Annotated in this window: 43 protein-coding genes (1 of these 43 only partly in view); 14 read left to right on the top strand and 29 right to left on the bottom strand. The window is 73.0% G+C overall.

Going from position 1 to position 47,227, the window contains the following annotated elements; translation table 11 throughout:
• The 3 genes from BU204_RS09295 to BU204_RS09285 all read right to left on the bottom strand — a co-directional run.
• The coding region (locus BU204_RS09295; protein WP_143229399.1) for an AAA family ATPase at positions 1-1,087 on the bottom strand (1,087 nt) is incomplete at its 3' end.
• A 2-nt stretch (positions 1,088-1,089) separates the two neighbouring features.
• On the bottom strand, positions 1,090-2,250 hold the full coding sequence (locus BU204_RS09290) for an exonuclease SbcCD subunit D (protein WP_075125180.1): 1,161 nt from the start codon (positions 2,248-2,250) through the stop codon (positions 1,090-1,092).
• 13 nt (positions 2,251-2,263) lie between these two features.
• Positions 2,264-4,045, bottom strand: coding sequence for an ATP-binding protein (locus BU204_RS09285; RefSeq protein WP_233159842.1), 1,782 nt, complete (start codon positions 4,043-4,045; stop codon positions 2,264-2,266).
• Between the two features lie 715 nt (positions 4,046-4,760).
• Here BU204_RS09285 and BU204_RS09280 point away from each other — a divergent pair.
• Entirely contained in the window at positions 4,761-5,405 is a 645-nt protein-coding gene (locus BU204_RS09280; RefSeq protein ID WP_075125179.1) for a response regulator transcription factor, read from the top strand.
• 33 nt (positions 5,406-5,438) lie between these two features.
• On the opposite strand, the gene BU204_RS09275 is transcribed toward BU204_RS09280, so the two are convergent.
• From BU204_RS09275 to BU204_RS09255, 6 genes are all read right to left on the bottom strand, one after another.
• On the bottom strand, positions 5,439-7,145 hold the full coding sequence (locus BU204_RS09275) for an ABC transporter ATP-binding protein (protein WP_075125178.1): 1,707 nt from the start codon (positions 7,143-7,145) through the stop codon (positions 5,439-5,441).
• A gap of 278 nt (positions 7,146-7,423) precedes the next feature.
• Positions 7,424-9,070, bottom strand: coding sequence for an ABC transporter ATP-binding protein (locus BU204_RS09270; RefSeq protein ID WP_075125177.1), 1,647 nt, complete (start codon positions 9,068-9,070; stop codon positions 7,424-7,426).
• 190 nt (positions 9,071-9,260) lie between these two features.
• Positions 9,261-9,410 carry a SapB/AmfS family lanthipeptide gene (locus BU204_RS38980; protein WP_143229398.1) on the bottom strand — a complete coding sequence of 50 codons (150 nt, stop codon included), beginning with the start codon at positions 9,408-9,410 and terminating at the stop codon, positions 9,261-9,263.
• Positions 9,411-9,437: 27 nt separating this feature from the next.
• The gene (gene lanKC, locus BU204_RS09265) at positions 9,438-12,050 is read right to left on the bottom strand and encodes a class III lanthionine synthetase LanKC (RefSeq protein ID WP_075125176.1); all 2,613 of its coding nucleotides are present in this window, start codon (positions 12,048-12,050) and stop codon (positions 9,438-9,440) included.
• A 159-nt stretch (positions 12,051-12,209) separates the two neighbouring features.
• Positions 12,210-12,485 carry a DUF2277 domain-containing protein gene (locus BU204_RS09260; RefSeq protein ID WP_075125175.1) on the bottom strand — a complete coding sequence of 92 codons (276 nt, stop codon included), beginning with the start codon at positions 12,483-12,485 and terminating at the stop codon, positions 12,210-12,212.
• Between the two features lie 55 nt (positions 12,486-12,540).
• On the bottom strand, positions 12,541-13,599 hold the full coding sequence (locus BU204_RS09255; RefSeq protein ID WP_075125174.1) for a carboxylate-amine ligase: 1,059 nt from the start codon (positions 13,597-13,599) through the stop codon (positions 12,541-12,543).
• Between the two features lie 172 nt (positions 13,600-13,771).
• Here BU204_RS09255 and BU204_RS09250 point away from each other — a divergent pair, with 172 nt between their 5' ends.
• Positions 13,772-14,560 carry an SGNH/GDSL hydrolase family protein gene (locus BU204_RS09250; protein ID WP_083661139.1) on the top strand — a complete coding sequence of 263 codons (789 nt, stop codon included), beginning with the start codon at positions 13,772-13,774 and terminating at the stop codon, positions 14,558-14,560.
• 166 nt (positions 14,561-14,726) lie between these two features.
• The gene (locus tag BU204_RS09245) at positions 14,727-15,527 is read left to right on the top strand and encodes an SGNH/GDSL hydrolase family protein (RefSeq protein WP_075125173.1); all 801 of its coding nucleotides are present in this window, start codon (positions 14,727-14,729) and stop codon (positions 15,525-15,527) included.
• A gap of 21 nt (positions 15,528-15,548) precedes the next feature.
• On the opposite strand, the gene BU204_RS09240 is transcribed toward BU204_RS09245, so the two are convergent.
• A complete protein-coding gene (locus BU204_RS09240) occupies positions 15,549-17,030 on the bottom strand; it encodes a phospholipase D-like domain-containing protein (RefSeq protein WP_143229396.1) in 1,482 nt (493 codons plus the stop codon).
• Between the two features lie 228 nt (positions 17,031-17,258).
• Between BU204_RS09240 and BU204_RS09235 the strand changes: the two genes are divergently transcribed.
• The 6 genes from BU204_RS09235 (at position 17,259) to BU204_RS09210 (ending at position 26,036) form a co-directional block, all read left to right on the top strand.
• Entirely contained in the window at positions 17,259-17,558 is a 300-nt protein-coding gene (locus BU204_RS09235) for a hypothetical protein (protein ID WP_075125172.1), read from the top strand.
• A gap of 10 nt (positions 17,559-17,568) precedes the next feature.
• The gene (malQ, locus tag BU204_RS09230; protein WP_075125171.1) at positions 17,569-19,494 is read left to right on the top strand and encodes a 4-alpha-glucanotransferase; all 1,926 of its coding nucleotides are present in this window, start codon (positions 17,569-17,571) and stop codon (positions 19,492-19,494) included.
• Positions 19,495-19,585: 91 nt separating this feature from the next.
• Positions 19,586-21,760, top strand: coding sequence for a glycogen debranching protein GlgX (gene glgX, locus BU204_RS09225; protein ID WP_075125170.1), 2,175 nt, complete (start codon positions 19,586-19,588; stop codon positions 21,758-21,760).
• On the top strand, positions 21,757-24,000 hold the full coding sequence (gene treY / locus BU204_RS09220) for a malto-oligosyltrehalose synthase (protein WP_075125169.1): 2,244 nt from the start codon (positions 21,757-21,759) through the stop codon (positions 23,998-24,000). The genes glgX and treY overlap by 4 nt, the downstream gene beginning before the upstream one ends.
• On the top strand, positions 23,997-25,751 hold the full coding sequence (treZ, locus tag BU204_RS09215) for a malto-oligosyltrehalose trehalohydrolase (RefSeq protein WP_075125168.1): 1,755 nt from the start codon (positions 23,997-23,999) through the stop codon (positions 25,749-25,751). Before treY ends, treZ begins: the two co-directional genes overlap by 4 nt.
• A 60-nt stretch (positions 25,752-25,811) precedes the next feature.
• Positions 25,812-26,036 (top strand): DUF2630 family protein, encoded by a 225-nt coding sequence (locus tag BU204_RS09210; protein ID WP_075125167.1) that lies wholly within the window; start codon positions 25,812-25,814, stop codon positions 26,034-26,036.
• 1 nt (position 26,037) lies between these two features.
• On the opposite strand, the gene BU204_RS09205 is transcribed toward BU204_RS09210, so the two are convergent.
• The 3 genes from BU204_RS09205 to BU204_RS09195 form a co-directional block, all read right to left on the bottom strand.
• The gene (locus BU204_RS09205) at positions 26,038-27,114 is read right to left on the bottom strand and encodes an AI-2E family transporter (RefSeq protein WP_083661138.1); all 1,077 of its coding nucleotides are present in this window, start codon (positions 27,112-27,114) and stop codon (positions 26,038-26,040) included.
• On the bottom strand, positions 27,114-27,917 hold the full coding sequence (locus BU204_RS09200; protein ID WP_075125166.1) for an endonuclease/exonuclease/phosphatase family protein: 804 nt from the start codon (positions 27,915-27,917) through the stop codon (positions 27,114-27,116). Before BU204_RS09200 ends, BU204_RS09205 begins: the two co-directional genes overlap by 1 nt.
• A 99-nt stretch (positions 27,918-28,016) precedes the next feature.
• Positions 28,017-29,120 carry an FUSC family protein gene (locus BU204_RS09195; RefSeq protein ID WP_233159839.1) on the bottom strand — a complete coding sequence of 368 codons (1,104 nt, stop codon included), beginning with the start codon at positions 29,118-29,120 and terminating at the stop codon, positions 28,017-28,019.
• Between the two features lie 119 nt (positions 29,121-29,239).
• On the opposite strand from BU204_RS09195, the gene BU204_RS09190 reads away from it, so the two are divergent.
• The gene (locus tag BU204_RS09190) at positions 29,240-29,755 is read left to right on the top strand and encodes a hypothetical protein (protein ID WP_233159821.1); all 516 of its coding nucleotides are present in this window, start codon (positions 29,240-29,242) and stop codon (positions 29,753-29,755) included.
• Positions 29,756-29,834: 79 nt separating this feature from the next.
• Here the strand turns inward: BU204_RS09190 and BU204_RS09185 are convergent, their stop codons facing one another.
• The 5 genes from BU204_RS09185 to BU204_RS09165 all read right to left on the bottom strand — a co-directional run bounded on the left by BU204_RS09185 (position 29,835) and on the right by BU204_RS09165 (position 34,911).
• Complete coding sequence (locus BU204_RS09185; RefSeq protein ID WP_075125165.1) at positions 29,835-30,467, bottom strand: UdgX family uracil-DNA binding protein; 633 nt, start codon at positions 30,465-30,467, stop codon at positions 29,835-29,837.
• 273 nt (positions 30,468-30,740) lie between these two features.
• Positions 30,741-31,016: a hypothetical protein gene (locus tag BU204_RS09180; RefSeq protein WP_075125164.1), complete on the bottom strand. Its 276-nt coding sequence runs from the start codon at positions 31,014-31,016 to the stop codon at positions 30,741-30,743.
• Positions 31,017-31,024: 8 nt separating this feature from the next.
• On the bottom strand, positions 31,025-32,725 hold the full coding sequence (locus tag BU204_RS09175) for a sodium:solute symporter family protein (RefSeq protein WP_075125163.1): 1,701 nt from the start codon (positions 32,723-32,725) through the stop codon (positions 31,025-31,027).
• A 176-nt stretch (positions 32,726-32,901) separates the two neighbouring features.
• Complete coding sequence (gene dinB, locus BU204_RS09170; protein ID WP_075125162.1) at positions 32,902-34,095, bottom strand: DNA polymerase IV; 1,194 nt, start codon at positions 34,093-34,095, stop codon at positions 32,902-32,904.
• A 57-nt stretch (positions 34,096-34,152) separates the two neighbouring features.
• Positions 34,153-34,911: an endonuclease/exonuclease/phosphatase family protein gene (locus tag BU204_RS09165; protein WP_075125161.1), complete on the bottom strand. Its 759-nt coding sequence runs from the start codon at positions 34,909-34,911 to the stop codon at positions 34,153-34,155.
• Between the two features lie 230 nt (positions 34,912-35,141).
• On the opposite strand from BU204_RS09165, the gene BU204_RS09160 reads away from it, so the two are divergent.
• Entirely contained in the window at positions 35,142-35,600 is a 459-nt protein-coding gene (locus BU204_RS09160; protein ID WP_143229394.1) for a hypothetical protein, read from the top strand.
• A 47-nt stretch (positions 35,601-35,647) separates the two neighbouring features.
• Here the strand turns inward: BU204_RS09160 and BU204_RS09155 are convergent, their stop codons facing one another.
• Together BU204_RS09155 and BU204_RS09150 are read right to left on the bottom strand one after the other, a co-directional pair.
• Positions 35,648-36,199, bottom strand: a complete 552-nt coding sequence (locus tag BU204_RS09155; protein ID WP_158073423.1) for a class I SAM-dependent methyltransferase — start codon at positions 36,197-36,199, stop codon at positions 35,648-35,650.
• 63 nt (positions 36,200-36,262) lie between these two features.
• A complete protein-coding gene (locus BU204_RS09150; protein ID WP_075125158.1) occupies positions 36,263-36,742 on the bottom strand; it encodes a MarR family winged helix-turn-helix transcriptional regulator in 480 nt (159 codons plus the stop codon).
• 36 nt (positions 36,743-36,778) lie between these two features.
• Here BU204_RS09150 and BU204_RS09145 point away from each other — a divergent pair, with 36 nt between their 5' ends.
• Positions 36,779-37,348, top strand: a complete 570-nt coding sequence (locus tag BU204_RS09145) for a carboxymuconolactone decarboxylase family protein (protein ID WP_075125157.1) — start codon at positions 36,779-36,781, stop codon at positions 37,346-37,348.
• Here the strand turns inward: BU204_RS09145 and BU204_RS09140 are convergent.
• The 4 genes from BU204_RS09140 to BU204_RS09125 form a co-directional block, all read right to left on the bottom strand.
• On the bottom strand, positions 37,329-37,886 hold the full coding sequence (locus BU204_RS09140; RefSeq protein ID WP_075125156.1) for a GNAT family N-acetyltransferase: 558 nt from the start codon (positions 37,884-37,886) through the stop codon (positions 37,329-37,331). The two genes, BU204_RS09145 and BU204_RS09140, sit on opposite strands and share 20 nt — an antisense overlap.
• A 28-nt stretch (positions 37,887-37,914) precedes the next feature.
• Positions 37,915-38,535 (bottom strand): PepSY domain-containing protein, encoded by a 621-nt coding sequence (locus tag BU204_RS39965; protein ID WP_075125155.1) that lies wholly within the window; start codon positions 38,533-38,535, stop codon positions 37,915-37,917.
• A 75-nt stretch (positions 38,536-38,610) separates the two neighbouring features.
• Positions 38,611-39,873: a HAMP domain-containing sensor histidine kinase gene (locus BU204_RS09130; protein WP_075125154.1), complete on the bottom strand. Its 1,263-nt coding sequence runs from the start codon at positions 39,871-39,873 to the stop codon at positions 38,611-38,613.
• Positions 39,874-39,879: 6 nt separating this feature from the next.
• Complete coding sequence (locus BU204_RS09125) at positions 39,880-40,563, bottom strand: response regulator transcription factor (protein ID WP_075125190.1); 684 nt, start codon at positions 40,561-40,563, stop codon at positions 39,880-39,882.
• A 104-nt stretch (positions 40,564-40,667) separates the two neighbouring features.
• On the opposite strand from BU204_RS09125, the gene BU204_RS09120 reads away from it, so the two are divergent.
• Positions 40,668-41,171, top strand: coding sequence for a hypothetical protein (locus BU204_RS09120; RefSeq protein ID WP_143229391.1), 504 nt, complete (start codon positions 40,668-40,670; stop codon positions 41,169-41,171).
• A 160-nt stretch (positions 41,172-41,331) separates the two neighbouring features.
• On the opposite strand, the gene BU204_RS09115 is transcribed toward BU204_RS09120, so the two are convergent.
• Both BU204_RS09115 and BU204_RS09110 read right to left on the bottom strand, forming a co-directional pair.
• Positions 41,332-42,090: a Clp protease N-terminal domain-containing protein gene (locus BU204_RS09115; protein WP_075125152.1), complete on the bottom strand. Its 759-nt coding sequence runs from the start codon at positions 42,088-42,090 to the stop codon at positions 41,332-41,334.
• Between the two features lie 36 nt (positions 42,091-42,126).
• Positions 42,127-42,519: a MerR family transcriptional regulator gene (locus tag BU204_RS09110; RefSeq protein ID WP_075125151.1), complete on the bottom strand. Its 393-nt coding sequence runs from the start codon at positions 42,517-42,519 to the stop codon at positions 42,127-42,129.
• 47 nt (positions 42,520-42,566) lie between these two features.
• Here BU204_RS09110 and BU204_RS09105 point away from each other — a divergent pair, with 47 nt between their 5' ends.
• Positions 42,567-43,430 carry an NAD(P)-dependent oxidoreductase gene (locus BU204_RS09105; protein ID WP_075125150.1) on the top strand — a complete coding sequence of 288 codons (864 nt, stop codon included), beginning with the start codon at positions 42,567-42,569 and terminating at the stop codon, positions 43,428-43,430.
• 13 nt (positions 43,431-43,443) lie between these two features.
• On the opposite strand, the gene BU204_RS09100 is transcribed toward BU204_RS09105, so the two are convergent.
• The 3 genes in view from BU204_RS09100 to BU204_RS09090 are tightly spaced (at most 58 nt apart) and all read right to left on the bottom strand, a layout consistent with a single transcriptional unit that may run on beyond the window.
• Positions 43,444-44,463: a LacI family DNA-binding transcriptional regulator gene (locus BU204_RS09100; protein ID WP_233159819.1), complete on the bottom strand. Its 1,020-nt coding sequence runs from the start codon at positions 44,461-44,463 to the stop codon at positions 43,444-43,446.
• A gap of 58 nt (positions 44,464-44,521) precedes the next feature.
• Positions 44,522-46,273, bottom strand: coding sequence for an ABC transporter ATP-binding protein (locus tag BU204_RS09095; RefSeq protein WP_075125148.1), 1,752 nt, complete (start codon positions 46,271-46,273; stop codon positions 44,522-44,524).
• On the bottom strand, positions 46,270-47,227 hold the 3' portion of the coding sequence (locus BU204_RS09090; RefSeq protein ID WP_075125147.1) for an ABC transporter ATP-binding protein. 731 nt of this gene lie beyond the right edge of the window; 958 of the gene's 1,689 nt are visible here — the last part of the coding sequence; its start codon lies beyond the right edge, outside the window; the stop codon is at positions 46,270-46,272. Before BU204_RS09090 ends, BU204_RS09095 begins: the two co-directional genes overlap by 4 nt.

The following is a 47,227-nucleotide window of genomic DNA, read 5'->3' as shown; positions in this document are numbered from 1 at the left end:
CCGCGAGCTCGGCCGCCGCGGTCCGCTCGGCCTGCTCGGCGGTCACCGCGGCGGCCCGGGACCGCTCGAGGCGTGCGTGCAGCGCGGTGGCGCGGGCGTGTGCGTCCCGCCAGCGGGCCAGCACGGCCGGGTCCGGCAGCTCGGCCCGGGCGGCCTCGGTCTCCGCCTCGGACTTCTCGGCCGCCACCCGGGCCTCGGTCCGGTTCTCGATCTCCTCGTCGGCGACGGCCAGCCGGGTGGACAAGTCCACCAGGTCGGCGGGGCGGCGCAGCGCGTCGAGCTCGGTGAGCACCGCGGCCGCCGCCCGGGCCTTCTCGTTCGCCTCGGTCCACCGCTGCCGCAGCGTGGCCATCTCCTCGACCGCGTCGTCCACGGCCGAGGTCAGGTCCTCGAGCTCGCGGGCCCTGCGGGTCGCCGCGGCGACCACGTCGTCGGTGACCGTGCCCAGCTCGTCGAGCCGTTTGGTGGCCATCTCGAGCTTCCCGGTGGCGACCTTCGCCCGCTCGCGGGCGCGCTGCCCGACGTCCTCGTAGACGGCGTAGGCCAGCAGCTGGATCAGCAGGTCCTGCCGGTCGCCGGGCTTGGCCTGCAGGAACTCCGCGAACCTGCCCTGGGGCAGCACGACGCACTGGGTGAACTGCTCGTAGCCGATGCCGAGCAGCTCGGCGACCGCGCCGCTGACCCGCTCGCCCTCGGCCACCGGCTGAGCGACCTCGAGCACCGCTGCCAGCTCGGCGTCCGGCGGCACGGACGGGTCGAGCCGGTCCAGCCGCGCCTCCCGGGTGTGCACCTTGCCCCGGGCGTCCCGGCGCAGCTGGCGGACCGCCGCGTACCGGCCGCCCGAGGCCTCGAACACCAGGCCCACCGTGCACTCGTTGACCGAGGGGGCGAGCGCGTCGCGGATCGCGTTGGTCTTGCCCCAGCGCGGGACCGTGCCGTACAGCGCGAAGCAGAGCGCGTCGATGACCGTCGACTTCCCCGCACCGGTCGGCCCGGTCAGCACGAAGAAGTCCACATCGGACAGCTGCACGTCGGTGTGGTCCCGGTAGCTGCCGAAGCCCTCGAACACCAACCGCAGCGGCCGCACGGCTACCGACCTCCCGTCGAATCGTCGAGCAGCTCGGCGAACATCGCGCCCAGCCGCGGGTCCTCGATCTCCCGCTCGGCGAGGAAGTCGGCGAACAGGTCGGTCGGCGAGCGGCCGATCCTGGTGCGCACGACCCCGGTCGACTCGGTACGGGCGCGGAAGCGCTCGTCGATCTGCACCTCGAGGGTGTTGGGCAGCTTCTCCCGCACCTGGTCGGCGAGCCCGGCGCTCGCCTTCTGGGTCAGGATCACCCGCAGGAACGCGTCCCCGGTTTCCTCGCCGGCGGCGACGACCTCGTCCAGCGTGCCGCGCAGGGTGGCGAGCGGTCGTCCGCCGCGCACCGGGACCGGCCGGATCGCCGCGCGGGTGTCCGGGGTCGCCTGCACGACCAGCGCCACCGCCTGGTTGGCCTCCTCGCCGAAGTCCAGCGCCAGCGGGGAGCCGGAGTAGGCGATCGGGCAGGGCCCGGCGATCTCCTGGTAGCGGTGCAGGTGGCCGAGCGCGGCGTAGTGGGTGCTGGTCGGGAACGTGTCGGGCGGCACCTCGTAGCCCAGCAGGGTCTGCACCGCGCGCTCGCCGCCGCCCCAGCGCCCGCCCAGCAGCGTCGCGTGCGTGGTGACCAGGTTGACGCTGTCGGCGGTGAACCCGGCGCAGAGCATCCCCACGATCGCCCGGACCCGGTTGGCGTAGTCCTGGTTGTGCTGCGAGGGGTCGTGCAGCAGCACCTCCGCGGCCCGGACCGCGACGCGGTGGGACAGGAACGGCAGCGCCGCGACGACGGCCCGCTCCCCGGCGCGGGTGTCGATCGTGACGGTGCCGCCCCGGTCCGGCCGCTGCGGGGTGCCGACGACGTGGATGCCGAGCTCCCCGAGCACCGGGCGGTAGACGTCCTGCACGAGCCGCTGGTTGTCGTGGTTGCCAGCGAGCACGACGACCTGCCGGCCGTCGGCGCGCATGGCCATCAGCGTCTTCATCACCAGCGCCTGGGCGGCGGGGGTGGGCGCGGCGGTCTCGAACAGGTCGCCGGCCACGACCACCAGGTCGACGTCCTCGTCGGTGGCGATGCGCACGAGGTCGGCGAGCACCGGCCCCTGCTCGTCGATCCGGGGCTGGTTCTTGAGCACCTTGCCGACATGCCAGTCGGCCGTGTGCAGGATCTTCATCGGCGGCTCCGGCTCAGAACGGCGGCGGGTCGTCGTCGAGGCCGGTGAACGGGTCCTCCGGCGGGGCGGGACCGTCGTCGACACCGGTCCAGGTGCCCTTCTCCGCCGGCCGGGTGGCCCAGGCCGGGAAGGGGAACTCGATCGCGAGCGGAACGGGGATGTCGGGCTGGGAGACGAACATCGTGCCCGGCTTGGCGATCGTCGCCCGCTGGCGCTGGGCCGGCGGCAGGTAGCCGTACTCGGGCCGGGACGCCTCGGCCGGGTCGAGCCGGCCGGCCACCCGTACCGAGCAGTTCGCGACGATCCGCCGCTCGACCTCGCTCGCGGTCTGCTGCGCGCCGATCAGGATCACGCCCAGCGACCGGCCGCGCTCGGCGACGTCGAGCAGGATCTGCTTGATCGGGCTGTCGCCGTCGCGCGGGGCGTACTTGTTGAGCTCGTCGAGCACGATGAACATCAGCGGCCGGGCGGTGCCCTGCTCCTCCTTGCGGCGGAACTCCTGACGCAGGCTGACGCCGACCACGAACCGCTGCGCCCGGTCCGGCAGGTTGTGCAGGTCGACCACGGTGACCTGGGCCCTGGACGTGGACAGCGACCGGTCGCCGCGGTCCTTGAGGTCGGCCCGGATGATCGTCGAGAGCGGCCGGACCGCGGAGCGCAGCCGGCGCAGGAAGGCGTTCACGCTGCCGGTCGAGGTGCTGCCGGCGACCCAGTCGCGGCGGGTGTCCTCGTCGAGCAGCTCGTCCTCGATCAGCCCGACGAGCTGGTCGAAGCTGCGCAGCTGGCCGCCGCGGCCCGGGTCGACCCCGGTGACCGTGACCGCCCCGTCCGCGCCGACCCTGGTGTGGTCGCGCCGCAGCCGCGCGGCGACCTGGGAGACCAGCATCGTGTACTGGCTGCGCTCGTCCTCGCCGTCGGCGAACACGAACGGCATCAGCTCCTGCTCGCAGAACTCGGCGAGGGTCCAGTAGAACGGGCTGACCGCGCGGTCGCGGGCCCGGACGTCGGGCGTGCCGCTGGAGTCGCCGGGCCGCGGCGGAGCGAACACCGCGACGTTGCGGAACGAGGACGCGGGCAGGCCGAGGAGGCCGTACCTGGCGCGCTGTTCGTCGGTGAGCCGGGAGTTGGCGTAGTCCAGGAACAGCAGGTCCTCGCCCTTGACGCTGAAGATGAGCGCTTTGGTGTTGTGCGCCTCGCCGTGCAGCACGCCCGAGTTGAAGATCGAGTGCAGCAGGAACGTGGCGAAGCTGGTCTTGGTGGCGATGCCGGACACGCCGGAGATCGAGACGTGGCCGCCGCGGGTGCCGTCGACGAACTCGAAGTTGAGGTACACGGGCTGCCCGTCGCGGCCGAGGCCGACCGGGAGCTTGGCCTCGCCCATCGTGTCGAAGTAGAGCGCGGCGTCCCGCTCGACACCGGCGGCCCTGGCGACGGCCGTGCCGGGCCGCGGCGGCACGTACACCTCCGGCTCGACCCGGGTCACGGTGACCTCGGCGACCTCGCTGACCTCGGCCGGTAGCGCGCCCTGCTCGATGAGGAACACGTCGGAGGCGAACCGCGCCCCCTCGTGCCCGGCCTCGACGTTGGTCACGACTCCGGCGATGCGAACCTGGGACCCGTCCGGCAGGCTGCGCCTGGTCACCACGACGTCGTCGAGCTGCAGGAACTGGTCGGGGGCGACGCCGACGGAGAACTCGAGCGGGCTCGCCGCCACCGTGCCCACCACGAGCCCCACCGGCACCTGGCCCCGGTCGGGCGCCGTGCGGGTGGCGCCGTCGGGATTCGGCTCGGTCAAGCTGGCTCCTCGGGTCGGGGGCGCCAGTCTATGTCCGTCCCCCGCCGGCCCGGGCACCGTCCGCCGGCCTGTCGGCCGGCACGGCGTGCCGGCCGGCGGGAACGACCCCGCCGAACCCGATGTTGGACTGTTCGACAATTCTCACCAAACGCGGAGTAATGCTCCGGTTACGCCGGCCGCGCGACGAGTGAAGAAATCACGAAATACACGGGGAGTAGTCACGCCCCGACCGGCGCGCACAATTCGCATATATCACGGAACGGATTCCGGCGTCCGGACGGGGATTCCCTTCCTTCATCCTCCTGGTGGAGCCCGGCTGGGCAGCGTCCCGCGGCGTGTGCACAACCTACCGCCAACCGGGTGAGGCGCGGGCGACGGGAGCGAGAAATCACCCTCTCTGACCGACCCCGGTACTCGAAACGGGTGAACATCAACAGGGACGGAACGCGGCGGACGGTGAGGTACCTACGCCCGGTGCGCTCCGCCGCCACGCCCGCCCGGGGACGCCGCCAGCCGGGCCATCACCAAATCAGGGTTACCACACCCCTATTCGGCTACCTCTACTCCAGCTGGAGTACCTGCTCCTGCATTGTCAGTAGCCTCCCAGAATTCCCATTAGGACCCACTACTCCAACAGAAGGACCCGGTGTAACAAAAATATGTCCTGGCCTGACAATTCTTCCAGGTAGACATCCGTCGGGGCTGGGAGGTAGGTATGGCGTTACGTCGCTCGGACGGGCAGCCAGACACGGGAGCCATCAGGGTGCTGCTCGCCGAGGACATGGAACTGCTGCGCACGGCACTGGTCAGCGTCATCTCCGAGGAGGAGGACATGGAGGTCGTGGCCGACCTCACGTGCGACCACCAGGTGGTCGCCGTCGCCCAGCGTCTGCGCCCGGACGTCGCCGTCGTGTCCGCCGACGTCCCGGAGAAGGACGGCCTGTCGACCGTACGCGAGCTGCGTCGCCGGCTCCCGGACTGCCAGGTGGTCGCCCTCACGACGTCCAGGCCGCCGGGCCTGATCAAACGGCTGCTCGCGACGAACATCCCCGGTCTGATCGACAAGAACGCTCCCGCCGCCCGCCTGCTCGCCGCCATCCGCGGCGTCGCCCGGGGCGGCACCATGATCGACACGAACCTGGTCATGGCCGCGCTCTCCGCCGGCCGCAACCCGTTCACGCCGAGGGAGCTGCACGTGCTCCGGCTCGCCGCCGCCGGCGCGAGCGGCCCGGAGATCGCCAAGGAGCTGTCCCTGTCCCAGGGCACGGTCCGCAACTACCTGTCCAACGCGATGAACAAGGCGGGCGCCCGGACCAGGATCGACGCGATCCGGATCGCCACCGAGTCGGGGTGGCTCTGACCCGCGTCCAGCGCAGCGAGGAGGGGTCTGGGGTCAGGGTGCGGCGGGCAGGGCCGTCGGCTGCCAGTGGCCGACCAGCTCGCGGTAGAGCGCCGAGGTCGCGGCCAGCGTCGCGTGGTCGCCGACCTGGGCGCCCGTCCCGTCCATGACCAGCACCCGCTCGGCCCGCATGGCCGAGCTGATCCGGTGCGCGATGACGATCAGGGTCCCGCCCCTGGCCGCGAACGCCTCCTCGGCGCGGCGCTCGGCCACCGGGTCCAGGTGGCAGGTCGCCTCGTCGAGCACGGCGACCGGCGCCGGCGCGAGGTAGGAGCGCACGAGTGCGACCAGCTGCCGCTCCCCCGCCGACAGCTCCGCCGGCCGCACCGCACCGGCATAGCCGCCCAGCCGGGCCACCAGCAGCTCGGCGCCCACCGCGGCGACCGCGGCGTCCAGCTCGCCGGCCGCCGGCTCCCGGCGCATCAGGTAGGTGAGGTTCTCCCGGACGCTCCCGGCGAACACGTAGGCCTCCTGCGGGATCAGCACCCGCAGCTCGGCCAGCTGGTCGGCGGGCAGCTCGGCCGGGTCCACCCCGCCGATCGACACCGCACCCCGGTCGGGCCGCAGCAGCCCGCTGAGGATGCCGACCAGGGTGGACTTGCCGATCCCGCTCGGTCCGACGACGGCGAGGTGCTGGCCGGCCGGCACGGTCAGGTCGAGATCCCGCAGCACCGGCTCGGCGTGCGGGCCGTAGGCGAAGGTGACCCCGCGCAGCTCCACGTCGTGGCCGGTCGTCGGGCGGCGGGCCGGCGCCGGCGGGGTGGGCATGGAGCTCGCGTCGAGCAGCCGCCCCAGCGTGACCACGAACCGCAGGCCGCTGCCGCCGACCCCGCTGACGAGGTTCTGCAGCGCCGGTTGCAGCCCGAACAGGACGTAGGTCAGCCCGCCCATGATGGTGCCGGCGGTGAGGCCGCGGTCCACCAGCCAGCCGCCGGCCAGCAGCACCACGACCAGCGGCAGCCAGCCGCCGAGCGCGAAGCACAGGGTCCGCAGGGCGGCGACCCCGGCCAGCCGCCGCTCGGCCCGCGCCTGCTCGGCGATCGGCCCCGCCACCATGCCGGCGGCGTGCTCCTCGGTCCCGCTCGCGGTGATGTCGCGCGCCCCGGCGAGAACGCTCCCGGTCGCGGCCGCCAGCCGCTCGTCGGCGAGCACTGCCTCGCGCTGCCGCTGCGCGGCGAGCCCGAGCATCGCCACGAACGCCACCAGGCCCAGCAGGAACGGCGGCATGACCAGCAGCGCGACCACCGGGGCGACCGACAGCAGGCCGACGACCACCCCGACCACCGTGACAACGAACCCCCGGCAGGCCATCAGCAGGCCGCCGTAGGTGTCCCGGACGATCTCCACCTGCCGGGTCAGCCGCGCCAGCGCGCCGTCGTCGGCCCGGCCCGCCACGGCCTGCGCCAGCGCCCCGCCCACCACCCGCTGCACGAGGTCGTCGCGGAACGGCTCGGCGAGCTCGCCGAGCCACCGGAACACCATCCGCGTCCCGGCCGCCCCCACGACCGACATGAGCACGAGCCCACCCAGCCAGGCGAGGCCGGTCACCGGCTCCCCGGCGAGGAACCCGGCATCCACCGCCCGCGCGACCACGAACCCCGAGGCGGCCGCCGGCAACGCCTCGGGCAGCGACCATCCGACCAGCCGCAACAACGGCCCCCGCCGCAGCGACGAAACCGCGAACCGCACCTCCCGCCGCACTAGTCCGCCTCCCCGGGATTTTTTGTGTTGGTCACCTTTGGTCGGGAACCTTCGGCTTGAGCACGTACTGGTGGCTGAGTTGCGTCCAGGCCCGCCTCCCCGGGATTCACACTCTTGGTCACCTTCGCTCGGGAACCTTCGGCTTGAGCGCGTACTGGTGGCTGGGTTGCGTCACGGTCCCCTGAGGCGGCGGTTGTGGAGGTGGGCGGTGGCTGGCGCATCGGGGGTTCTCTCCTCCGTTCCGCTGGTCGTCGGGTGGGCCTTGGGGGGTGGCTTGGTCAGCCGAAGACTTTGCGGTAGTCGGGGTTGGTCCAGAGGTGGTCGTGGGGGCCGAGGGCGCGGACGCGGCCTCGGTCCAGCCAGACCACGAGGTCGGCTCGGGCGGCCGTCGAGCGGCGGTGGGTGACCACAAGGCGGGTTCGGTCGCCGCCGTCGGTCAGGGTTCGGCTGATCTGCATCTCGGTGACCATGTCCAGGCTCGAGGTGGCGTCGTCCAGGACGAGGAGGCGGGCCGCGGGCCAGGCGCGGGCGAGGCCGAGCCGCTGGCGTTCGCCGCCGGACATCGGGGCCGAGGCCAGCGGGGTGTGGTAGCCGTGCGGCAGGCGGCTGACGAACTCGTGGGCGTGCACCGCCCTGGCCGCCGACTCGACCTCGGCGGGCGCCGCGTGCGGCGAGATGGCCTCCGCGACCGTCGCGCCGACCAGGACCGGGCGCTCGAACGCGCAGCCGACCGCCGTTCGCAGCTCGTCGTGGGACAGCCGGGAGATCGGGACGCCGTCGAGCAGGACCGTGCCCTCGTCCGGGTCGCGCAGCCGCGCCGCCAGCGCGGCGAGGACCGACTTCCCGGCGCCGGAGTGCCCGACCACGGCCACCGCCGCGCCCCCGGGCACCTCCAGGTCCACACCGGACAGCAGCTCCACCGCCCCGGCCCGCACGGTGACGCCCCGCAGCTCCAGGCGGCCGGGCCCGGGCGGGAGGACGGTGTCGCCGTGGCCGAACGGCGCGATGTCGAGGACCTCGCCGACCCGGCTCACCCCGGCCCGCGCCCGCGCCAGCCGACCGAACACCCCGGTCAGCCCGCCGAGGCCGGCGCCGATCATCGCGTACTGGCCGGCGGCGAACAGCTCGCCGGGGGTGATCCTCCCCTGGTGCAGCGCGATGCCGCCGGTGGCGAGCACGGCCACCAGGACCAGCGGACCGACGACCGCGCCCTGCGCCGCCGACGACGCGAGCACCTGCCAGCTCCGCATGCCCTGCTCGCGCATCTGGGCGAGCGGTCCGAGCACCCGCCGCCGCTCCCGCTCGAGCGTCCCGGCGGCGGCGATCGTGCGCGCCCCGCCCAGCGACTCGCCCAGCCGCGCGGCGATCCGGCCCTGGATCGCCAGGTAGGCGGTGACCACCTCGGCGGTTCGCCGGGTGAAGACCCGCAGCACGATCCCGACCAGCACGAGCCCGGCCAGGAACGCCACCGCGAGCCAGAGGTCCAGGTAGGCCAGCAGCGCGAGGCTGCCGACCGAGGGCAGCAGCGCGCTGCCGACGGTCACCAGGCTCGGCCCGGCCTGCGCGGCCTCGGCCGCGTTGCCCGAGACCCGGCTGACCAGGTCGCCGGTGTCCAGACCGCGCCGGCCGGCGTCGCCGGCGCCGAGGATGTGGCGGACCAGCCGCGTCCGCAGCCACGCCGTCGTGCCGGCCACGCACGCCGTGCCGGCGAACACGTCGAGGAGATCGGTGACCACCCCGAGCAGGATGAGACCGGTGGCGAGCACGAGCCACAGCTCACTGTCCGCACCGGACACGATCGCGTCGACGGCGCGGCCGAGTACGATCGGCAGGGCCAACGCGCCGAGCGTGCCGAGCAGGGACGCCGCGCCGATCACCGGGAGCCAGCCGCCGGCGTGGCGGGCGATCGAGGTGAAAGCGGTCACCGGTTCTCCCGCCGCCGAGGGCGTGCCGCCGGCGTCCCGGTCGCGATCACGGGCTGTCGGGACACGTCCTAAACTCCTGGTCACGGGCCGCGGCCCCGGACGAACGCCAGTCGTCCGGGACCGCGGTCCACCTTGCTTGTCGCCCTACCACCAATGTCTGGGTGTGGTGGTCCGGCGCTCGATCACGTGATCAGTGGCAGATCAGCACGCTCAGGCCGCTCGAGCCGTCGCAGAGGGTCACGCTGAGGTTGCTCGGGCAGGAGTGCCCCGAGTTGGAGCTGCCACCGGTGTTGCCGGTCTGCGGAGCGTTGTCCATGCCCTGAAGGTCCAGAAGCGCCATTTTCTTCTCCTTGGTGGGGTGTTTTTCCTACAGACCCGCGCCGGTCGACGCGGGGGTCCTCTGGGTGGTGGTGCTCGCCGCGCGGGCGAGGCCCGGCAGGTGCACCGGCTCCTCGTGCAGCGCGGCGCCGAGCGCGAGCAGTACGCCCGCGGTGCCGGTGGCCAGGTCCATCGACAGGCGCAGCAGCGCCGTGCCGGGGAAGGCCATCCCCTCGCCGTAGGGCAGCGCGTGCCAGGCGAGGTTGCGGATCTGGCGGTCCACGTCCTCCGCGGCCGCGGACCGGCCGACGAGGTAGAGCAGGATGCCGGCGCGGCCGGTGAACAGGCCGGGGAGGATGTACATCCGCGACCGGGCGGCGAGCGACGCGCGCCGGCTGGCATCGGTGAACCGGTCGGTGTGCTCGTCGGCGGGCCGGCGGGCCAGGTACTCGTCCAGGGCCATGCCGATCCCGATACTGCCGCCGTCCAGGTAGGGCATCGTGCGCCAGCCCTCGTTGACCTCGAGGGTGCCGTTGTCCCGGACGACACAGCGGCTCAGGTCGTGCCGCAACGCCAGCGCCGCGTGGTCGAGCAGCGCCTCGTCCCCGGTCTCGTCGTAGGCCCGCATCAGCAGCACGGCCTGGCCCGACCGGCCGCGCAGCAGCCCGGCCAGGGGCTGGCCGCCGCCGGAGATCGGCCGCGGGTCCTCGGGCGAGGCGGCCGGCAGGTCAGGCAGCCGGTCGGCCAACAGCTCGGCGGCCCGCAGGCCGGCTGCCCGCAGCGCCGGGTCGCCGGTCCGGGAGGCCAGCTCGAGCAGGTTCAGCCCCATCCCGGCCAGGCCGCCGTACAGGTCCGAGCCGAGCTTCTCCCAGTCCTCGCGCAGGCAGATGTCGACGACGTCCAGCGCGGCCTGCCGGTGGCCGAGGTGCTCGAGCACGAAGGCGGCGCCGTGCAGGCCGTCGTAGAGGCCCAGCCGGCTGCCGCTCGGCGGGTCCACGGCGCGGCGTAGCAGCCACTCCTCGTACTGCGGCTCCCGACCGGCGCCGGTGACATCGAGCGCGTACAGCACGCCTGCCGCGCCGTGGGCCAGGCCGAGCCCGCCCTCGGCGAACTGCCGCGGGTCGCCGGGGAAGAGACGGTCGTCCCGCTCGGGCGTGGCGCTGGCCCGGATCGCGCTGGCCAGCTCGTCGCGCAGCCGCGGCCACTCGTCCCGGTCAGGCTCGATCCGCGGGTGCGGGAGCGACGGGGTGCCCGGGGGCACGATCACGTCCACACCCGGGTCCAGGAAGGCCCGGTCGACGGGGAAGTTCGCGGTGATGATGTCGGCGAAGTGCCGCGCCTTGACGCGGTGCAGGCCGAGCAGGTTGGTCATCGGCAGGAACAGCGCGAGACGCAGGCAGGCCAGCGAGTACAGGTCGATGTCGAACCCGGTGAGGCTGCGCGGCGGGGCGAAGCCGGGGTTGCCCAGGCCCGGCCGGTGGGCGTCCTCGACGTTGGAGGTCACCTCGAAGTCGAGCAGGGCGATCGTGTCGTCCGGCCGCACGACGATGTTGAACAGGTGCAGGTCGCCGTAGACGACGCCGCGCTCGTGCACCTGGGCGATGGTCTCGCTCACCTGGCGGTGGATGTCGACGGCCCACTCGCTGAACTCGGCGTACCGCTCGGGCGTCGCCGTCGGGTCGATCATCGGGTAGCGCAGGGTGATGGCCTTGCCGAGCACGTCGCCCTCGACGTACTCCATGGCCAGGAACCGGTGCTCGCCGAGCCAGAAGAGGTCGTGCACGCGCGGGATGCCCGGGATTCCGGCGAGGCGGCGCAGCGTGTCGTGCTCCCGCTCGAGGCGGCGGACCGCGTCGTGGCTCCAGGCGTCGAGCCCCGCGTGCGGCCGGCCCTCCTTGAGCACCACCCGCTCGCCGGTGCGGGTGTCGCGGCCGAGGTAGATCCCGCCGCCGTTGGAGAAGTGCAGCACGGACTCGACCTCGTAGGGCACGTCGGTCATGGTGACCGCGTTGCGCGCCTCGAGGTGCGGGGCGAGGAAGTCCGGCAGGGTCACCCACGGCGGGACCCGGAACACCGGCTCCCGCCGGTCGGGCACCAGGTTCCCGTCGGGGTCGGCGATCGCCGGGGTGAGCTGGCCGCGCTCGTCGACCATGTAGCGCATGGCGAAGGCGCCGTAGCGGACGTAGAGCGGGCCCTTGCCCCAGCGCAGGTCGGTGAGGATGTAGGGGCTCTCCTCGCCCTCGAGCAGCGCCCCGAGCTCGGCGAGGATGGTCTCGCAGGCGGCCTCGTTCTCCGGGTAGACCGTGACGAGCTTGCCGCTGCCGCCGCGCGGGGCGTACTTGGAGACCCGCGCGAGCAGGGCCGTGGCCGAGCGGAGGAACTTGAAGGAGATGCCGCGGGGGACGCAGTAGTCCCAGATGGTGCCGAGGACCCGCTCGGCGTTCTCGGTGGTGGCCGAGGCGTGGATCTTCCACCCCTGGAGGGGGAGTTCCTGCCGCTGCGCGGGGTCGACGACGAACCAGTCGTCCTGCGGCCGCAGCACCCATCCCTCGGGAAGTTCGCGGGAGGCGGTCCGGAAGGACTCGCCGGCGGTGCGCTCGGAGTGCATCGCGTCGTAGAACGAAGGATCAGCCATACAGAATGGCTGGTAGTCCTGGTCCATTCGACTCGCTCCCGCCCCGTCGGTCCTCGCTGACGGGAGCAATCGTGCGGCATCATCGGACCCGACGGTCAGTGCAGATTGTCACCGCGTCGACACGCGGATGTCATGAATCCCGGCGAGCGAGAAAGTCGGGGAAGGGGGACAATCTCCCGCTTCGCGCTACTTCCTCGCGGCGGCGGCGATGCGGGCCTGGACCTCCGGCCGGCGCAGCGGCGGTACGGTCGTCGGCGGCTGGCGGCGGGGCGGGAGCTCGGCGAGCAGGCGCGTGGTGACCTTCGCGATCTCGGCGACCGCGGCCTCGAACGGCTCACGGGTGCTGTCCGACAGCGACTGCACCCCGCTCACCTTCCGGACGTACTGCCGCGCGGCTGCCTCGATCTCCTCGGGCGTGGCGGCGGGCTCGAGCCCACGCAGGGCGGTGATGTTCCGACACATGCCGCGAGCCTACGGCCGAGCACCGACAAGGTCACCCGGCCGCACGCCCAGCGGCTCACCGCAGGGCCAGCTCGTCCACCACGTCGCGGAGTTTGCCGCGGCGGGCGTACGCGGCGCGTTGGCGGTCGGCGCCGCCGCCCTGTTCGCGGAGCTTCGCCAGGCCCGCCACCGCGAAGTCGACGTCGTCGCCGAGGGAGGGTTTGATCATCTCCAGGAGGTCGAACAGCTGCGCGTTCAGGGGGACCAGCTCACCGGTCAGGGGGTGCAGGCACGCCCCACTCAGACCGTCGTGGGAGGCGCGCCAGAGGTTGGCCCTCAGCACCGACGGGGGCATGTCCGGCACGGCGCCGCCCCACGACATGGCGTGCGTGACCAGACCGCGCACCAGCACCGCCAGCAGCGCGGCGTCCCCGGCCGTCGCGGCGACGTCGGAGACGCGGAACTCCAGGGTCGGCTGGTGGTCGGACAGGCGGATGTCCCAGTAGACCATCGCCTTGTCGAGGATCGCTCCAGAGCGGAGCATCTGGTCCACGATGGACTCGTACTCGTCCAGCGACGCGAACACCGGCGGCGCCCCGGCCGACGGCCAGCGCGACCAGCTCTGGTACCGCCAGCTGGCGTACCCGGTGTCCCCGCCGGAGAACGGGGAGTTCGCGGTCACCGCCAGCAGCGCCGGCAGCCAGCCGCGCACCTGGTTGATCACCCGCACGCCCAGCTCCCGGTCGGCCATGCCGACGTGCACGTGGCAGCCGCAGGTAGCCCCGCCGCGCGCGGTGGCGCCGAAGTGGCGGGCCATCCGCAGGTAGCGCGCCTTGGGCGTGATCTCCGGCCCGCTCTCCTCCGGCAGCACCGGCGCGCCGCTGGGCAGCACCCGCAGCCCGCGCGGCCTCGCGGCCTCGGCCAGGCCGGAGCGCAGGGTGACGAGCTGGCCGAGCACACCCTCCGGCGTGTGGCAGATCCCCGTCGCCGACTCCACCTGGCACAGGGTCAGCTCGGTCTCGATCTCACCCTGGGGATCGTCGGTGGCGCGGACCACCTCCGGACCCTGTCCCGCGAGCTGGCCGTCCGCGTCGACCAGCAGGAACTCCTCTTCGACACCAAAGGTCAGTGGCACGAAAGCCTGTTACCCCCCAGCAAGATCGAACAAACGCTGACAGAAGGTAACCGGACAGACTGCCTACCGGAAAAATTCTACCTGGTTGGCCGATTGTTGGCAGTCCACACGGGACCCACGCTGGGAGCAGTCCGGGATCTCCCGCTCCCGGAACGATCCCGTTGGAGGATGCGTGCGAGTCATCCGTGCGGCCTTGTTCGCCGCGCTCACCGCCGCGCTGGCCCTGATCGGCACCCAACCCGCGCAGGCGGCCGCCGGCCCCTACGTCGCCCTCGGCGACTCCTACTCCTCGGGAGTCGGCGCTCGCAACTACTACCCGGACAGCGGCTCCTGCTACCGCTCGCCGCAGTCCTTCCCCGTCCTCGTCGCCCAGCAGCTGGGTGCCCCGCTCACCTTCCCCGCATGCTCCAGCGCGGACATCGCCGACGTGCTGAACCAACTCGGCAGCCTCAACGCCAGCACCGCCTACGTCACCGTCTCGGCCGGGGGCAACGACGCCGGCTTCGCCGCGATGGTCACCCAGTGCGCCCTGCCCTGGCCGGCAACCTGCACCAGCCAGGTCAACAACGCCAACACCTTCATCCGCGACACGCTGCCCGGACGTCTGGACAACCTCTACCGGCAGATCCGCACCCGGGCCCCCGGCGCCCGGGTCGCCGTCGCGGGCTACCCGCGCCTGTTCAACGGCGAGGAGTGCAACGCGCTCGCCCGGATCAGCCCTGCCGAGCAGAGCGCGCTCAACGCCAGCGCCGACCTGCTCGCCACGACCATCGCCGGGCGCGCCGCCGCCCACGGCTTCGCCTACGTCGACGTCCGCTCGGCCTTCGTCGGACACGCGGTCTGCGACGACGCCGAGTGGATCAACGGGCTGTCCAACCCCGTCGTCGACTCCTACCACCCGAACGTCGCCGGCCACGCCAGCTATGCCGCCCAGGTCCGCGCCCGGCTGACCGCGGGCTGACGAAAACGTGAACGAGCAGGAACCCACCTGACAGAAAGTTGCGGGTCAGGATTCTTACCGGGAAATCTTCCACCTTGATGGCCGATTGCCGCCGTCCACACGGGACCTCCACGCTGGGAGCAGCCCGGATCCCCTGCTACCGGGCCGAATCCGTGTGGAGGAACCCATGCGAGTCATCCGAGCAGCGTTGCTCACCGCCCTGACCGCCGCACTGACGTTAACCGGCGTCCAACCCGCCCAGGCCGCCGCCGGTCCCTACACCGCCCTTGGCGACTCCTACTCCTCCGGAGTCGGCACCCGCACCTACTACCCGGACAGCGGCTCCTGCTACCGCTCCCCGCGGGCCTACCCCGTGCTCGTCGCCCAGCAGCTGGGCGCACCGCTGACCTTCGCCGCCTGCTCCGGCGCCGAGGTACCGGATGTCCTCAACCAGCTCGGCAGCCTCAACGCCAGCACCGCCTACGTCACCGTCTCGGTGGGCGGCAACGATGCCGGCTTCGCCGACGTGATCACACAGTGCGCCCTGCCCTGGCCGTTCACCTGCACCAGCCAGATCAACAACGCCAACACCTTCATCCGCAACACGCTGCCCGGCCTGCTGGACAACCTCTACACCCAGATCCGGAACCGGGCACCCAACGCGCAGGTCGCGGTCGTGGGCTACCCCCGCCTGTTCAACGGGCAGGAGTGCAACGCGCTGGCCCGGATCAGCCGCGCCGAGCAGACCTCGCTCAACGCCACCGCCGACCTGCTCGCGACCACCATCGGCGGGCGCGCCGCCGCCCACGGCTTCACCTTCGTCGACGTCCGCTCGGCCTTCACCGGACACGCGGTCTGCGACGACGCCGAGTGGATCAACGGCCTGTCCACCCCGATCCTCGAGTCCTACCACCCCAACACCGCCGGCCAGGCCGCCTACACCACCCTGGTCCGCGGCCGGCTGACTGCGGCGCTGGCCAGGGCGTAGGACGTGCCCTAGCCAACGTGGCTACCCGTCGACCAGCAGGCCCCGCAGCGGGCCCTGCAGGCGGGCGACCCGACGGGAGAGGCCGGGCAGCAACGTGAGCCGATGGGTTCGCGGCTGCCCGCGCCTCTCCCGTTCGGCCTGTTCGGTGGCGATCGGGCGCCAGCAGTCGTCCACCACCGCGGTCGGGTCACCGTCTACTTCGGACACCGAACGCTGCAGGTGCTCGGCCCACAGCCGCAGCCGGGTCTCCCGGATCAGCTCCCGGTCGTCGGTGGCCAGGTTGACCTCGGTGTCGTTGAACAGCGAGTGCTCGTTGAGGTTGGCCGAACCGACGGTCATCCACTCGTCGTCGACGATGCCGAGCTTGGCGTGGACGTACACCGGGCACGAGTCCTGCCCGTCGTGGGTGCTGATCGTCGCCGCCAGCAGCCGGCGGTTGCCAACCGTGTGGTCGGCCGCGAACAGCCGCCCGAGCTGGCCGCGTGTGGTGTCCGCGCCGTTGCTCGGCTTGCGCGGCAGCAGCAACACGATCCGGAAGTCGTCCGACGGCGGGTCGCACAGCTTGTCGATCAGCACCTCGGCGATCTCCGGGGACCAGAAGAACTGGTTCTCCAGGTAGATCAGCCGGCGCGCGGAGCGCAGCGCGCGCAGGTAGGAGTCGAGGATGGTGAACTCGCCCCGCGGCGCGAAGTCGTAGGTCCCGTCCGGGATCGTGCGCAGCGTCGCGACCGTCGAACGACCGGCCGGTTCCGCCACCCGCGGCGGCGGCACGTCCTCGCCGGTGACCTCGGTCCACCGGCTGTGGAAGTGCTTCGCCACGTCGGCCACCGCCGGGCCCTCGACCCGGACCATGAGGTCGTGCCAGCCGATCGGCCGGTCCGGCGGGTGGTCACTGCTGTCGTGCCGGTCGCCCTCCAGCGCCGTGAAGTCGACGCCGCCCACGAAGGCCACCTCGTCGTCGACGATCACGATCTTCTCGTGGTGGCAGTGCATGGTGCGCTCGCGGGCGTCCATCGCACAGCGCACCGCGCTCCCCTCGGTGAACCGGGCGTGCGCCTGCTTGACCAGGCGGCGGGTCGGCTGGAACACGGGCACCGGCGGACCGGCCCAGAGCAGCAGGCGCACCGGCACCCGCTCCGCGGTCTCCGCGAGCAGCTCGCGCAGGGTCGGCGCGCCGTCCTCGCGCACGAGCCGGAAGTCGGGCGTGGCGTGCCAGTTGGCGATGTGCACGTGCGAGCGGGCGCCCTGGATGGCCGCCTGGATCGCGGTCAGCGCCTCCTGCCCGTCGATGAGCACAGCGACGTCGTTGCCCTCCCGGACGGGTGCCCGATCCCCGAACAGACCCCCGGCGGAGCCGGGTGCCAACGCGGCATCCCAGCCGAGGCGGCGCAGCCGGCGGGCGTGGTGAGCGCACAGCGCGGCCTCGAGCCCGTCGCCAAGGCGCTCATCCACCTTGTCCACGATCGACGCGAGTCGTCCCCTGAACGTGTTCACCCGTTCCATACCATCACACCTCGATCCCGCTCGCCGAGCGGAGTCATGAGCCGCCTGTCGGGTGACGTAGAGAACTTGCTCTGGGCTGGGTGGTTTAACCGTGCGAGGATCGGGTACAGGCTGGCCGCGGGTCCGGCCGGCCCTGCGAATCACTCCATTTTGCGGGGAGCCACGGTGGCCAAGCAACGATTGTCCCACGACGTCCACGAACACTACCGAACCGGGATTCCGGCGCCCATGACGCGCCGCCGCTCCCTCCCCCAGCCGGGTGACCGCCTGCGCAAGGTCGTCGACTCGGTCCTCGTCGAGCTGTCCGACGGAGCGGCGCCGGACGGGCCGGCCCTGCACCGCCTCGAGGACATGCTCGTCAGCGGCCTGGCCTGGACCGCCGCGACCGGCGAGACCTGCCGAATCGAGCACGCCGTGCACGCCGTGCGCGACGCCCGCGAGCGGTTGGGCGCCGACGACCCGGCCGGTGCCCGCTCCGCGCTGCTCAGTGCCCGGGAGGACCTCGCGCCGCCCGTCGCGCAGCGCTGACCGGTCGCGAATGGACGCTGAGCTGCAGGCGCTCGCCGCCGCACACGGAGTTTCGACCTGGTACGAAGACACCGACCGCCGTCGCGTCGAGGTGGCCCCCGACGTGGTGGCGGCGGTACTCGCCGAGCTCGGCGTCGACGCGGGCACGCCCGCTTCGGTGCGTGCCTCGCTGTCCGACGCGCTGAAGCGCCACGGGCGGATCGCCGTACCGGACCCGCTCGTGGTCCGCGCCGGCGAGACCCCGCCGCTGGGCGTGGAGGGTGAGCTCACGCTCGAGGACGGCACCCTGCGCGCGGTGTCCGACCGGCTCCCCGCCGACCTCCCGCTCGGCTACCACACCCTGCTCTCCGGCGAGCAGCGGACGGCCGTGGTGGTGACCCCACCCGCGCTGCCGCCCGTGCCGCCGGCCTGGGGCTGGATGGTGCAGCTCTACGCCCTGCACTCATCTGGTTCCTGGGGCATCGGCGACCTCGCCGACCTCCGTGCCCTGGTCCAGGGGTCGGCCGAGCAGGGTGCCTCGGTGATGCTGGTCAACCCGGTCCAGGCGATCACCCCCGTCCGGCCGCTCCAGCGCTCGCCCTACTCCCCCTCCAGCCGCCGCTTCGCCAACCCGCTGTACCTGCGGGTCACCGAGACCGACGCGTTCGGATCCGCACCCCCCGAGGTGCGGGCGAACGTCGCCGCGCTCGCCCCGCCGCCCGGTGCCGAGCTGATCGACTACGACGCCGTCTGGGCCGCCAAGCTCGCGGCGCTCGAGCTGCTGTTCCCCTACGCGGGGCCGGTTCCCGACCCCGAGCCGGAGCTGGCCGAGTTCGCGGCGTTCTGCGCGCTGGCCGAGCAGCACGGCGCGGACTGGCGCACCTGGCCGGAGCACCTGCGCCACCCGCGTGGCGTGGACACCGGGGGCCAGCGGGTCGCCTTCCACGCGTGGGTCCAGCAGCTGTGCCGCACGCAGCTGGCCGAGGTCCACCGGGCCGGGCAGGCCGCCGGCGTCTCGATCGTGCACGACCTCCCGGTCGGCGTCGACCCGGCGGGAGCCGACGCCTGGGCGTTGCAGGACGTCCTGGCCTCCGACGTCACCGTCGGCGCGCCGCCCGACGCGTTCAGCCAACAGGGCCAGGACTGGAACCTGCCGCCGTGGCGCCCGGACCGGCTGGCCGCCGCCGGGTACGCGCCGTTCCGCGACGTCATCGGATCGGTCCTGGCCCATGCGGACGGGATCCGCGTCGACCACGTGATGGGCCTGTGGCGGCTGTGGTGGATCCCACCCGGTCGTCCCCCCGCCGAGGGCACCTACGTGCGCTACGACGCGGACGCGCTGCTCGGGGTGCTCGCGCTCGAGGCCCACCGGGCGTCGGCGATCGTCGTCGGCGAGGACCTGGGCACGGTGTCCGACGAGGTCCGCGAGGCGATGCGCGATCGCGCCGTGCTCGGCTCGGCCGTGCTGTGGTTCCAGCGCGACGTCGAGGCACCGGGCGAGCCGTTGCTGGCACCCTCCCGCTGGCCCAGGGCCGCGATGGCGTCGATCTCGACCCACGACCTGCCGACCGCGGCCGGGTTCCTGCGCGGCGAGAACGTGCGGGTCCGCGAGGAGCTCGGTCTGCTCGCCGACCCGGAGGCGGAGCGCAAACGCAGCGCCGCCGACCGCGACGAGCTGCTCGCGGAGCTGGCCGAGCACGACCTGCTGCCGGCCGAGGCCGGCGAGGAGGACCTGGTCGTCGCGCTGCACGCGCTGCTCGCCACGTCCGCGAGCACCCTGCTGCTCACCTCGCCGCAGGACGCGTTGGGCGAGGTGCGCCAGCCCAACCTGCCCGGAACGGTCGACGAGTACCCGAACTGGCGAATCCCGCTCCCCGTCACCGTCGAGGAGCTGCTCGAACACCCCGTGGTCCGCCGCGTGGTGGCCGCGCTGCGCGCGGCACGTCCCGTCACGTAGGGCTGGCGCCGACCAGGCGCGATGAGCCGACCGGCACCGCGCCCCCTAACGTTGTAGTAGAGATCGCCCGACCGCCCACCGAGGAGCACGTGTGCAGCCCTGGCCTGGTTCCCCCTACCCGCTCGGCGCCACCTATGACGGCGCCGGCACCAACTTCGCGCTGTTCTCGGAGGTCGCGGAGCGGGTCGAGCTGTGCCTGTTCGACCCCGACGGGAACGAGACGCGGATCAAGCTGCCGGAGGTCGACGGGTTCGTCCACCACGGCTACCTGCCCAACATCGGACCGGGCCAGGAGTACGGCTACCGGGTGCACGGCCCCTACGAGCCGGGCGCCGGCCCGCGCTGCAACCCGAACAAGCTGCTGCTCGACCCCTACGCCAAGGCGACCACGCGCCAGGTCGACTGGGACGAGTCGGTGTTCGGCTACCCCTTCGGCTCACCCGACGAGCGCAACGACGCCGACTCCGCCGCGCACAGCATGCGTGGCGTGGTGATCAACCCGTTCTTCGACTGGGGCAACGACCGGCCGCCGAACACCCCCTACAACGAGTCGGTCATCTACGAGGCCCACGTGCGCGGGCTGACCAAGCTGCACCCGGACATCCCCGAGGAGCTGCGCGGCACCTACTCGGGCCTCGCGCACCCGGTGATGGTCGACTACCTGACCAGCCTCGGGGTCACCGCGGTCGAGCTGATGCCGGTGCACCAGTTCCTGCACGACCACGGGCTCCTCGAGCAGGGGCTGTCGAACTACTGGGGCTACAACACGATCGGCTTCTTCGCCCCGCACGACGACTACGCCGCGGTGAACCTCATGCCGGGCAGCCAGGTGCAGGAGTTCAAGGCGATGGTACGCGCCCTGCACGAGGCGGGGATCGAGGTCATCCTCGACGTGGTCTACAACCACACCGCCGAGGGCAACCACCTCGGGCCGACGCTGTCCATGCGCGGCATCGACAACGAGTCCTACTACCGGCTCGTCGACGACGACAAGCAGTACTACATGGACTACACGGGCACCGGAAACTCGCTCAACGTCCGCAGCCCGCACACGCTCCAGCTGATCATGGACTCGCTGCGGTACTGGGTCACCGAGATGCACGTCGACGGGTTCCGCTTCGACCTCGCCGCGACGCTCGCCCGGGAGTTCTACGACGTGGACCGGCTGTCAACGTTCTTCGACCTGGTGCAGCAGGACCCGGTGATCAGCCAGGTCAAGCTGATCGCCGAACCGTGGGACGTCGGCCCCGGCGGCTACCAGGTCGGCAACTTTCCTCCCCTGTGGACGGAGTGGAACGGCAAGTACCGCGACACGGTCCGCGACTTCTGGCGCGGGGAGCCGGCCACCCTCGGGGAGTTCGCCTCCCGCATCACCGGCTCCTCCGACCTCTACCAGGAGGACGGCCGGCGGCCCTACGCCTCGATCAACTTCGTCACCGCGCACGACGGCTTCACGCTCAACGACCTGGTCTCCTACAACGAGAAGCACAACGAGGCCAACGGCGAGGGCAACCGGGACGGCGCCGACGACAACCGCTCGTGGAACTGCGGCGCGGAGGGGCCGACCGACGACGAGAAGGTCAACGAGCTCCGTGCCCGGCAGCGCCGGAACATGCTCGCGACGCTGCTGCTGTCCCAGGGCGTGCCGATGATCCTGCACGGCGACGAGCTCGCCCGCACCCAGCGGGGCAACAACAACGGCTACTGCCAGGACAACGAGCTGTCCTGGATCGACTGGTCGACCCTGGAGGACAACGCGGACCTGGTGGAGTTCACCGGGGCGGCGATCGCGCTGCGGCGCAACCACCCGGTGTTCCGCCGCCGCCGCTTCTTCGCCGGCCGGCCGATCCGCCGCGGCGAGGAGCTGCGCGACATCGCCTGGTTCACCCCGGCCGGGGAGGAGATGTCCGACGAGGACTGGGAGTCCGGCTTCGGCCGCAGCATCATGGTCTTCCTCAACGGCGACGGCATCACCGACCGGGACCGCCGGGGCGAGCGGGTGACCGACGACTCGTTCCTGCTGTGCTTCAACGCCCACGACGACGAGCTCGAGATGACCGTGCCGGGCGACAGCTACGGCACCGAGTGGGCCGTCGTGCTCGACACCGCGACCGGCGAGGTCCAGGCCGAGTCCGGCGGCGGTGTGGTGGTCGGCGTGGTCGCCGGCGACCAGCCGACCGCGGCCCGCGTCGTGGGGGCGAGCGGGACCATCCCGGTCGCCGCGCGCTCCCTGCTCGTCCTGCAGCGCACGGAGGCCCCGGAGTGACCTACGTTCCGAGCTCCACCTACCGGATCCAGGTGCAGCCGGCGTTCGACCTGGACGCCGCCGCGGGTCTGGTGCCCTACCTCGAGCGGCTGGGCGTCGGTGCCGTCTACACCTCGCCCCTGCTCGCCGCCGCGCCCGGCTCGACACACGGCTACGACGTCGTCGACCCGACCACGGCCAACCCCGAGCTGGGCGGCGAGCAGGCTCGCCAGCGGCTGGTCAAGGCGGCCCGCGAGCACGGGCTCGGGTTCGTCCTCGACCTGGTGCCCAACCACATGTCGGTCGAGGTCCCCTCGGCCAACCCCTGGTGGTGGGACGTGCTCACGCACGGCCGGGAGTCCCGCTACGCCGACCACTTCGACATCGACTGGTCGCGCGGGCCGATCCTGCTCCCGATCCTCGGCGACGAGGGCGAGCTCGAGCTGCGGGACGGGCGGCTGGCCTACTACGACCACGAGTTCCCGATCGCCCCCGGTACGGAGTCCGGCAGCGCCGCCGAGGTGCACGAGCGCCAGCACTACCGCCTCGTGCACTGGCGGCGGGGCAACGCCGAGCTGGGCTACCGCCGATTCTTCGACATCACCTCGCTGGCCGCGGTGCGGGTCGAGGACCCCCAGGTCTTCTCCGACACCCATGCCGAGGTCCTGCGCTGGGTGCGGGCCGGGGAGGTGGACGGGCTGCGCATCGACCACCCCGACGGTCTGGCCGACCCCGGCGGCTACTTCGCCCGGCTGCGCGAGAACGCCGACTGCTGGCTGGTGGTGGAGAAGATCCTCGCGGCCGGCGAGGAGCTGCCGGCCTCGTGGCCGGTGCACGGCACGACCGGCTACGACACCCTGCGCCAGGTCGGCGGCGTGTTCGTCGACCCGGCCGGGGAGGAGCCGCTGACCGAGCTGGCCGCGACCCCGGCGTTCCACGTCGAGGAGCGGCGCAGCCGCCGGCTGATCACCGAGCGCTCCCTGGTCGCCGAGATGCGCCGGATCGCCGCGCTCGCGCCCGGCGTCCCCGCCGAGGCGGTGGCCGAGCTGATGGTCGCCTTCCCCGTCTACCGGTCCTACCTGCCCGAAGGACTGGCCAGCTGGCGGGCGGCCGTCGAAACCGCCCGCGCCTCCCGGCCCGACCTGGCCGAGGCGATCGACACGATCGACCGCACCGTCCGGGCGGAGCCCCGGGGCGAGCTGGCCACCCGCATCCAGCAGACCTCCGGCATGGTGGTGGCCAAGGGCGACGAGGACACCGCCTTCTACCGCTTCCCCCGGCTGACCGCGCTCAACGAGGTCGGCGGCGCCCCCGACCGGTTCGGGGTCACCCCCGAGGAGTTCCACGCCGGAGCCGCCGCGCGGGAGGCCGCCTGGGCCGCGGGGATGACCGCGCTGTCCACCCACGACACCAAGCGCTCCGAGGACGTCCGGGCCCGCATCGCGGTCCTGTCCGAGCTGCCGCACGAGTTCGCCGGTCTCGCTCGCCGGTGGTCGGCGCGGCGGGGCATCGGCGAGCCGACGCTGGAGCTGCTGGCCTGGCAGTCGCTGCTGGGCACCTGGCCGGTCACCCCCGAGCGGCTCGCCGCCTACCTGGACAAGGCCGCCAAGGAGAGCAAGGTCCGCACGAGCTGGGTGGACCACGACGAGGAGTTCGAGGCGGCGGTCAACGCCTGGCCGGCCGCCGTGCTCGGCGACGCCGAGCTGGCTGCCGAGGTCGAGGCGTTCGTCGACCGGATCAAGGGACCGGGCTGGTCCAACGCGCTGGGGCAGAAGCTGCTGCAGCTCGCCGGCCCCGGCGTGCCCGACGTCTACCAGGGCACCGAGCTGTTCGACCTGTCACTGGTGGACCCGGACAACCGCCGGCCGGTCGACTTCGCCGCCCGCGGCGAGCTGCTCGACCGGCTCGAGCAGGGCTGGCTCCCGGAGGTCGACGACACCGGAGCCGCCAAGCTGCACGTCGTGCGCACCACCCTGCGCCTGCGCCGCGAGCGTCCGGAGCTGTTCACCGGCTACCGGCCGCTGTATGCCGACGGGCCGGCCGCTCGCCACGCCCTGGCCTTCCACCGCGACGGTGTCGCCGCCGTGGCCACCCGGCTGCCGGTCGGACTCGCCAGGACCGGCTGGCAGGACACCGTTCTCGCGCTGCCCCCGGGCACCTGGACCGACCGGCTGACCGACCGGCCGGTGCCACCGGTCGTCCCGCTGGCCGAGCTGCTCGACCGCTACCCCGTCGCCCTGCTCGTCCGGGAGAACCGATGACCGACGAGACCTTCTCCGTCTGGGCGCCGCACCGCGAGCGGGTCCGCCTCGCGATCGGCTCCGACCGGTACGAGATGACCCGCGACGATCGCGGCTGGTGGCACGCCGAGGTCCGCGGGGCCGCCGACACCGACTTCGCCTTCGTGCTCGACGGCGAGGGCATCGACTACGCGTTCCTGCTGGACGACGAGGAGACGCCGCTGCCCGACCCGCGCTCGCGCTGGCAGCCGGCGGGGGTCCACGGCCCGTCCCGGCGCTACGACCACGGAGCCTTCGCCTGGACCGACACCGGCTGGACCGGCCGGCCGCTCGCCGGCGGGGTGATCTACGAGCTGCACGTGGGCACGTTCACCGAACAGGGCACCTTCGACGCCGCGATCGAACGCCTCGACCACCTCGTCGAGCTGGGCGTCGACTTCGTCGAGGTGCAGCCGGTCAACGCGTTCGACGGGACCGCGGGCTGGGGCTACGACGGCGTGGCGTGGGGCGCGGTGCACGATCCCTACGGCGGTCCCACCGCCTTCAAGCGGTTCGTCGACGCCTGCCACGGGCGTGGCATGGGCGTACTCCTCGACGTGGTGTACAACCACCTCGGTCCGTCCGGCGCCTACCTCGACCGGTTCGGTCCCTACTTCGCCGGCAGCACGATCTGGGGCCCGACGCTGAACCTGGACGGCCCCGACTCCGCCGAGGTCCGCCGCTACGTGATCGACAACGCGCTGGACTGGCTGCGCCACTACCACCTGGACGGCCTGCGACTGGACGCGGTGCACGCGCTGACCGACCGGGGGGCCACCCACCTGCTCGAGGAGCTGGCCCGGGAGACCGACGCGCTCTCCGCCGGCCTGCGCCGGCCGCTGCACCTCATCGCCGAGTCCGACCTGAACGACCCGAAGCTGGTGACCTCGCGCGACGCCGGCGGCTTCGGGTTGGAGGCCCAGTGGTGCGACGACCTGCACCACGCGCTGCACGTGGCGCTCACCGGGGAGACCGACGGCTACTACGCGGACTTCGGCCAGCCGGGTGCGCTCCTCACCACGCTGCGGGGCGCCTACTTCCACGCCGGCACCTGGTCCTCGTTCCGGCGTCGTACCCACGGCCGGCCGATCGATCCGAGCCGCCACTCCGGTCACCGTTTCCTGATCTACCTGCAGAACCACGACCAGATCGGGAACCGGGCACAGGGCGACCGGATGACCGCGACGATCTCCACGAAGCGGATGCTCTGCGGCGCGGCGATCATGCTGTGCTCGCCCTACACGCCGATGCTGTTCATGGGCGAGGAGTGGGCGGCGAGCTCCCCGTGGCAGTTCTTCGCCTCCTTCGAGGACGAGGAGCTGGCCGCTGCCGTGCGTAACGGTCGGCGCAAGGAGTTCGCCGAGCACGGCTGGGGCGAGAGCGAGGTGCCCGACCCGATGGACCCGGCCACCGTGAAGCGCTCCACCCTGCGCTGGTCGGAGCTGGACGAACCGGGGCACCGGGCCGTCTACGACACCTACCGGCAGCTGATCGCCCTGCGTCGGGCGCACCCCGAGCTGGCCGACCCGAGGCTGGACGAGTTCCAGGTGGAGGGTCGGGACTCCTACCTGGTCCTGTCCCGCGGCCAACGGCGCCTGGTGGTGAACCTGGGCACCGAGGAGGCCAAGGTCCTGCTCGACCTCCAGCCGGGCGAGCCGCTGCTCGCCTCGGCGGCTGCCGAGGTCACCGGCACCCACGTGACGGTCCCCGCGGAATCGTTCGTGCTGTTCTGACGCTTCCGTGGTCATGGGCGGGGTACCCGTACCCCCGAGGGACACGCGGAGGGAGACCCGATGGACGACAAGCAGCTCGCGGCACGCATCAACGAGCTGATCCACGAGGAGCACGAGATCGAGCGCGGCGGCGAGCCCAACCCGGACCGGCTGCGGGAGATCGAGGTGGAGCTCGACCGGTGCTGGGACCTGCTGCGCCAGCGGCGGGCCCGCCGGCGGGCAGGCGAGGACCCCGACGAGGCGAGCGCCCGGCCGGCGAACGTGGTCGAGGGCTACCTGCAGTAGGTCATTCGGGGGGCAGCGACGGGGCGGTCGCCGCGCGCAACGTGGTCATCACCGGCACGGCCAGCAGCGCGCCGACCACCCCGGCCAGCTCGGCGCCGATCGCCACGCCCAGGATCACCGCCACCGGGTGCAGCCGAACCGAGTGGCTCATCAGCAGCGGCTCGAGCAGGTTCCCCTCGAGCTGCTGGACGAGCACGACGACGCCCACGATGATCAGGGCGACCACCGGCCCCTGGGTGACCAGCGCGATCAGCACGGCGACAAGGCCGGAGGCGAACGCCCCGATCAGCGGGATGAACGCGCCGAGGAACACCAGCCCCGCCAGCGGCAGCACGAGCGGCACACCGGTGATCCACAGCCCGAGGCCGATCCCGACCGCGTCGATCAACGCGACGACCATCGTCGTCCGGACGTAGGAGGTCAGGTCGTGGAAGGCGCGCTCCCCCGCGGCCGTCACCCGCTCTCGGGTCGCCGGCGCCAGCGGGCGGACCGCACCCCGCCACAGCCGCCTGCCGTCGTGCACGAAGAAGATCAGCAGGAAGATCGCCAGGACCAGCCCACCCAGCAGCGTCCCCGCCGTCGAGACGACACCCCAGACGCCGGACAGGAGGCTCGCCCGGTTGGTGGCGACCCAGTCCTTCGCCTCGGTCAGCATCCGGTCCAGCTGCTCACCGCTGACGCCGAGCCCGGTCAGCCACCCGCGCAGCTGGTCGTAACTCTCGGTCAACCGGGCGCCGAGGTCGGGCAGGCCGTTGATGACCGACCCCACCATGAAGGCGACCAGGCCGCCGAGCAAGACCAGCCCGGCGAGCAGTACGACCAGCGTCGCGAGCCAGCGGGGCACGCCGCGGTCGGCGAGCAGCCGCACCCCGGGGACGAACAGCGCGGCGAGCAGGACGGCCACGGCCGCCGAAACCGCGACGAACGCGATCCGGCCCAGGATCTGACCGACCACCCACACCGCGACCGCGATCACCACCAGCTGCACACAGCGCAGGGTGAGCCGGCCTATCCGGCCGTCGCGCCAGCCCGGCGCGCGCTCGGAGCCCTCGGTCTCGGTCCGTGCCGGATCCGCCATCACCAGACCTCCAGTCGAGCCATCAGACCGATGTGGTCGCTCCCCCACGCCCCGGCCACGGGACCCGCGAAGACCCGCTCGCACTCGGCCACCCGCAGTGTCGGCCCGGCCCGGCCGCAGCGGACCAGCAGGTAGTCGATGCGCCGGTCCAGGTCGGTCTGCCAGTGGCGTTCTACGAGCCCGTTCTCCGAGGGAGCGAAGGTGGCACCGGGCGCCTGGCCGTGCACGAGCTCCCAGGCGTCCCGGTAGGCCACGCTGAACGCGTCCAGGGACTGCAGGCCGCGCCAGAACCGGATCGAGCCCGCCTCGGGCATCGCGTCGAAGTCGCCGCCGAGGACCACGTGCTGGCCGGTCCTGGCGACGATCTCCGCCACGAACCGGGCCGTGGTGACCGCCTGCGCCTCACGCTCGTACTCCAGGTCGGTCGCCCACGACGGCTTGTGGTTGACCACCAGCAACGGCTCCGGCCGGTCCCATTGCACGTCGACGACCAGGGCGCCGGCCGGGAAGTCCGCGGTGCGCGGTCCGACCCGCAGGTCGATCTCCCGCTCCACACCCAGCGGCCACCTGCTGGCGACCGAGATCCCGGAGCCCACGTCGCCGTCGACGACGCGGTTGGTCTGGTGCGCGACGTGGTAGCCGTCACCGAGGATGTCCCGGACCTGGTCGTAGTCCTCGGTGACGACGGCCTCCTGGAACAGCACGACGTCCGGTGCCAGCTCGGCGAACCCGGCCTGGAGCACCGCCCGCCGGGTCGGCCAGTCCTGCTGGCGCCCCAGGACGTTCTGCGTGATCACGCGCATGTCGTACAAGGTAGCCCAGGGTGATCGCCGGCAAACCTTAAGTCCTTTATGGAATGGCGACGCTGGTGGCGTGCTCTTTCCGCCCCAGCGTAAGGCTTCTCAACTCGACTGCCGGGGCCCCTGGTCGATCGCCGGCAGCGCGGACCTGGCCTCGTCGTGGCGCAGCCCGGTGGCCTGGAGGAGGTCGACGGCGACCGACCGGAGCTGGGCCGCGACCACCTGCGCCGAGAAACCCGCCTCGGTGAGGTCCTCGCCGTCGACCGAGGCAGCGGCGTCGGCCAGCGCGCCGCGGACGTCCTCGACGTCGTGGCCGAGCCGGTCCGCGAGCGGCGCGGCGGCCAGCGCCAGCCGCCGGAGCCCGGCCGGCACGGCCTCGGGCACGACCTCCCCGTCGGCCAACGCCGACCTGGTTCGGCGCAGCAGGACCCGGCAGTTGCGCAGGGCGTGGTCCAACGGGTCGGCGGCGGCGGTATAGGCCCGCAACACCGTGCGCTGCCGCCGGTGCAGCGGCGTGATCGCCATGACCTCCCTGGCCGTGCGCAACGCGTCCCGGAGGTCGTCGACCGGCTGCTGGGTGCGGATCTCGCGCAGCGCCCGGTAGGCGGACTCCGGGTCGCGACGCTCGATGGCGTCCGCCCCGTCGACGAGTGCGGCGGTCACCGCCTCGACGAGGCCCGCGACCCGCTGCCGGGTCACCTCGACCGGGTTCCCGGGCAGCACAGCGACAGCTGCCAGCCCCAGCACCCCGCCGAGGAGCGCGTCGACCATCCGGTCCAGCCCGCCGCTCCCGCCCGGCGGCAGCAGCGTGGCGACGAGCACGGCCGAGGACCCGGCCTGCAGGGTGATCAGCGGACCGCCGTTGAGCAGTACCGCCGCGCCCATGGCCAGCACGACGACCAGCGCGATCTGCCAGCCCCCGGTCCCGATCACGTAGACCAGCAGGTCCCCGACGCCGATGCCGACGCTCACGCCGACAACGAGCTCCACCACGCGGCGCAGCCGCTGCTGGCCGAGCCCGACCCCGATACTGATGATCACGGCGATCGGCGCGAAGAACGGACGGCTGTGCTCGAGCAGCTCGGTGGCGACGATCCAGGCGAGCCCGGCCGCGATGCCGCACTGGACGATCGGCAACGCCATCCGGCGCAGTGCCGCCGTCCGCCGCCGCCACCCCGCCCGCACCCCGGCCCCGCTGACCCGCACGGCCACCGAGGCTAACCGCCCCCGACCCGACCCGCACACCGCGCGCGAATCCGGGTTTACCGGCCGCCGCGACCCGGGTACCCGGGAGCAGGAAGTCCCCGCCGGTCTGTGAGGAAGCCATGCGCTACGAGCAGGAACAGGACAGAACTCGGCTCGACCCGTACCCCGCGGCCGATCCGCCCACGGTGCAGCACCCGCCGGCCGCCTCCCGCACGCCGGAGCCGCCGCCGGTCTCCGCGCCCCGCAGGTCGGGCCCCTACCAGGACGAGATCGTCGAGGAGGGGGTGGCCAACCCGGACTACACGCGCATCCGCACGGTCAACATCGTCTGCACGATCATCAACGTGATCACCGGGATGTTCGCCGTCGTGCTCGGGGTGCACATCGTGCTGGTGCTCGGGTCGGCCAACATGGCCAACGGGTTCGCCTCGTTCGTCGACGGCTGGGCCTCGGGTGTCAACCTGGGCCTGTCCGGCCTGTTCACCCCGGACAACGCCAAGCTGGCGACGTTCCTCAACGAGGGTCTGGCCGCGATCATGTGGTTGGCGATCGGCGCGCTGCTGACCTACCTGATCCGCCGGTTCGCCCTGCCCGGCCCGCGCCGCGTGCAGCGCTACCGGCGCGTGGTCCAGTAAGCCCCGGATCACCACGAACACCTCACCCCACCACCGAGCTGGCCGCGAACCTCCGGGTCCGCGGCCAGCTCGGTTTCCGCTACCGCGCCGCCGTCTCCCGCAGGGCGTGGGCCGCCGCGGTCAGGTCGGTCACGAGCCCCCGGTAGGCCTCCTCGCGGTTCCGCGCCCGCAGCACCGAGGACGGGTGCACGGTCGCCATCACCCGCACGCCGTCCCGGTCCGGCAGCGCGAGCAGCCTTCCGCGCTCCTGGGTGACCCGGAAACCCTGGCCCAGCAGTGACTTGGCGGCGGTGGCGCCGAGGCAGAGCACCAGCTCCGGCCCCACCGCGTCGAGCTCGGCGTCCAGCCACGGTCGGCAGGCCACGACCTCGGTCCGCGAGGGGGTCTTGTGGATGCGTCGCTTGCCGCGCTCGGGCAGGGTGAACTTGAAGTGCTTCACCGCGTTGGTCACGTAGACGAGGTCGCGGTCGATGCCGGCCTCCACCATCGCCTTGTCCAGCAGGCGCCCAGCCGGCCCCACGAAGGGCTCGCCCCTGCGGTCCTCCTGGTCCCCGGGCTGCTCCCCGACCACCAGCACGCGAGCCTCGCCCGGCCCGGCGCCGAACACGGTCTGGGTGGCGTCGCGGTACAGGTCACAGCCCCGACATCCCGCCGCCGCGGCACGAAGCTGCTCGAGGTCGGCGTCCGGGGGCACGAACTCCTGAGCGGTCATGCCCTCGACTACCCGGGGTGCCGGGCACGAAACGCGGCGGGGTTTCGCCCGCCCGCGACCGGGTAGCCGGAGGGCGACGAGGACCCGGTGATCGAAGAGGAACCGCGGATGGGTTGACGGGCGAGTACACGGGTAGACAGGAGCAAGGCCGTGGCATGCCCGGGCGTGGCGCGGCCCAGATCCCGTGCGTTGAACCACACAGCCGCGGGATCGCCCGGCCCTCCCCGGCGGCTGGCGCGCGCCGGCTACCGAGGGGGCCGGTGTCAACCCGGGTCAGTCCTCCCGGTCGGCGGCCTCGACGGCCTCCCGCTGCTCCTCCTCCGACACCCCGAGGGGTCGGATCACGACCCAGCCCGTGAACGCCGCGGCGACGACGAGCATGCCGAGACCGGCCCAGAGGTTGATGTTCACCCCCGCCGACTTCTCGATCTCCTCGTCGCTGGTGACCCAAAGGCCCATCACCGTCAGCACCAGCCCGTAGACCCCGACGAGCAGGGCGATGATCATCCGGATGTCGAACGCGGTGAACCGGCTTGTCCTGGTGGCCATCGGTCCTCCTAGAAGATGATGTTGAGGGCGATCGTCACGACCAGGACGATCCCGGCGAGCAGGGCGGGGTTGCGGTACCAGCCGGCGTCCTCACCGGTCGCCGTGTGCTGCCGGTCCTCCTTGGGCGTGAGCGACCAGACCAGCCCGGCCAGCTGGGCCGCCGGTTTGGGCTGGGTCACGGCGGAGACCGCGACGCTCACCACGATGTCGACGACGAAGGCCGCGCCGGCGCCGACGAAGGCGCCGCCCTGGCCCGGGAGCACCCAGGTGTCGGACTCGGTCAGATAGAACACCACGAGCGCCGCCCCGGTACCGCTGACCAGGCCGGCCCAGCCGGCCGTCGGGGTCATCCTGCGCCAGAACATCCCGAGCAGGAACGTCGCGAACAGCGGCGCGTTGAAGAACGAGAACAGCTGCTGCAGGTAGTCCATCAGGTTGGAGTAGGTCGAGGCGATGAACGCCGTCCCGATCGCCAGCACCGTCGCGACGACCGTGATGATGCGGCCAACGCGCAGGTAGTAGTCGTCCGGCCGGTCCTTGCGGATGTAGGTCTGCCAGATGTCGTAGGTGAACACGGTGTTGAACGAGCTGAGGTTCGCCGCCATGCCGGCCATGAACGAGGCGAGCAGGCCGGCGATCGCGATGCCGAGCATGCCGTTGGGCAGCAGGTCGCGCATCAGCAGCAGCAGCGCGTCGTTGAACGTGGCGCCGCTCGGCGCCTCGTCGCCGGCGATCAGCGCCGCCTTGTTCTCCCCGGCGATCTCGGTGACCGCGACACCGGCGACCATGCCCGGGATGATCACGATGAACGGGACGAGCATCTTGGGGAACGCGCCGATGATCGGCGTGCGGCGGGCCGCGGACATGCTCTTGGCCGCCATCGCGCGCTGCACCTCGACGAAGTTCGTCGTCCAGTAGCCGAACGAGAGCACGAACCCGAGTCCGAACACGAGTCCGAGCACGGACAGGAAGTTGTCCTCGAAACCGGTGAGCTGGTTGCCGGGCCAGCTGTTCACCTGCTCCGGCCCACCCGGTCCGCCGCTCACCTTGTCGACCAGGCCCTGCCAGCCGCCGACCTTGTACAGGCCGACGATCGTCAGCGGCAGCAGCGCGGCCACGATCACGACGAACTGGAGCACCTCGTTGTAGATGGCGGCGGACAGCCCGCCCAGCGCGGTGTAGCTGAGCACGATCGCCGCGGCGACGATGACCGAGACCCACAGCGGCCAGCCCAGCAACAGGTTCACGACGCTGGCGAGCAGGAAGAGGTTGGCTCCGGCGATGAGCACCTGAGCCGCGGCGAAGCTGAGCCCGTTCACCAGGTGCGCGGGTTTGCCGAACCGGCGGAGCATGAACTCCGGGACGCTGCGCACCTTGGAGCCGTAGTAGAACGGCATCATCACGATGCCGAGGAACAGCATCGCCGGCACAGCGCCGATCCAGAAGTAGTGCGCGGTCGGCATGCCGTACTCGGCGCCGTTGGCGGACATCCCCATGACCTCGATCGCGCCGAGGTTGGCGGAGATGAACGCCAGGCCGGTGACCCAGGCGGGCAGCGACCGCCCGGAGAGGAAGAAGTCCAGGCTCGTGGAGACCCGGCGCCGGGCGAGATACCCGATGCCGAGGACGAGCAGGAAGTACAGTGCTAGTAAGACGTAGTCAACGGCGTTGGCGTCCAGCCGCAGGTCTGTTTGGGCCAGAACGGTCACCGGGCACCTCCTCCAGTTCGAGCCCCCCGGCTCAACCCAACACCACCCCGAACGCACCCGCGCGCCGACCGATCATCCACATCGGACCGACCCGCGCGTCCACCCCGCCCTGTACCCCGCGGCCCCGCTTCCCAACCTCACTTTCTCGCGCCGGATCGCTGGGCTCGTCGCGGTGGTCAGTCGGGCAGGAGGGGGACCGAGATGCCCGGGTCGCGGCCGAGGAGGGCGGCGCGGGTGAGGGCGGCGGTGCCGAAGCGGTCCCGGACGTGGTCGACGGCGGCGTCGAGGGAGCCCGCCGGCTCGCCCGGGAAGGGGAGGGCCAGCTGGACGGCGTTCTCGCGGTCCAGGTTGGACAGGGCGACGCCGATGAGGGTGACGCCCCGCTCGTCGATCATCGGCATGGCCTCGCGGAGCAGGCGGCGGGCGGCGTCGAGCACGAGCTGGGTGTCATCGGTGGACTGGAGCAGCGTGTGCGACCGGGTCACCCGGGCGAAGTCGGCGAAGCGCAGCCGGAGCACCACGGTGCGGCAGACCCGGTGGGCCGCGCGTAGGCGTCTGGTCACCCGGTCGACCAGGGCAGCCAGGAACGCCTCGAGTTCGGCCCTGGTCCGGGGCGACCTGCCGAGCGCGCGCTGCGCGCCGATCGACCGCCGGCGCTGGCCTACCCGGACCCGCCGCGGGTCGACGTTGTGCGCCAGGGCGTGCAGGTGCCGACCGGACGCCCGGCCGAGCATCCCCACCAGGGTGGACTCGGCCAGCGCGGCGACCTGGCCGACCGTGGTGATGCCCCGCGCGTGCAGCTTCTCCGCGGTCACCCGGCCGACCCCCCACAGCCGCTCCACCGGCAGGGGGTGCAGGAACTCCAGCTCCCCGTCCGGCGGCACCACGAGCAGCCCGTCGGGCTTGGCCACGCCGCTCGCCACCTTCGCCAGGAACTTGGTCCTGGCCACGCCGACCGTGATCGGCAGCCCGACCCGCTCGAGCACCTCCGCACGCAGCCGCGCGGCGATTTCCTCCGGCGTCCCGGCGATCTTGCGCAGCCCGCCGACCTCGAGGAAGGCCTCGTCGATCGAGATGCCCTCGACCAGCGGGGTGGTGTCCCGGAACACCTCGAACACCGCCTTGCTCGCCGCGCTGTAGGCCGACATCCTCGGCGGCACCACGATCGCGTGCGGACACAGGCGCAGTGCCCGACCGCCGCTCATCGCGGTGCGCACGCCGTAGTGCTTGGCCTCGTAGCTCGCCGCGAGCACGACCCCGCCGCCGACGATCACGGGCCGCCCGCGCAGCCGGGGGTCGTCACGCTGCTCGACCGATGCGTAGAACGAGTCCAGGTCGGCGTGCAGGATCGTCGCTCCGCTCACGAACACATGTTCGCATCGGAGCACGACAATTCCGACCGCCCGACGCCCCGGTCGGGCTCCTGGTCACGGCATGGTCACGGTGACCTGCCAGGCCGGGTGGTCGGTCGTCCCCGACATGCTGATCGTGCGCCCGCTGACGAAGGCGAGGTTCGAGCTGGCGAACACGTGCTGCACGCTGCCGTCGCCCTTGCGGTAGAAGCCGGCCGGGTTGCAGCTCTGGACGTTCGGGCTGCCCTGATACCGCAGGTTCATGTCCCCGGCCACCAGTACCGGCGCGGACGCCGCGTAGGTCACCGCCCGCGCCAGCAGCTCGCGGCACTGGGCGAGCGCGGTGGAGCCGCTGCTGGCCGACAGGTGCGTCGTGCACGCGCTCAGCGCCCCCGCCGGCAGGCAGGCCCATACGCGCATCTCGTTGCCGCTGTCCTGTGCCGCGTACCGGCCGGTCGCCGGCGCGGTGCCGGCGAGGGACTCCGCGACCATCACGATGTTGCCGTACTCCTGGCCGTTGACGCAGCGGACCGGCGTCCCGTCGCGCCGCTGCGCGGCCACGAACACCGCCCGCGCGGGCCCCATCGCCTCACGCAGCCGCGCCACGTCGCCCGAACAGGACTCGTTGACCGACAGCACCTGCGGCCGCACCGAGGAGATCACCGAGACCGCCTTGGCCATCACCGCGTCTCCGGTGAAGCACCCGGCGATTCCGCTGTGGCAGATGTTGAGCTGCAACACCGTGACGGCGGGCCCGGCCGCCGCGACCGGCGGGGCCGCGAAACCGAGCAGGGCCAACGAGACCACGACCGCGAGCCGGGCGAGAAGGCGCATTGGTCCACAGAACCAGAGCGGGTCGAACAGGGGCAAGACCCGCACGTCGCCGCCCGCCGGAGATCTGGTCGAGCCGGCGCCGCCAGGGCAAGGAAGTGCCATGGATTTTCCGCAGGCCGCCGGGCCGCCCGGCGGCCTTCGGAGATGATGAGGGGGTGAAGATCACCGATCCCGCGGGCGGCGAATGGACGGTCCGTCGACAGGTCGGAGCCTGGCGGCGGAGGACCAGGGTGAGGTGGGCATTCGAGGTGATGGATCCCGGGCTGGCCGACGAGTTGGTGCTTCTCATCGGCATTCCGGCCTTGGCGCTCACGCTGGTCCTGCTCGTGCTCGCGCTGGTCGAGCTGGCCCTGCTGCTCGTGACGTTGCCAGTGGTGCTGCTGCTGCGCGCGATGAGGGTGATCGGCTGGGGGGTGGTCGTGGTGCACACGGCGCCGCCCGTCGCGGTCGAGAAGGAGACCGGCTCGGTGCGGCTGCGACGCTCTCGGTTCTCCACCACGGTGCTGCAGGTCGGGACCTTGGCCGGCAGCGCGCGGCTCAGGGGCGCCATCGCCGAACATCTTCGTCAGGGCGGGGACGTGACGGACCCCGTGGTCGACCAGTGGCTGGCGGACGAACACGGCACGGTCGTCTCGCGCGAGCCCACGCTCGCTCCGGAACCGGACAAGCCGACGACCAAGCCCGCGTGACGGCCAGGACGGCGACGTTGCGCGGGTTGGCGATGCCGCGGGACCGATCAGGTTGTCGTGGCGGGCCTGGGGTTCCCCGGGTTCGACACGTGCCCGGGCTGGTCACGGGTTGCCCGCACTCCCGTACCGGCCGCGGAGGACAGCACCGACACGTCGGTGAAACCGTGGCCGGCCAGGGCAGCCGCGACGGTCCGGGTGATCCGCTCGCGGTCACCCGGTCCCGCGCCGTAGAGCACGAACAACTCGCCGCCAGGACGCAACGCGCGGTGCAGCGCGGCCAACGCGCGTTCGGCGGGACCGGTCCAGAAGACGTTGACGTCGACCGAGAACGCGCGGTCCATACCGGAGACGCGCAGCTCCTCCACCGTGCAGCGACGAACCTCGAGCAGGCCGGCCGACACGTACTCGGCGTTCCGCGCGCCGGTCCGGGCGATCGCGATGGCGGACCGGTCGACCGCGAGCAGCCGGCCCGTCACCAACCGCCGGCACACCAGACCGGCCGCCACCCCGGGGCCGCAGCCGACTTCCAGCACGCGGTCCCCCGGCCGCGGATCGACGACCTCGACCGCCCACCGGATCCGCTCGGGGACGGCCGTCACGGCGAGCACCCCCGCCGTCGCGTGATCACATCGTAACTTTCGGCGGGCCGCACCGGCATCACCTCACGCACCGAACCAGCCCGCCGCGTCCAGCCGCATCGCCGCGGGCGGGACGACCCGGCGCAGAGCCTGCTCGAGGTCGCGGACCCGCCCGGCGCCCAGCACACGCACCCACTCCCCGCGCAGCTCGTCGAAGATCGCCGCCGAGCGGGCGAGCAGGTCGATCCCGCGGGGTGTCAGCCGGACGAGCTTGCGGCGGGCGTCCCCGCGGTCCTCGACGCGCTCGACGTACCCCAGCCGCTCGAGGCGGTCCACGGTCTTCCCGGCCGCCTGCTTCGACACCCCCAGGCGACGCGCGACCTCCGTCGCGGTCGCCCCGTCCGGGCCGACGGCCTGCAACGCGAACCCGTGCACCGGCCGCGCCTCGGTGTGCCCCTGCCGGGCGAGCTCGGCGTGCAGCCCGTCGATGAGCGCGCGGAAACCGGCGAACAGGAGCAGGGGCAGCTCGTACCCTGGCGCATTGTCGTCAACCTGGTTTACCATTCCGTCAACCACGTTGACTAACTTACTGGAGTGCCCGTGTTCGTGGACCACACGCCCGAGACCGCCCCTCCCGCCGCCCGCCGCGCCATGGCCGCCACCGCCCGCCGTCTGGGTTACCTGCCGGCGCCGGTGGCCAGGATGGCCGCCGCACCGGAGCTGCTCGACGGCTTCCTGCGCCTGCGCGACCTGTTCGATGCCACCACGCTGGACCCCCTGGCCCGCGAGACGCTGATCATGACGATCGCCACCCGCAACGGCTGCCACGTCTGCGTGGCCATGCACACCGCGAAGCTGACCGCGCTCGACGCCGACACCGCCCTCGTGGCCGCCCTGCGTGCCGGCACCGCGCTGCCCGAGTCCCGGCTCGAGGCCCTGCGACGGTTCACCCTCGACGTGCTCGAGCACGCGGGTGACGTGGACGCCGAGCGGTTGGAGGCCTTCCTGGCCAACGGCTTCACCCACCGCCAGGCACTGGAGGTCGTGCTCGGCATCGGCACCTACACACTGTCCACACTGGCCAACAGGCTGACCGCGGCCCCGCTGGACGAGCAGCTCGCCCCGTTCGCCTGGCACGGTGCCCCTCCCCTCACCGGGCCCGCCAGGTGAACAGGACCATCGGGCACCCCTCGACGACGAACGCGGCTTCCTCGCGCCAGCCGTCCCGGCGGTACATCCCGGCGGCCGGGGCGTCGGGGTGGGTGCACAGCCAGGCCGAGGGCCAGCCGGCGGTGAACCGGGCCAGCAGCGCGCGCCCGATGCCCCGGCGCTGGCGGTCCGGCCGGACCATGAGCTCGGCGACGATCAGCGCCGGGGCGACGAGCCGGCCGGCCACCGCGGACGGCACCGCGGCGGCCAGCGCGTCGTCGAAGGTGGTGCCGGAGGCCAGCTCCGGGCCGGCCGGCCAGCCGTAGACCGCGCCGACCAGGCTGACCCGTTCGCCGCCGGCCTCCTCGACGGCCACCAGGCCGACGAAGCCGGCCCGCCCGAGGTGCGCGGTGAGGCGTCCCCGGAACCCGGCGAGCCGCTCGGCCGTCTCCCGCCAGGGCGGCTCGGCGAAGCAGCGCCGGTACAGGGCTTCGAGCTGCGTGGCGTGGCGGGCGAGGTGGATCGCGTCCGTGCGACGGACCGTGATGCCTCGATGCACAAACAGCGAGATTAACGCCGGCGAACGATCAACGGTCGCCGCCCTTGTCGTCACCGCCGCCACGGCCGGAGTTCCCGCCGTCGTCGCCCCCACGGCCACGGTCGTCGTCACCCCCACGGCCACGGTCGTCGTCACCCCCGCGCCCGCGGTCGTCGCCGCCGCCCCGGCCACGGTCATCGCCGCCCCGGCCACGGTCATCGTCGCCGCCGCGGTCGCCGTCGGTGTCGACCCTGGTGAAGTCCCCGGTCTCGGCGTCCACCCGGATGTCGTAGGTGACGCCGTCCTTGGTGACCTCGACCTTCCACTCGATGCGCCCGTGCTCGACCTCGCGCTCCACCTTCCGCACCTGACCGCCGCCGAGTCGTTCGACCACCAGTCGTGCCGCGTCCTGGGCACCGAGCCGCGTGCCGTCCGGCGCCGACGTGGTCGGGGTGGGGCTGTCCGAGGTGGACCCGGAGGTCGACTCCGCGCTCGACCCGGAGGTCGTCGGCGAGGTCGTGAACGTCGGGGAGTCGGAGGTGGTCGAGCCGGCGGGCTGGACCCTGACCGTGGGGGGCGTGCCGTCGTTGGTAGCGGGGGCGACGGCCGCGCCGCCGGAGACGACGAGAGCGCCGGCGGCCGCCGCGACGGCGAGTGTCGTGCGGTTCATGGTGGTTCCCTTCCTCGTGGAAATCCGTCCCCACCACGTTCTCGCTCCGCGCCCTAGCGGCGCGCTGGCCGACGGTTAAGGCGCCGCTAAGAACGTCACGACCACGGCCAGCCCTCCGCCGGGCCCGGGTCCCAGGCGCACCGACCCGCCGGTGCGCTCGGCCGCCCGGCGCACGATGTCCAGGCCCAGTCCGCTGGAGCCCGACCCGCTGACGCCGCGTTCGAGCACCGGGCCGGCTGGGAGGCCGGGACCGGCGTCGGCGACCACGAGCTCCACGCCGCCGGGCACCGCCGCCAGCCGCACGGCGAACGCGGTTCCGTGCGGGGTGTGCGCGAACACGTTGCCCAGCAGCGCGTCCACACAGGCCTCGAGGTCCGCGCTGCCGAGGGCGACCGGCAGCGGACCGGGTTGGATGTGGACGGTCAGCTCCCGGTCGGTGTCCTCGGCGAGGACCGACCAGAACTCGACCCGGGCGCGCACCACGGCCGCCGCGTCGGTCACCGCCTGCTCCGCGCCGGCCCGGCGCCGGGCCTGCTGGATCACCTCGGTCACCGCCCGGTTCACCGCCTCCACGCCCGCGACGATCCGCTCCGCGTCCGGTTCGGGCAGTGACTCGGCCTCCATCCGCAACGTCGTCAGCGGCGTCCGCACCCGGTGCGACAGGTCCGCGATCGTCTCGCGCTCCTCACGCAGCGCCTCGGCGATCCGGCTGGCGAGGCCGTTCAACGCGGCGGCGACCACACCGAGCTCACCGGGCGCGGACAGGTCGGCCCTGGCCTCCAGCTCGCCGCGGCCCAGCCGGTGCGAGACCGCCGCGAGGTCCACGGTGGACCGCACGAAGGTGCGGGCGAGCCGGTCCGCCACCACCAGGCTGACCAGCAGCAGCCCCACGCCGAGCCCGCCGAGCAGCAACCACGCGCGCGGCACGCCGGCGGACAGCTCCGCGTCGGGCACGAAGGAGCGGATCACCGCCGGGGCGCTCGGCCGGTCGACGGCGAACACGATCTCCCGTCCGCCCGGCACCTCGGCGGACTCGCTGGTGCCCCCCTCCGCCAACGCGACCAGCGGCGACCGCTCGGCGGGAAAGCCGAGCTGGATGCCGTCGAGGAAGACGGTCACCTCGTAGTCGGAGGTCGCGTTGACCTGGTCGACGGCCAGCTCGAGGGTCTGCCGGTCGGTCGTCGCCACCAGCGAGGTGAGCGCCTGCGCCTCGACCGTCGCGCCCTGCACCGCACGGTCGACGGCGACGTTGCGCACCAGCAACGCGAGCGGGGCGAGGAACGCGACGAGCACGAGGGTCGTGGTGGCCGCGACGAGCAGCAGCACCCGGCGGCGCACCGGCGCTCACTCCCCCGGCGCGGCGAGCCGGACGCCGACGCCACGCACCGCGTGCAGGTACCGGGCCTGTTGCGCGGTCTCACCGAGCTTGCGGCGCAGCCACGACAGGTGGACGTCGACCGTCTTGTCCGCGCCGCCGTAGGGCAGCTGCCACACCTCGGTCAGCAGCTCCCGCTTGCTGACCACCTCGCCGGCGCGCGCGGCGAGGTAGTACAGCAGGTCGAACTCGCGCGGGGTGAGCTCCAGGGCACGCTCGCCGAGCCAGGCCCGGCGGGAGCGGGGGTCCACCCGCAGCTCTCCCACGCCGACCGTCCGGTCGGCGGGCTCCTCGGTGCCGCGGCGCAGCACCGCCCGGATCCTCGCGTCGAGCTGGGCCACCCCGAACGGCTTGACCACGTAGTCGTCGGCGCCGGCGTCGAGCACGGTGACGATCTCGTTCTCGTCGTCCCGCGCGGTCGCCACCACAACCGGCACGTCGGAGACCCCGCGGAGCATGCGCAGCATGGCCGTGCCGTCGAGATCGGGCAGCCCGAGGTCGAGCACGACGACGTCCGGTCGCGTGCTCACCGCCTGTTCCAGCCCGGCCATCGCGGTCGGCGCGGAGACCACGGCGTGCCCGCGCTCGGTGAGCCCGCGGATGATCGAGGAGCGGATGGTCGCGTCGTCCTCGACGACGAGTACCTGGGCCATGTGGTCGAACACTAGTGCCGGTGCCTCCCGGCCACAGCCGCGACAGCGGGCCGATAGGCCGGCGTTAGGACCCTCTTAACCATCGGCGCCGGCATACTCGAGGCGTGCGAGGAGGACGGATCACGACCGGTGTGCTGCTGTGGCTCGTGGCCGCGGCGGCGGCCACGGCCGTGGGCCTGACCGCCGTCGGCGCCATCGGAACCGACCTCCTCGGCAGCGGCAGCACCCCGCTCAGCGAGTCCGAGGTGGACGCCCAGCTGGCCAGCCGCCGCGCCGACACCACGACGCCACCGCCGACATCGCCGCCGCCGACGACCTCGGCCAGCCGACCCCCTGCCTCGCCCGGCCGGACCTCCCCGCCGAAACAGCGGGAGTCCGCGAGGAGCACGACGACCACGACACCGGGCGGCACGGTCATCTCCCGCTGCGCCCCCGGCGGCGTGCAGGTGCTCCAGGCGACGCCGGTGCTCGGCTTCCGGGTGGACTCCGATGACACCGGCCGGGTCGACGACCACCCCTCGGTGAAGTTCCGGTCCGGGGAGCGGGAGATCGAGGTCCGCCTACGCTGCGCGGGTGGACGCCCCCAGGCCGAGGTCGAGGACGACTAGGGCGCGTCCGCGCAGTCCCGGTCGATGGGCTTCGTGATCCAGGTCGTCGCTGGCAAGGCGGAGGGCGGGCCTCGTACCGGGTTGTACTCGGCCTGTCCGACAACGCCGCCAGCGGCGGGCTGGGCGCGAAGACCGCGATCGAGGGCTGTGCGGACGTGCCCTAGGAGTCGCCGCCGGTGAGGCCGGCGCGCTCCTCCAGCCGGTCCAGACGGGTGAGCACGGGCTGGAGAGCCTGGGTGACCGCGGTGTTCACCGCCGCGGCGACCGAGGTCGCGCCGGCGGCCTGGTTGGCCTGGTTGGCCTGGTTGGCCTGGAGATGCAGGTAACCCGCGAGCGCGGCCGCGACCGCCTGCCGGGCGGTCTTGGTGTCGACACCCAGTCGGCGCAGCACCGCGCCGGCGCTGCCCTCGGGCTCGGCGACCAGGCCGAGCAGCAGGTGCTCACAGCCCACGTAGTTGTGCCCGAGCACGATGGCCTCCACGACGGTCAGCTCGAGCGCGTGGGCGGCGGCACGGCTCATCCGGACGGCCGGCCCGCCGGGGTCCCCCGTCTCGAGGCGTTCGACCTCGCGCAGCACCTGCGCCGGGTCTACCTCGATCGAGCGGAGCACGTGCAGGGCGAGGTTGCCGCCCTCGCTGATCATGCCGTGCAGCAGGTCGCGGCTGCCGATCTCGGCGGCGCCGCGCTCGTGCGCCCGCCGGACCGCCAACATGATCACGTCCTTGGCGCGCTGGGTGAACAGGGTGAGCGCGGCCGTGGCATCGGGGCCGCTCAAATCGCCCACCGCGGCCGCCCGGATCGCCCCGACGCGCTTGACCGACTGCTCGAGCGCGCGCTGGCAGATGGCGGAGACAGGCAGCCCCATCTCCCGGACGTTGTCGGCGAGCTCGTCGGGGAGGTACACGTTGACCTTTGGCATACCCCTATATGTACCCCCTTAAGGGGTTATACGCAACTAGGCGTGCGCGGCGACCCATTCCCCGTAGGCCGCGTCGTCGGCCGGCGCGGCCGCGATGACCTGGTCGAGCAGGGTCCGCGCGCTGGTCAGCCCGGTGATGGCGGAGGTGATCCGCTCCCGCTCCCGGTTCAGCTCGGCCACGAGCTCGGGGCAACCCGGCGCGAGCCCGTCGCCGGTGTCGACCATGCACGGCAGCACCTCGGCGATGGTCGCGGTGCCGAGCCCGGCGGAGAGCAGGACCCGGACGTGCCGCACGGTGTCCACGTCGGACTCCTGGAAGACGCGGTAGCCGCTGGGCCGGCGCCGCGGGTGCAGCAGGCCCTGCTCCTCGTAGTACCGCAGCGACCGCTCGCTCACCCCGGTCCGCCGCGCCAGCTCCCCGATGCGCATCGTTCTCCCTTGACTCTGACACCGATGTGAACTTTTAGCGTAGCCGCATGACGAACCCGACAACCGTGACCGTGCTCGGTCTCGGACCGATGGGCCACGCGCTGGCCTCCGCATTCCTCGCCGCCGGCCACCGGACGACGGTCTGGAACCGCACCCCCGGCAAGGCCGACGACCTCCTCGCGCGCGGGGCGAGGGCCGCAGGCGACCCGGCCGAGGCCCTCGCCGCGAGCGAGCTCGTGGTCGCCTGTGTGATCAACTACGCGGCGGTGCACGCCATCCTCGATCCGGTCGCCGACACACTGCGCGGGCGGACGCTGGTCAACCTCTCCGCGGACACCCCGCGGGCGGCCAGGGACACCGCGGCCTGGGCGGCGGGGCACGGCGTCGACTACCTGGACGGGGCGATCATGACCCCGGTCCCGTCGATCGGCACCGCGGAGGCGGTCCTGCTCCTCAGCGGGGCCGAGCCGGTCTACCGTGCCCACGAGGGGACCCTGGCCGCCCTGGGCGGGACGGCGACCTACCTCGGCACCGACCCCGGCCGCGCGGCCGCCTACGACGTCGCGCTGCTCGACCTGTTCTGGACCTCGGTCGCCGGCATGACCCACGCGTTCGCGCTCGCGGCCGCGGAGGACGTGAAGGCCGGCGAGCTGGCCCCGTTCGCCGCGGGCATCGGCCGGCTGCTGCCGATGATGGTCGAGGACCACGCCGCCCGGCTGGACGCCGCCCGCTTCGACGGCGACGACGCGAACATCGTCTCGGCCACCTCGACGCTCGAGCACATCGTGGCCACAGCGGAGGCCAACGGGCTGAGCGCGGGGGTGCAGCGCGAGGTGCTCGCCCTGTTCCGCCGCGCCGTCGAGGCTGGCCACGGCCAGGACGCCCTGGCCAAGCTCACCGAGCACGTGTGAGCGCCGCGACCGCCTAGCCGCACCCGCAGCTGGCCCGGCGCGTCTGGGTGACCGGCAGCAGCACCGAGCGCGGCTCGCGGTCGGGCTCGCGCAGGCGTTCGACCAGCAGGTCCACCGCAGTCTCACCGAGTTTGCGCATGGGTTGGGTGACGGTGGTGAGCGCGGGCCGCACGACCCGGCCGAGCGGGATCCCGTCGAACCCGACGACCGCGACCTCGTCCGGCACGCGGATCCCCCGGCGTTCCAGGGTCTGCAGGGCGCCCAGCGCCATCTGGTCGTTGGCGCAGATCAGGGCCTGCGGCGGCCGGTCGACCCCGGCCAGCAGGCGCTCGGTCGCGAGCCGGCCGCCGGCCTGGGTGAAGTCGCCCCTGGCGTCGGGCTCGTCGGGGGCGGGCAGGCCGGCCGCGGCGCGGGCGCGCCGGTAGCCGCGGAAGCGGGCCCGCGCGTCGGGGGAGTCGGCGGCACCGTCGAGGAACGCCAGCCGGGTGAGACCGTGGTCGGCGATCAGGTGGGTGGTCATCGCGAACTCGCCCTCGTCGTTCGCGACCTCGAGGTGGTCGAGGTGGTCGATCTCCCGCGGGCCGGCGATCATCACCACCGGCAGGCGCCGGGAGATGATCTCCAGGTCCTCGGTCGGCACGGTCCGGGCCAGCACGGCGAAGCCGTCCACCCGCCCGGCCACCGTGGCGACCAGGCTCTCCGGCCCGCCGGCCAGGGAGGCGGCGATCAGCAGCGCGTATCCATGGCGCCGGGCCGCGCGCTCCATGCCGCGGGTGATCTCGTCGGCGTAGAGGGTGTGCTCCGGGTCGTCGCTGCCCTCGTCGCCGTCCACCTCCGGGTCGGCGTAGTCCGGGAAGCAGAGGCCCAGCACCCCGGTGGCGCGGCTGGCGAGCCCGCGCGCGCTGCCGCTGGGCACGTACCCCAGCTCACGCGCCACCGCGAGCACCCGCTCCCGGGTCTGCGGCCGGACGGTGCCAGGATTGCGGTACACCCGCGACACGGTGGCGATCGACACCTGCGCACGCTCGGCCACGTCATAGACCGTCGGGGCGCCCATAAGCCTCCTGTAAGCGCATTCAACCGCGCCGACGCTACCCGCGGCTCCCGCTTCCCGTCCAGCTCCGCCACAGCTCGGCGTACCGCCCACCGGCCGCGACGAGCTCCGCGTGCGTCCCCGTCTCCACCACCCGCCCGTGCTCGAGGACCAGCACCCGGTCGGCCAGCTCCGCCTGCGTCAACCGATGCGCGACGACCAACGTCGTCCGCCCCCGGGTCGCCGCCAGCGCGGCTCGCTCCAGCTCCCGCGCTCCGGCGCTCCCCGCCTCCGCGGTCGCCTCGTCCAGGATCGCCACCGTCGGGTCGGCCAGCACCAGCCTGGCCAGCGCCAGCTGCTGGGCCTGCGCGGCGGTGAGGCGGTGGGCGTTCTCCCCGACAACCGTGTCGATCCCGGCCGGCAGGGCACGCACCCAGTCCGCCGCGCCCACCAGCGCCAGCGCCTCCCGCACCTGCTCGACGCTCGCGTCCGCCCGCGCCAGGCGCAGGTCGGCGACCAGCGACCCGGAGAACACGTGCACCTCCTGGCTGAGCATCGCGATGTGCCGGCCACGGTCCAGCTCGCCCACCGGCACCCCGCCGAGGCAGACCCTGCCCGCCACCGGGTCGAGCAGCCCGGCGGCGATCGCCGCGAGCGTCGTCTTGCCCGCCCCGGTCGAGCCGACCACCGCGAGCCGCTCACCCGGCGCGATCACGGCCCCGACGCCGTCGAGCACCAGGGGCCCGTCGCCGTAGCGGTGCGTGACGCCCTCGATCTCCAGCCGACCGTCGACCGGCTCGCGGGTCTCCCCCACCGGTCCCGGGCGGTCCAGCTCGGCCACGCCGACCAGCCTCGCCAGGCTCGCCCCGGCCGCCTGGACCTGGTCGAACTCGAAGATCACCGCCCCGATCGGGTTGAACAGTCGGTGGAAGTAGAGCGCGGCGGCGGTCGTCGCGCCGACCGTCACCGCGTCCGCCCTCACCAGCAGGAACCCGGTCACCAGGATCGTGGCCAGGCCGACCAGCTCGGCCCGGTTCATCCGCCCCACCAGCCGCGCGACCAGCCGGAACACCCCGATCGAGAGGTCGACCGCGGCCAGCGAGCGCTCCCGCACGGCAGCGGTGTGCGCGCCCTCGAGCCGGTAGGCCCGCACGGTCGCCACGCTCTGCAACGAGCTGACCATGGCCTCCGCGCGCTCGCCGACCGCCACCCGCTCACGCGCGTAGAAGGGGCCGGAGCGGGGCAGGTACCAGCGCACGGCCAGCACGTACATCGGGGCGGCGACGAGGCCGGCGAGGCCGAGCCGCCAGTCCAGGGCGAGCATGCCGCCGGCGGTCAGCACGATCGTCAGCAGCGCGCCGACGAGCTGGGGCCCGGTCGTGACCAGCGCCGTCGTCGCGACCGAGACGTCGTCACCGACGCGGGAGAGCAGGTCCCCGGTGCCGACCCGGTCCAGGGTAGGCGCCGGCAGGCGCAGGATGCGGTCCAGCACCCGCTCACGCAGCCGGGCCAGCACCGTCTCCCCCAACCGGCTGAGCAGCGCCGCGGACAGCCCGGTGAGCACGCCGGTGACCACCGCGACCACCCCGATCACCACCGCGGCACGCACGGCCGCGTCCTGGCCGGCACCGCCGGCGATGTCGTCGACCATGACACCGAGCACCCAGGGGGCGACCAGCCCGCCCGCGCTCGCGCCGACCGCGGTGAGCACGGTGGCGACGCCGAGCCAGGGCGTGACCCGCACCTCAGACCACAGCATCGCCCAGGTCCGCCCCGGCGGCGCGATCGGCAACAGCTCCCGCGCGCTCATCGCAGGACCGCCGCGCGGTAGCGGGGGTCGGACTGGGCAAGGTCGGCGTGCGTGCCGGACGCGGTCACCCGGCCCCCGTCGAGCACCAGCACCCGGTCGGCCACCGCGAGCAGCGCCGGGCTGGCGGTGACCAGCAGGGTGCTGGCGTGGGCCCGCACCCGGGCGATGCCCTCGGCGATGCGTTCCTCGGTGACGGTGTCGACAGCAGTCGTCGGCTCGTACAGGACGAGCACCGACGGGTCGGCGGCCAGCGCCCGGGCGAGGCCGATGCGCTGGCGCTGCCCGCCGGACAGCGTGGTGCCGCGGTCGGTCACCGAGCGGTCGAGCCCGTCGGGATGCGCGGCCAGGATGTCGTCGGCGGCCGCGGCCGCGACGGCCGCGGTGACGGCCTCCGGCGGGCGCTCGGCCCCCGCGAGCAGGTTGTCCCGCAGCGTCCCCTCGAACAGCGCGACGTCGTGCTGTTCGACGAGCACCGCCGCGCGCACCGTGTCCAGGTCCAGCTCGCCAACCGGCACACCGCCGACCTCCACCCGTCCGGTGTGGTCGGTGGCGGGTACGGCACCGGCCAGCAGCTCGAGCAGGGCGTCGCTGTCGCGCTGGTCGTAGGCGACGACACCGACCGTCTCACCGGGACCCAGCTCCAGGTCGAGGCCGTCGAGCGTGCGGTAGCCGACCCCGCGCAGCGCGACGCCGGCGGCCAGCACCTCGGTGCGCGTGCCCGGGCTGAGCACGGCCGGCGCGGTGAGCACGCGGGCCAGCCGCGCGGCCGAGGCACGGGCCCGGGCGAGCAGCTGGCCGGCCGTGCCGAGCAACCGCACCGGCTCGGCGACGAACTGCGCCAGGCCGACCACGGCGACCAGCTCGCCGACCGTGATCCGCCCGGCCAGCGCGATCCACCCGGCGAACCCGGCGACGACGGCCAGGAACAACCCGCTCGCCGCGGTCGTGATGCCG

Origin of the sequence: Actinophytocola xanthii, assembly GCF_001921205.1 — a bacterium.
Lineage (GTDB): Bacteria > Actinomycetota > Actinomycetes > Mycobacteriales > Pseudonocardiaceae > Actinophytocola > Actinophytocola xanthii.
Note: the sequence above shows the minus strand (reverse complement) of the source record. Positions and strands in the feature narration are given on the sequence as shown.

Coding starts and splice junctions, on each gene's coding strand:
- BU204_RS09290 (WP_075125180.1), bottom strand. CDS start 2,250: ATGAAGATCCTGCACACGGCCGACTGGCATGTCGGCAAGGTGCTCAAG.
- BU204_RS09280 (WP_075125179.1), top strand. CDS start 4,761: ATGGCGTTACGTCGCTCGGACGGGCAGCCAGACACGGGAGCCATCAGG.
- BU204_RS38980 (WP_143229398.1), bottom strand. CDS start 9,410: ATGGCGCTTCTGGACCTTCAGGGCATGGACAACGCTCCGCAGACCGGC.
- lanKC (WP_075125176.1), bottom strand. CDS start 12,050: ATGGACCAGGACTACCAGCCATTCTGTATGGCTGATCCTTCGTTCTAC.
- BU204_RS09260 (WP_075125175.1), bottom strand. CDS start 12,485: ATGTGTCGGAACATCACCGCCCTGCGTGGGCTCGAGCCCGCCGCCACG.
- BU204_RS09245 (WP_075125173.1), top strand. CDS start 14,727: ATGCGAGTCATCCGAGCAGCGTTGCTCACCGCCCTGACCGCCGCACTG.
- BU204_RS09240 (WP_143229396.1), bottom strand. CDS start 17,030: ATGGAACGGGTGAACACGTTCAGGGGACGACTCGCGTCGATCGTGGAC.
- BU204_RS09235 (WP_075125172.1), top strand. CDS start 17,259: ATGACGCGCCGCCGCTCCCTCCCCCAGCCGGGTGACCGCCTGCGCAAG.
- malQ (WP_075125171.1), top strand. CDS start 17,569: ATGGACGCTGAGCTGCAGGCGCTCGCCGCCGCACACGGAGTTTCGACC.
- treZ (WP_075125168.1), top strand. CDS start 23,997: ATGACCGACGAGACCTTCTCCGTCTGGGCGCCGCACCGCGAGCGGGTC.
- BU204_RS09210 (WP_075125167.1), top strand. CDS start 25,812: ATGGACGACAAGCAGCTCGCGGCACGCATCAACGAGCTGATCCACGAG.
- BU204_RS09205 (WP_083661138.1), bottom strand. CDS start 27,114: ATGGCGGATCCGGCACGGACCGAGACCGAGGGCTCCGAGCGCGCGCCG.
- BU204_RS09200 (WP_075125166.1), bottom strand. CDS start 27,917: ATGCGCGTGATCACGCAGAACGTCCTGGGGCGCCAGCAGGACTGGCCG.
- BU204_RS09190 (WP_233159821.1), top strand. CDS start 29,240: ATGCGCTACGAGCAGGAACAGGACAGAACTCGGCTCGACCCGTACCCC.
- BU204_RS09185 (WP_075125165.1), bottom strand. CDS start 30,467: ATGACCGCTCAGGAGTTCGTGCCCCCGGACGCCGACCTCGAGCAGCTT.
- BU204_RS09180 (WP_075125164.1), bottom strand. CDS start 31,016: ATGGCCACCAGGACAAGCCGGTTCACCGCGTTCGACATCCGGATGATC.
- BU204_RS09165 (WP_075125161.1), bottom strand. CDS start 34,911: ATGCGCCTTCTCGCCCGGCTCGCGGTCGTGGTCTCGTTGGCCCTGCTC.
- BU204_RS09150 (WP_075125158.1), bottom strand. CDS start 36,742: ATGGTAAACCAGGTTGACGACAATGCGCCAGGGTACGAGCTGCCCCTG.
- BU204_RS39965 (WP_075125155.1), bottom strand. CDS start 38,535: ATGAACCGCACGACACTCGCCGTCGCGGCGGCCGCCGGCGCTCTCGTC.
- BU204_RS09125 (WP_075125190.1), bottom strand. CDS start 40,563: ATGGCCCAGGTACTCGTCGTCGAGGACGACGCGACCATCCGCTCCTCG.
- BU204_RS09115 (WP_075125152.1), bottom strand. CDS start 42,090: ATGCCAAAGGTCAACGTGTACCTCCCCGACGAGCTCGCCGACAACGTC.
- BU204_RS09110 (WP_075125151.1), bottom strand. CDS start 42,519: ATGCGCATCGGGGAGCTGGCGCGGCGGACCGGGGTGAGCGAGCGGTCG.
- BU204_RS09105 (WP_075125150.1), top strand. CDS start 42,567: ATGACGAACCCGACAACCGTGACCGTGCTCGGTCTCGGACCGATGGGC.
- BU204_RS09095 (WP_075125148.1), bottom strand. CDS start 46,273: ATGAGCGCGCGGGAGCTGTTGCCGATCGCGCCGCCGGGGCGGACCTGG.